The sequence below is a fragment of the Cerasibacillus terrae genome (assembly GCF_008039555.1).
In the GTDB taxonomy this organism is placed as follows: Bacteria; Bacillota; Bacilli; order Bacillales; family Amphibacillaceae; genus Cerasibacillus; species Cerasibacillus terrae.
Genome location: NZ_VDUW01000002.1, coordinates 1 through 57,671, shown reverse-complemented (window position 1 = coordinate 57,671; position 57,671 = coordinate 1). Strand labels below are relative to the sequence as shown.

Here is a 57,671-nt window from a genome sequence, read left to right as displayed (position 1 = left end):
CGTCCTTTTTTACCTTCCATAGTTCCCCTCCATTTCCTACTTTTGAAGGCACATTTTGTATAATAAATGATCTTCTTCATTTTTAAAAATCACAACTATCTAGAACAACAGCCTCTGATAAAACACTGACTGATAGTCATTCATTATACAGGAGTTTCATATAAAAGACAAATAAGAAGCCACAACCACCATTCATGTGATAGTAGATGTGGCAAATACCTTCTTATTGTTCTAACATTAATTTTGTAAGTTTGAGTGGTTCAATATACTTTCCATCTTTATAAGCACGCATATTTCCACCTGAAATTTCATCAATTAAGATGATATTCCCAGCTTGATCTCTACCAAATTCAAATTTAATATCATATAATTCGATACCTTTTTTACCAAGCTCATATTTCACAATTTCTGAAATATCTTGGGTCATTTGTTTTAAACTTTCATATTCCTGTAGCGATAAAATACCAAGCATATCAAGTGCATCCCTACTAATTGGTGGATCATTTCGTTCATCATCTTTTAATGTGATTTCTACAAAGGCATCTAATGATTGACCTTCTGTAGCATATTTTCCATAACGACGTAAGAAACTACCCACTGCACGGTAGCGACATATAACTTCCAGCCCTTCCCCAAATGGTGTAGCGGGAACAACTGTCATTTCCGTATTTTCTATATCAGAGGAAATATAGTGTGTTGGGATATTTTCTTTCTTTAGAATTTCAAAAAAGAAAGTTGTTAGGCGTAATGCTGCTTTTCCGGCACCTTCCATTGTTAATCCCACCGTGTTTGCACCTGGGTCAAAAACCCCATCTTCTCCAGTGACATCATCTTTAAATTTCAACAAAACTTGATTTTCATTTATTTTGTATACATCTTTTGTTTTTCCAGTATAAACAAGCTTCATGACAGGATTCCTCTTTCTTCAAGGTTTTGGAAAATCATTTCGATTAATGGTTATATTATGACATATAATAACTGTGGTGTAAACGAGAGGCATTGAGCAGATAAGTTATTCCAAGGGTGTGGATGCGTAAAACCCAATTTGTTTTAAAAGAAGTACCAATAAAAGGATAACGATTACCGTGACAATAAGAGTTTTCATCGTTGTCTTCTTATCTTTTGTTTCTATCCAAATAAACATAGAAATAAATATAGAAAAAAGAATTCCTATAAACATAGCTGCTAATGGATTTGTAGGAACAATCCAGTCATATCTACTTAACCAATCCACTCGGTTTTCCCCCTTTCTTTGATAGATGCATGAATCTATATGGAAATTTACAAGACATTTACCTATTGTTCACAGTGTTTTAATAGTTTTCTTGTATACTTAATTTAAAGATAAAGAGTGATATCACATAGATATGGAGGTATGGCGATGAAATTATTTATAAGAGTATTCGTATGTCTCTTCGTGATTCTCATTTATCTGTAATGAAAGTGCCCACCCCCTTTTGATATAAAGCCGTTTCCTTCCCCTGAGGTTCGGCTTTATTTTATTTAATTTGTCACAGATGAAGCTTCCTTTATCTAATATGAATGACCGACATAAGTAATTGGAGCACACCGCGTGCTGTCATTTCAAATTTGCGTGATTTCAAGCAAGCAAAGGCTGCCACATCGTACCATATTAAGGGTACCACCAAAATTAGTATAGAGCTCTGGATTGTAAAACAAAAAAAACTGATCTTCCTCCCCCAAGGAAAATCAGCTTATCGCACATAATATATAAACCAACAATAGAGCATTGTATTTTTAAAATATTCCCTAAATCATTATGCTTTTACTAATTCACGCATTGTTCCATTTTCAATAAAGTTCTTATGCCATGAGAAGGCTTTTTCTAGTATATGTGGTGTTTGACCGCCACGTTCTAAGGCTTCTTCATAGTATTCACGCATTTGATCACGATACATTGGGTGTACACAGTTTTCAATAATTAATGGTGCACGTTCTCTTGGTGCAAGGCCACGTAAATCAGCATAACCTTGTTCGGTAACGATTACATCCACATCATGTTCTGTGTGATCCACATGTGATACAAATGGTACGACACTAGAAATATCTCCGTCTTTAGCAATTGATTTTGTTACGAAAATTGCCAAGCGAGCATTTCTGGCAAAATCCCCTGAACCACCAATTCCATTCATCATTTTTGTACCAGTTACATGTGTTGAGTTCACATTTCCATAAATATCAAATTCTAATGCTGTGTTAATGGAAATGGTTCCTAAGCGACGAATAACTTCCGGATGATTGGAAATTTCCTGTGGACGCATGATTAATTTATCTTTATATTTTTCAAAGTTACCGTATACTTTTTTCATTTTTTCTTCTGATATGGTGATAGAGCAGCAGGAAGCTGAACTTACCTTACCGGCATCAATCAAATCAAATACGGCATCTTGTAATACTTCAGAATACACTTCTAAATCTTCAAATTCCGATTCTAGCATCCCATGTAAAACAGCGTTTGCAACAGAACCAATTCCAGATTGGATTGGCGCTAACTTTTCCGTTAGACGTCCTGCTTCTACCTCTTTACGCAAGAAATCTAATAAATGGTTTGCCATGATTTGTGTTTCTTCATCTGGTGCTACGATATCAGATGGTGAATCAATTTGATCTGTGAATACAATTCCCTTAATTTTATCTAAATCCACCTTTATACCAATATCTCCAATACGATCATGTGGTTTTCTTAATGGAATTGGATCACGTTCTCCCTGTTTTCCAGGACTGTATAAATCGTGCAAGCCTTCAAAGCTTTCTGGCCATGCTGTGTTTACTTCAAGAATTATATTTTTAGCATTTTCTGCGAATATTAGTGAGTTACCAACAGAAGATGTTGGAATAATCTGTCCGTCCTCCGTAATGGAAACCGCTTCCAAAATAGCATAATCAACTGGCATTACATTTGAGCGAATTAACTCTGAGGTGTGTGATAAATGCTGGTCAACGAACAAAACTTCCCCTTCATTAATTGCTTTACGCATGGTACGATCTACTTGGAATGGTAATCGCTTATTAACAATTCCTGCTTCTGTAAACAGCTTATCTATATCTGACCCTAAAGATGCCCCAGTGTATACATTGACTTTGAAGTTTTCATTTTGCGCACGGTCTACTAAAGCATATGGAACCGCCTTAACTTCACCTGCCCGTGTGAAGCCACTTAAACCCAATGTCATACCATCTTTAATCCAACTTGCTGCTTCTTCTGCAGAGACGATACGGTCATGCAAGGCTTCCGTTCTAATCCGATTTTTCCTTTCCCCCATTTTTTATCATCCCTCTTTTACTGTAATTATTTAAATTGTATATACTATTTTAACTTATTAAAGATGTACTTTGTCGTTTTTTGTCATAACGATTAGATTTTTGACTAAACAAACGAATTCTATGATTGAAGCAGAATATTTTAGTCTAGTTAACAAGCAGATGTGGAGGAAAGGATTTTTTTCAATTAAAAACTTAATAATTTCCGGAAGTAGCTTGAGTAATTTTGGCTTACGGAAATTCGTATCCCATTTGTCATTTCAAGCACAAATGTGGAGTGAGAATCCGGAAAAATGTCTTTAATTTGATGAACATTTACAATAAATGACCGGTGACAACGGACAAATAATTCCTTTGGAAGAGAATATTCAAATTCCTGTAATGTATTTTTATGTGTTCCGGACACATTTTTTGCATATACATGTGTTTTACGATTTTTTACTTCCATATAAATAACATCTTCAAACGGTATTGGCTTCCACCCATCCGCAGTTTTAATCGTTATAACTGATTTTCCTTTTGTTATGACGGGATAGACAGCAAGCACTGTTCCTTTAATTTTTTTATCTTCATAATATGGAACAGCCATTCCATGGTATGGGACGCCAAAAAGCTCTCGTTCAACAAATTCAGATACCTTTTGCTTTTTTTCCAATGCTTGGTAAGCAATAGTTCCTTCAAGTATAGGGTCACCCGGGCGGATTTTTAAATCAATCCGTTTACTCGGTCGAAAATAAATGTATTCAGTTTCATTTGTAATACCAATTGATATTTCATCTGAAAACAGTTCTCCTATTACATCTAATAACGAATCAAATTGAAACTCCATTTCCTTTCTCCTTCCGGTATGAAGATGTATTTAAATGAAAAAGCTATGTACGATTTATATTCTACTTTTATCATAATATATTGTACCCTATATCTCCACCACTCACTACCGGAAAATGAGGCGTATTTATTAATTTATGGAAGATAAAAAGACACAACCAGAGGTACACCATAAAGTGAAACTTCAATCAGTGGGAGTTTTCTTCATCTCACTGATTGTTAGTTGAACGAATCGGGCCTTTACTGGCTGTTAGTCCTCCACTTATAATTCTTAAGTATCTCGAATTCTTGAACTGGAGATCTTACAGCCAGTTAATACGCGATAAAAATTAAAAACCCCTTCCTAACTCGAAAGGGATTCATTCTTCCATTTTTTTGCTCTAAACTCAACCAACTCTAAGTAAATAACGATTACTATGTAAGCAGCCGCTATCATATTTTATTTTTTAAATGTATCAGGCATAACAACAGCAGTGACTTCTCCCTCCACACAGCATTTTTCACCTGCATATACCTTTGTATGCACTTTAAACTTTTTCGGATGAATTTCTTCCACTGTTCCTACCACTTGTAATGGAATATTTTTCGGTGTTGGTGCGAGATAATTTACGTTTAATGATGCTGTCACCATTCTTGGCGCGTCTACACCATCTCCAGGCTCATGTCCATTTTTCCGATGTAAATATAAAGCAGCTGAACCTGTCCCATGGCAATCCACTAAAGAAGCTAAAAGACCCCCATAAACAAATCCAGGGATTGCTGTATGTTCTTCCTGTGGTGTATAATACGTAACCGTGTTCTTTCCATCCCAACCTGTCCGTAGTTGGAGTCCTTGTTCATTTAAGCGACCACATCCATAACACCAAGCATAATCATCTGCATAATCATCTTGAATTGCATGTACCAATGTATTTTCCATTCATCTTCTCCCCTTTTTTTAACTATATTAAGTATATCATGAAAACGCTTTCCGTAATAAATTATTCTAAAAAATTAAAATAATTTAAAATTTACTGGGATATATATTATCCACGTTCAGAACTTTCCGTATAATCCTATATCCCACGCTTCTAATGTTGAAATATATGTAAAAAATAGATGTTGTATTATACTACACAGAAACATATAATAGTAACAACATTTAATTTGGGGAGGAAGAAAATGGCCAAGAGAATTACGTATTTTATTTTAACTAATATATTGGTCTTAACTACAATTAGTATTGTTCTACAATTTGTCGGTGGCTATATCGTTGATGGACAAATTGCTTATGGACCATTACTCATAGTTAGTGCAGTAATTGGATTTACAGGTTCATTTATTTCACTGTTCCTATCACGTTGGATGGCAAAACGAATGATGGGTGTTCGTGTGCTTGATCTAAATGGGGTTCTATCTGAAGAAGAGGAAGCCGTAGTTGAAAAAGTACATCGCTTAGCACGTGCTGCTGGAATGATGTACATGCCTGAGGTTGGAATTTATGAATCCGATGAGGTGAATGCATTTGCAACTGGGCCATCCAAAAAACGCTCGCTTGTAGCGGTTTCTCGTGGTTTATTAGTTGAAATGGATGAAGATGCTGTAGAAGGTGTTATTGCACATGAGGTAGCACATATCGCTAATGGTGATATGGTCACAATGACATTATTGCAAGGCGTTGTGAACACATTCGTTGTTTTCTTAGCCCGTATTGTTGCATTTGCTGTTTCTCAGTTAGCTCGGGAAGAAGTTGCTCCTATCGTTCATTTTATTGCTATCATCATTTTCCAAATTGTATTTTCTTTATTAGGTAGTATTGTTGTCTTCGCCTACTCTAGACACCGTGAGTTTCACGCAGACAAGGGTGGTGCTGATTTAGCAGGTAAAGATAAGATGCGACATGCATTAGAGATGTTAAAACAGTACACAAACCGTATTCAAAATGACGAACAAACAGCTGTTGCCACATTAAAGATTAATGGAAAACGAAAAACATCGCTCTTTTCAACACACCCTGACATCGATGAACGTATTAAACGTTTAGCATAAGAGGAAATTTATAGAGGGATTCCTATATTTCAGGGATTCCTCTTTGTTTTTCAAAGATTATCCCTATTTTCGACATATTTATTATCTTTACCCTAGTTTTATGTTACCTTTTTTGATAATCTAGAAGATGTATAAGGGATGATGTGAAATTATTAACAAACTTTATTTATACTAGGGGTAGGGGGTTATTGCATGAAAAATGTCGTCATTTTAGGTGGTGGCTATGGCGGTTTTAAAATTGCTTTGGGATTAGCTCAAGCAAACCTTCCAGATGATATCCAAATTGTGTTAGTGGATAAAAATCCGTATCATTCTTTAAAAACTGAATTTTATACCATCGTTGGGGGAACTGCTGCGGACCGGGATGTACGTATGAACTTTCCAGAAAATGACCGTATCGAATATGTCTTTGGAACAGTAAATAAAATTGATACAGAAAATGAACAAGTTTTCTTTGAAAATTCTAGTCGCGTTTTAGATTATGAATATCTTATCATAGGTTTAGGATGTGAAGATATTTATCATGGTGTTCCTGGTGCAGAGGAATATACCAATAGTGTTCAATCCTTTTCCAAAGCAAGAAAAACTGGGTGTGCTGTTGGTAACTTACCAGCTTATGGGAAAGTTACGGTTGTTGGAGCAGGACTTAGTGGGATTGAAGTTGCATCTGAAATAAGAGAGAGTAGAGCAGATTTAAATATTCGTTTACTTGATCGTGGGGCTTCGGTTTTAAAAGCTTTCGACCCAAAAATCCAAGCACATGTACATGATTGGTTTTTAAAAAATGGGGTAGAGGTGCTGCATCACTCCAATGTGGAATACGTAGAAAAAGATGGAGTATGTAATAATGGAGTTTGCTATGTGAATGATGTTACAATCTGGACTGCTGGTGTGCAACCTCATCATTTAGTAAGAGAGTTAGATTTCGAAAAAGACAGCCAAAATAAACTTGTGGTTAATGAGTTTTATCAAATTCCAACACAATCAAATATTTATGTGGTCGGTGACAATGCCTCATCCGAATTTTCTCCTAGTGCCCAACTTGCAGGGGTCCAAGGAGAACATATTGCAGAAATTCTTTCGAGCATACTTCGTGGAGAAGAACCAAAACCACCAAAAGAAATTAAATTACGGGGAACACTTGGTTCACTCGGAAAAAGTGATGGTTTTGGCAGTGTTTTCTCACAATCTTTTACAGGACTTTTTCCACGCTGGATCAAATCCGGTGTGTTATGGCTAAGTAAGCGTCATTAATTGTATAAGGGACATGAAATGGTGTAATCAAAGGAGATTTTCAATTCTCTATAATGATGAACACCATTTTTTATCTCGAGTAGTTTACTTAAATTGGTGCAGACTCAACCAAAAAAAAGAGCAAGGAATTCTTTTTAGAAGATCTCCTTGCTTTTTATTCATACTTATTACAAAACCCTGCATTTAAAATTAGTATTTATTTTGCTCGTGGTGCACTTTCAAAGCCCTCTTTTTTATGTGTTCCGTCACAAAATGGTTTATTTTGTGAAAGACCACAACGACAAAGAGAAAATGCCTTTTTCGTTTCAAAAACATTCCCTTCTTTATCAACGAGCTCCACATCACCCTTTACCAATAATGGACCATTATCATTTACTTTAATTGTTACTTTTTCACTCATTTTTTACCCCTCTTTCTACATATACATATATGTATTATAGTATATTTTTGGTAAATTTAAACAAATCTGCCTGATACCTACTATCTTCTATAAAATTTTGGATAAACTAAAATGGAGTCACATCAATTTCTCCTGACAATATTTTTAGTGGTTAAAAACCATTGCACCAGGAATTGAGGTGGCTCAAGTTATTTGCATATGTAGTTGGATGACCGATTTTCCTGTTTTTCCACTTTTTTGGGCATCAATATCCAGTTGGATGACCGATTTTTCTGCTTTTCCACTTTTTCGGGCTTCAATATCCAGTTGGATGACCGATTTCTTTGCTTTTCCACTTTTTCGGGCATCAATACTCAGTTGGATGACCGATTTCTTTGCTTTTCCACTTTTCCGGGAATCAATATCCAGTTGGATGACCGATTTTTCTGCTTTTCCACTTTTTCGGGCTTCAATATCCAGTTGGATGACCGATTTCTTTGCTTTACCGCTTTTCCGGGCATCAATATTCAGTTGGATGACCGATTTTCCTACTTTACCACTTTTCCGGGCATCAATACTCAACACTCTCAATTTATCATTCTAGGAAAATAGGAGAATGCGTTCATTAAAACAATAGGTGGATTCCTAAACGAAAGATGTTTATAATGAAACTGTGCTTTAATATTTTAAATATGGTAGAGAGGATGCATGTTATTGAGAAAGTCCATTGCCATTGATATGGATCAAGTGTTAGCAGATTTATTACAGAGTGAATTGGATATCTTTAATAAAAGATATAATAAACAAATTACAAAGCAGGATTTGACAGGTAAGGTACTGGAGGATGATTATCCTGAACTTGCCAATGAAATCTATGAATTTATGAATACGTATGAGTTTTTCAGAGATTTACCTGTTATTGAGCATAGTCAAGAAGTTATCAAAGAGTTGCAGGAACATTATGACATATATATTGCAACAGCAGCCATGTTTGCGCCAAATTCTATGATAGCGAAATACGAATGGTTGCAGGAGCATTTTCCATTTTTACATCCGCATCATTTTGTTTTTTGTGGGGATAAAGGAGCTGTCCATGCAGACTATTTAATCGATGACAGTTTAAACCAACTAGAAAGCTTTCAGGGTCAAGGGATTATGTTTTCTGCCCCACATAATGAATATGAAAACTACGGAGTGAAGGTTACAGATTGGTTAGCGGTACGTGATTATTTCATGGAAAAACTTACTACTAAATCATAAGCCTTCTGTTTCTTTACAATTAAAAAATCATTCTCTCTAATGATTGTAACTGGGTAAATTTCCCAAATCCTACTTTGAAACTATATTTTAGAAAAATAGACTCTCCATTTCTATAAAAGATGGGCGAGAATTTAAAACGCTTGAATGATCTTCAAGCGTTTTTTTCATTCATTGCAAACGGTGATTTATGAAATACGTGTTCCATTTGGGACGCTTTCATCGACATTCAATAAAACTACATCACCCACAGTAGGCACAGCGCCCAAAACAAGTACCTCTGATTTATATCCAGCAATTCGCATAGGTGGGAAGTTTACAACTGCAATCACCTGCTTGCCAATTAATTCTTCTGGCTGATAACGTTTGGTAATTTGTGCAGAAGTTTGTTTCATTCCGAGTTCACCGAAATCAATTTTTATTTTAATTGCCGGTTTTCTGGCCTCTGGAAAAGATTTCGCTTCAACAACTGTGCCAATACGAATATCTAATTTTGTAAAGTCATCAATAGTTGCCATAGTTATGCTCTCCCTTCGCTCATCATATAAACAAATAAATCATCCGACACTGTGTCTATTTATTTTTTCCCCTGTTCCATCTTTTCATTCATTTTCTTTAGATTGTTATTAATATTCGTTAAGGTAAGAAGAATAAATCCAAGCATAATGAATGTTACAATCTCTCCTGTGATTACAGATAATGCCGCTAAAATAATGGCGTATATAACATAAAGCCAGTTCATCCTTGATTCCTCCTTTCTCAATCACCCTGTCATCATTTTTTAAACCAAGATAAAGGTTTTGGTAGAATCACTCTTTACTCGCCAATTTCATGAGAATCAAATGGAATGGAAAATGACGCTTTCATTCCCTCACCTCGTTTACTTTCCAACAAGAACTCCCCATGGTGTAAATCAATAATGTGTTGACAAATGGAAAGCCCAAGTCCTGCTCCAACTGTATTTGGATTTGCTTTGTAAAATGGAGCCATAATTTTCTCTAACTCTAACTCATCCATTCCATCTCCTTCATCTATAACAGAAAAGACAAAGGATCCCTCATTAATTCTCCCACTTAATTCAATATCGTTTCCTGATGGACTATGCTTCATCGCATTGTCCACTAAATTAATCAACACTTGCTTAATCCGATTTTTATCTGCATGAATGTGGACATCTGGACAAGCTGTGACAGAAAGTGTTAATTGTTTCTTATTTGTTTGCTTTTTAAACTGTGTTTGTATTTCATTTAATAAGGCCTTAACCGGAAATGTGGTTGGCTGAAGCGAATAAGATTCATTCTTTAGAGCAGAAAAATCCAGTAATTCTTCTACTAAATTCGTTAACCTACTTGTTTCCTTAGAAATGACATTTAAACCTAACTCCACTTCCTCTATATCGTTCAAATCCCCAGTAAGTAATGTATCACTCCATCCCTTAATACTCGTTAAAGGAGTTCGTAATTCATGGGAAACAGAGGAAATAAATTCATCCTTCATTTTCTCATGTTGTAAAAGCGCATGTGACATTTCATTAAATGATTTTGCCAATGTATCTAATTCTCCGATGTAATCCCCATGAATTCTGGCATCAAATTCACCCCTGGCAAGACGCTTTGATGCTTTTGTTAATCTTGTTAATGGAGTTGTCATCTGTTTAGAAAATGCCATACTAAGTAATAAAACAAGTAATATAATAACTCCTCCTACTCCTAAAGAAATGGACAATTGCCTCTTAAAAAAGATATCCATTCTTTCTAAAGATGTTACATAACGAAAATAAGCAATTGTTTCTTCTCCATTTTCTAACGGAACAACAACAGCCATTACTCGTTCACCTGAACTAGGATTCTTCCCCTTCCAAGGGATCGGACTTTCTATGGTAGCCTGTTGCAAAATATGGTGTTCAATGACTTCGTCTGGAAGAAATCCTGAGGAAGAGGCCAATATGTTCCCAGATGGAGACACAATCTGCATCTCTGTTCCCCGTAATTGATAGTCATTGATCATTTCAGGAATATGATATTGTAGCTGAAATGGTGATAATTCTGATGAACGCATCGCAAAATGAACAGCATTTTTAGCGTGTGACGCTAATATTTCTTCCGTGTTTTTATAATAGTAATGATAAAGCCCTATAAAAATCGCTATTTCAAATAAAGCGACTGTGATGGTTATTACAAAAAAATGCTGCTTCAGCAAATAGCTACGGATGCTTTTCTTTTTCTTCATTCTTGGGGTCTCCATTTATAGCCATACCCCCACACAGTTTCAATAAATTGAGGTTCAGATGGATTGTCTTCTACTTTCTGTCTAATGCGTCGAATATTCACATCTACAATTTTCGGATCCCCTGGAAAATCAAGTCCCCATACATCATCTAATATGTCATTACGACTAACCGCTTTTCCTTTTGCCATATCTAAAATGGACATAATTTGATATTCTGTTGGTGATAATTCAATCATGTTCCCATCCTTCTCTAAACAACGCTCCGAACGATTAATCCATAAGCCATTTTTAATCACTGGACGATGTGTGCGAATTCTCCGTAATAACGAATGAATTCTTGCTGTTAACTCATTAATACTAAACGGTTTAACAACATAATCATCTGCTCCTTGTGATAAACCATTTACTTGGTCCTGTTCCATCGTTTTTGCGGTTAACATAATAATTCCAATCCAATGATTTACTTTCCGTATCACCCGCGCTACTTCATACCCATCTATTCCCGGAAGCATGATATCTAATAAAACGAGACTTGTGTCCGGGTGCTTTTCTAATAATGCTAATCCATCTTCACCTGTTGGTGCCTCTAATACATGAAATCCTTCTCGTTTTAAGTGTACAATGACAAAACTTCTTATATTTTCTTCATCTTCTATAACCAATACTTTTTCCATAAAACATCCCTCTATATAAAATTATTCCACGACATCAATTAATTGGAATAAATGTTTGTTTTCATTTGTTACTGTTTTAGATAAGTAGACATAGTCATCTGTTTCTTCTAGTTTTTCCCAATGATCCATTCGCTTCATTTCAGAAACATATACATCAAATAAAACCATTTCATTATCCCCTTGAATCATTTCAACATGTTTCCAATCATCCGTTTTTTTAATTTTAACCGCTGGCCATTCAAGCGGAATGGAGATTTTATAACCAAATGTATAATTATAAAAAGCCTTTGAAACGACTTGGGGTTCCCTTTTTTCATCTAATTGATAGAATACAGTAATATATGGCATATCTGCATGAGAATAATCTGCTGCCACCGGATCCTCCAAAACAGCATATTCTAAAATCCCATCCTGATTCGTATCCTCACTACCTACTATAGAGGCCTTAAATGTTGGATCCTCTTCGTTTGCAGATTCATTTTCTTCATCAGAAAATACATTTTTTAATTTTCCTTTTTTAACAGAAATAATGAACGTTCTTCCTGAATGTGCACCAACACCTACATCAAGCATCATCCCCCATTCATTCGGGGTAATTTTTCCACTATTTAAAGTTACATAACCATTGATATAGGGATCTAACTTTAACCCATCTATTACCGATAAATTATTATCTTTCATTTTATACAAAGAAAGTAGATTTTCTGTACCACGTTGGAATTTAATCAATCCCAATGCACTTCCTGTTGAACCAAATTGATCAACAAGAAAATAGCTATAGGATTCCTCTAATAAAAGAACAGGTTCTTTTTTAATATCGTATACAAATAGAACACGACTACCTTCTTCCGTCTTGGAATACGATGTCCCCATAAAAATTTCCTTCTGTCCATCCTCGTTCATATCAAAGAATACTAAATCATAGAGATACTTACCTTCCCCACTAATCTCTGTAACCTTTTCCCATTTGTCTTTCTTTGCAAGAACAATTCCTTTGATTGTACCAGTACCTTCTTTATAGAATACAATCGCTTCTTCTTCCCCATCCCCATCTAAATCTTCCAAAATGATTGATTTCGATTGTTCTCCATTTAATGGGGTCAATAATTCCGCTGAACTAGAAACATACTGATTCAAAGCACTCAGAATCTTTTCCTCTGCATCTGGAAGAGCAGGTGGAGACATTAATGATGTATTCGATTCAAATAGTGAACATCCTGCCAGATATAAAAATAATACTAGTAGAAATATTGCTTTTATAAACTGTTTCATTATTGTCATCCTTCATATGTAATTATCTTTATTATACCCATTAATCATTATCGAAATATAGCAATTCGGTTACAATCCATTTTCTTTTTTAACATTCCGTCCATGTGGAATTCTTATAAAGCCCTGCGTTATGCAAAAACAGACAAAAACAATAAACTATAAAAATATCAATGCAAACTAACTTTTCCGCCCATATCCGACAATATCGAGTTACTTCTACAAAAAAAGACAAGAATTGTAATTTCTTTGTAACACATTTTTGAGATAAACAGTTTACGATATTAATAGAGAGATTAGAATATGGGCAAGGGGCTGAAGATGATGAAAGACACATCTAAGAAACGACGGAAAAAACTTAATAGACTTGGAAAATTAACACTTGGATTAATTGTTGTTTTTACCGTGATTCTTACTGTATTTGTTACAGAAATTGTAGCAGATAAAAAAGTAGAAGCAGAAAAAGGCACAGAACAAGCAGTAAAAAGCGAAGTAAAAACAAATAAAATTTCCAAAGAGGAAACACAGCCTAAAAAGAATACCCCTGACACAGTAGAACAAGAAAAAACAAAAGATGAAGAAAGTTCATCCCATAAAGAAACAGATGGGTCAGAGGAAAAGTCTAATTCAGTAGAAGAAAAACAGAAGAAGCAAGAGGAACAAGAAAATAAAGAAACTGATTCCTCAAAAAAACAAACATCAGCACCAGAAACCGGGAAAGTCGTTTATTTAACGTTTGATGATGGCCCACATCCAACTGCATCGAAGGAAATTTTACAATTACTAGATCAATATGATGCAAAAGCTACTTATTTTATGCTGGAACCAAATATGAAAAACAATACTGATGTCGTTCAAGAAATGGCAGAAAAAGGCCATGCCATTGGTGTACACGGTGTTACCCATGAGGTTTCAAAAATCTATCAATCTCCTCAAAGTTTCGTTCAAGAAATGAATCAAGGAATTGACTTTATTCATAAAACGACAGGCATAAATACCAAACTAGTTCGAGCTCCTTATGGCTCAAACCCATATATTACACCACCATTTAAAGAAGCATCGGATAAGGAAGGATTTATTCTTTGGGATTGGAATATTGACTCAGTTGACTGGAAGTATAAAAACGGTGGATTCGTTGATACCATCATTCAACGGTCTAATCAACTGGTCGGTAAAGAGCCTTTAATTGTGTTGATGCATGAAAAGCCAAACACTGCTCGACATTTAGAAAGACTATTACAATTTTATAAAGAAAATGGATATGACATGCGTGCAATTGATGAAAGCATGCAACCAATTCAATTTAAATAAAGTGAAACTTCAATCAGTGGGAGCCTTCTTCTTCTCCCGCTGATTGTTAGTTGAACGAATCGGGCTTTTACTGGCTGTTGATCCTCCACTTATAATTCTTGAGTAGCTCGAATTCTTGTTGTGGAGGTCTTACAGCCAGTTAATCTGCGATAAAGTGAAACTTCAATCAGTGGGAGCTTTCTTCTTCTCCCGCTGATTGTTAGTTGAACGAATCGGGCTTTTACTGGCTGTTGATCCTCCACTTATAATTCTTGAGTAGCTCGAATTCTTGTTGTGGAGGTCTTACAGCCAGTTAATCTGCGATAAATCCAAGATAGAATTTCTATCTTGGATTTTCTTTGTGAATAAAATGTGATTTAACTAGTATTTGTCACAGAATTCTTTGATAAAATAAGTCCACTAATAAAATTGTTTAACAATGCTTCAATCGTTATAAAATATAGTTTTGTGGCTATTTTCAAAATATCATTAAACCAGTTGAATTTTACTGCCTTATTCACTATAATTATCACGGAATCATTTTTACGAACCATATTCGTAAAATGTTTTCTTTTCATACAGTTTAACAGTTTTATACTGTGAAAATATAATTCTATCATAGAATAACAAAAGGGGTGTTTCAGCTGTCTATCACCATTTCTTTTCTCAAAATGTTGCCATTAATCATCTTTTACGGACTTATTATTCTTTTAGTTTATTTATTTCTAAAAGATAAGTATCAAAATCAACACTCTATTTTGAAAACGCATCCTGTTTTAGGAAGATTGCGTTATATTTTTGAAATGATTGGACCGGAATTTCGTCAATATTGGTTTTTAAATGATAAGGAAGGAAGACCAGTTGATAGAGACACACAGGAAACCATTGCCAAAGCAGGAAAATACGCAAATACAGTTATTGGATTTGGGTCAAAGAAAAACTTTGATAAAACAGACTTTTATTTAACCAATTCTATGTTTCCATTAAATGTAGAAGAATTACAAGTAGACAATGATCATCCGATAGAAACGTACACGTATACAATTATCAATGAGTCACTCACAAACCGAAAAGAAAAGCGAAACAAGGTACAAATTAAACCATGGCATCTAACAGACGAAAATAGTATTATCATTGGAAAAGATAGAAAACACCCCTTTCACGTTAAAGGGCTACTTGGCATTTCTGCAATGAGCTATGGTGCATTATCTAAAAGTGCTGTGAAAGCAATGGCACAAGGTGTAGCAATTAGTGGTGGAAGCTATATGAATACAGGGGAAGGTGGTATTTCACCATATCATCTTTCAAAAGTATATGATATCATCGACACTTCTAAAGCACCAACAGATCGCCTAAGCGAAAAAATCATAAAATATGTAGAGAAAAACCCACATGCATCTAATTTTGAATTAGAAAAACATTTCGGTGAAAGTGCACCAGAAGCGGTAGAACAACTTGTTCAAGATGGAGTCTTTAAACAAAAAGGGGCAGACTTAATTTTCCAAGTAGGTTCTGGATTATTCGGTGCACGAAAAGATGGTGTATATCATGAAGAGACATTCATAAAAAATGCCATGCGACCAGAAGTAAAAGCAATTGAAATGAAATTAGCACAAGGGGCGAAAGTTCGCGGAGGAAAACTACCAAAGGAAAAAATCACTCCTGAAATTGCAGAAATCCGCGGAATTAAAATGGGGAAAGATGTGGAAAGTCCAAACCGTTTCCCATTATTCTCAGATACGGAAGGTCTATTTAAATTAATCACCCATTGGCAAGAAATCACAGGAAAACCTGTCGGAATCAAAGTTGTTGCTGGTGATACTCATTCCTTTGATGAATTAGCAAGCTATATGAAAGAAACCGGCAAAAAACCAGACTTTATTTCCATCGATGGTGCAGAGGGTGGAACAGGTGCAACTTATCAGGAAATGGCTGATAGCCTAGGATTACCAATTTTCTCTGGTATCTTAATCCTTGATCAAACCCTAAGAAAATACGGGCTTCGCGATGATATTAAGATCATTGCATCTGGAATGCTTGCTACAGCTAATAAAATGGCGATTGCCTTATCATTAGGGGCTGACTTAATTTATATTGCTCGGGCAGCAATGAACACAGTCGGTTGTATTAATGCTGGGAAATGTCATACCAACCATTGTCCAGTTGGTGTAACATCTCATTTACCACATTTAGAGGCTGGGATTGTTGTTGAAGAGAAACGATTCCGTACAGCTAACTATTTAACTACCATGCGACAAGGCTTATTTATGTTAGGGGCATCTTGTGGATTAGCCTCCCCATCTGAATTCTCGAAAGAACATGTCTCATTACGAACCATTGATAACAGAGTAAAGAAATATGAAAACTACTCAGAAGGTCAAAACGAAAAACAAGACGATAATATCGAGCACATACTCCACCATCAAGAAGCAAAGAAGCGTGAAGTTGTGAATAGTTAATATGTAAAGCGTCCCTATGGAAATAGAGACGCTTTTTTTGTATTTATGAATGAATAATAGATCTGTAGGAGGTATCCCTTAATGATATGTCATGTACGCTACTGTCATCTGCCTAACAGCATACAAAAGGATATAAAACGCATACGTTGTAATTAGACAGAAAATATTCCTACAAGATTACATAGCACAATTACGATAATCACAGGAACAATCCACGTCATAATCATTCGCCATATATGATACATTGTTGGTGAGAGATTGCTACTTACTAAAAATTCCTCTTTCACAAGTTTCTTATCCATTTGATGAATGATAAATAGAGCAATTAATAAACTACCAGTCGGTAATAGAATATTACTAACGAGATAATCTGTTGCATCAAATACATTTTTCCCAAATAGAGACCAGCCTTGAAGTAAACTGGATGATAGAGCTGCAGGAATAGCAGCAATAAAAACAATTGCTCCTGTAATCCAGGCAACCGATTTTCTCTTTCTACCCGCTTTTTCCGTATATGCAGCAACAATCACTTCATGTAAACTAAAAGATGATGTTAATGTCGCAAATAAAAATAAGAATAAAAACAAACTAAGAAATAACGAACCAAACGGGATTTCTGAAAAAACAGCCGGCAATACAACAAATAGTAAGCCAGGTCCTTCCGTTGGTTCATAACCAAAGGCAAATACAACCGGGAATATCGCAAGCCCTGCTAATAACGAAACAAATATGTTCATTCCTACCACTGAACCGGCAGAATAAGGTAAGCTAACATCTTTTTCTAAATAAGAACTATATGTAACCATACAAGAAAAGCCAACTGCAAGTGAAAAGAAAGATTGACCAAGAGCATACAGAATAGCTTCTCCAGTGATATTTGAAAAGTCAGGTGCTAAGAAAAATCTAACACCTTCCATTGCACCATCTAATGTCAATGCACGTACAACAAGAATAACGAAAAATAAAAACAACATAGGCATTAAATACTTATTAGCACGCTCAATACCTTTTTTCACACCAGAAGAAACGACAATGCTATTAAGTAACGTAAATAAAAATACACCTAATAATGTGATCCATGGAGAAGCGGTAACCGTTTGAAATAATGTTCCATAATCGGCCCCACTGCCAATAACATTTCCAGTTATAGAGAGCACACTATAGATCAACACCCAACCACCAACAACACTATAAAATGATAAAAGAAGAAAACATCCGATGACACCAATTCTCCCAGCCCATGTCCATATTGGGTGTTTGGATAACTTTTTATAGGCACTGACTGCTTCCTTACCAGACCCTCTTCCTATAATATATTCAGAAATTAATAACGGAAAGCCAATCAATAATGTAAACAATACAAAAAGAAGGAAGAAAGCTCCTCCACCACTCATTCCAGTTACATAAGGTAATTTCCAAATAGCCCCAAGACCAACGGCTGCACCTGCCGAAGCTAATATAAAACCAACTTTAGAGGACCACTGTTCCTTTCCTTCTTCATTCATGCAAACCCCTCATTTCCTAAACACATACAAACCTTTACCGTTGATAAATAGTAGCATTTTTTTCACTGATTTTCAAAACATGTCCTTTTCTCTTGAAAAATTTACTATTATCTAATGGACAGAAATTATTAAACTAAATACACCCAAAAGCATTTTAGAAATAGATGGTAGCGTGCTCAGGTTTAAGAAGTCACATTTTTTATAATAATTCTCTATAAGTAAATCAAATAAAATGTAAAAAAAGATATTGAAGAGAGAAAAATGATGCATGGGAACTGAACATAAAAAGGACTTTGCCAGTATAGGTAAAGTCTCTGCTCTTCTTTTCCCTATGGAGGAATTTTCCAGTGACCATACAAAAAAAGTATAAAATTCTATTATTAATAAAAATTTCTGCTTACATTATGCATTATTTCCTAGTAAACTAGCATTATCAACTCACAAACCTTTATGTAATTTGAAAATCAAAGATCTTGATCTTTTGATCAAAATACGTTATAATGATATAAAGAAAGCGAAAGGGTGTTCGCACATGGGCAAGAATCACAAAATACAAGTAATGGAACTATTTGCTGGAGTTGGTGGTTTCCGACTAGGACTTGAAAGAGCAAATCCTGATTTATTTGAAATTAACTGGGCAAACCAATGGGAACCTTCAAGAAAATCTCAAGATGCCTTTGATTGTTATGCTCGTAATTTTAATAATGGAACTCATGTAAATGAAGATATCGCAACCATTTCTGAAGAAGCATTTCAACAAGCAGCTCCTGATTTAATTGTTGGAGGATTTCCATGTCAAGATTACTCTGTTGCTCGTTCCCTTTCTGGCGAAAAAGGAATTCAAGGAAAGAAAGGAGTACTCTTTTGGGAAATTAGAAGAGCAATCGCACATACACACCCAAAATATGTATTACTTGAAAACGTAGATAGATTACTCAAGTCTCCATCTAGACAGCGCGGGCGAGACTTCGCTGTTATGTTAGCTACATTACGAGATTTAGATTATAGTGTGGAATGGCGTATGATTAATGCAGCCGATTATGGATTTGCGCAAAGAAGAAGAAGAGTTTTCATTTTTGCTTATAAAAACGGACTTTCATTTGATTGCGAACAAGGACAGTATAGTAAAGAAGAAATTGTATTTAAAAATGGTTTTTTTGCAAAACCATTTGCTGTTAAGGACGAGCCTTATAAAAATCGGATAGACTCAGTGGAATTACCAGAGGATATTGTGGAAATATCGGATGAATTCTCTTTTACCTTCCATCCTGCAGGTGTCATGCGTAATGGAGAAATTTTCACAGCACATGTGGATCCTATACAAATAGAACCCACTACTTTGGGGGAAATTCTCTTGGACGAAACAGAAATTGATGAGAAATTTTATCTTTCCAAAGAAGAAGAAGAGAAGTTTGATTACATGCGTGGGCCTAAAAAAATCGAAAGACAATCAGCCGATGGCCATAAATATTATTTTTCTGAAGGTGGAATGTCTCCTACTGATTCATTGGACAAACCAGGTAGAACAATGTTAACGAGTGAAGGAAGTAAAAATCGAAGTACACACATCGTAGAAGTAAATGGCCGGAAGAGACGATTAACCCCAATAGAATGTGAACGGTTGAATAACTTCCCTGATAATTGGACAGCTGGAATGACTGATAGAATGAGATACTTTTGCATGGGTAATGCTCTTGTTGTTGGATTGATAGAAATTATGGGGAAACGAATTGAGAAAATCGAAAAACAAAATGAAGTTGTTGATGTACAACTTGAATTATCCTTAAGCTGATATAAATGTATCAGCTTTTCTTTTTTATGTTACAATAATTCTGAATCTATTACTATTTCAAAGGATGTGCTCCATGCTCTATAAAACACAAGAAGAATTACTAACTAAAGCAAAAATGGCAGAAGGAAAAACATTTGGTGAAATAGACCAAACCGGGAGAGTACAAAATGAGAGAGCGAAAGGACATCTTGGACAAGTCATCGAAGAAAGCTTTTTCGGTTATGAAATAAACTCTGAAAAGGAAGCTGATTTTTCAAATCTTGGAATAGAATTAAAAGTAACCCCTATTAAGGAAAATAAAAATGGAACGTTATCTGCCAAAGAAAGACTTGTATTAAATATTATTAATTACCATGAAGAGGTTGAACATGAATTTCAAACATCAAGTTTTTGGCAAAAGAATGAAAAAATTCTTTTAATGTTTTATCTTTGGAAAAAAGGATTTAAAAGAGCTGATTATAAACTAATCAAATCTCATCTGCACACATATCCAGTAGAAGATCTTGCAATCATAGAACAAGACTGGAAAGTGATTGTAGATAAAATTAAACAAGGTCGTGCACACGAATTATCTGAAGCCGATACAAACTATCTTGCAGCCTGTACAAAAGGAGCAAGCAAAAATTCACTACGAACACAACCATATAGTGATGAAATGGCGATGCAAAGAGCATTTTCATTAAAACAAAGCTATATGACAGCACTTGTTCGGAAGCTAATACAAAAAGAAGATTTAAAACGTTTTACAACAAACAAAGAGTTAGAACATAAATCGCTAATTGGGCTATTAGAGGACAAGTTCTCCCCCTATAAAGGCATGTCCATTGAGGAAATAGCTCAAAAGGAAAATTATAAAATAAATTCCAACTCTAAAAATTTCTTGCAACAGTTTATTAGTAGTTTACTTGGAATCCAAGGGACAAAGCTAAATCAAATCGAGGAATTTGCCAAAGCTAACATTCAATTTAAAACAGTGCGGTTAGAGCCAAATGGAATTCCAAGAGAACATATGTCATTTAAAAATATTAACTTTATAGAGTGGGAAAAAGAAGATTGGGATGAAAGCTGGATTAGCAAATATTTCGAAGAGACTAAACTACTGTTTGTTGTCTTTCAATATATAGAAAGGAAAAATGATAATCCGAATCGGCAATTATACTTTAGAGGTATCAAACTCTGGAACATGCCTAAAAAGACGATTGATGAACCATTAAAAGATTTTTGGCTTCACGTTAAAACGTTAATTAACAAAGGAATAGAACTTACCCCAGTCCAACAAAAGAATCGAGTTATTGTTAAAAATAATCTACCAAAACCTGGATTCAACAGTATTTGTCATATAAGACCAAAAGGAAGAGATGGTAAGGATAAAATAGCATTGCCTGATGGGAGAATGATTGCTAAACAAGGATTTTGGTTGGATAAAAAATACATACAACAAATTATTTCAAATTTAAATGAGGTGTAGTAATGGCGGGTTATATTTTTAGCATGAATGATATTCAAGCCATGGAATATTCAATAAAAGAAGGAATATATAGTACCAATTTAAATTTGCCCAAAAATCAGATTTGGGGCGTGCATCATGAAGGAACATTTGCTGATTATATTACTATGAAAAAAGGGGATAATATTTTCTTCTTTCACGATAGAAAAATATATGGCATTGGTGAATTAATAAATATAAAAGGTGATTGTAAATTTTTAAATTTTCCTGACGCTGATTTACCTAACAATTTTACTTTTAAAGAAATTAGGCATAAAATGATATTAGATTTTTCATCCAAAAGTATCCAAAACAGGATGTTGTGTACATTTAAAGGCTCACCATATTTTTTTAAAAACGGTATAGATATGGATGAAGTCCTATCATCGAATCCGGAAAAATTCAGAATGCTACGATCGTTCTGGAAACTGTCTTTTATAAAAATTGATGATAGTGAAAATAAAGCACTCATCGATATTATTCTAAAAAATAATGAAAAAAATTTATCTAGTGGAAAATACACTTATACGAATTCTCATCATATACATAATCGAATTAATTATTTGGTAAATAGTGATTATAAGGTTAGCTCCGACAACATTATGTATAACTGCAGTTCCTCTACAGGATACTTAAAACATGAGATGGCATTAGAATCTGGAATACTTGATTATATATCTAACAAAAAAACAAAAATTTTTGGATACTGGGATTATTTATCACATCAAGTTGTTGCTTCCCCTTTTAAACCCATAGATTATATGGACAAAATGGATATATTCGGTTACAAGTATATACCGAATTTCAAAACAATTTCTAAATACTTAGTATTAGAAATTAAAAAAGACAAAGCAACTATAGAGGATATCAATCAGGTAATGAAATATGTGGACTGGGTTAATCAAGAATATAGTTATGGTGATTATAATATGATTGAAGCTTTCCTTGTTGCTCATGACTTTCCTCAAGTTGTTATTGATGCAAAACCCGACATCACGATTCGTAACTATATAAAGACACGCAGACCACCAGTTCCAAAAAAGTGGTCAAACCTTAGACTAATAAAATATAATTATAATCCTACAAATAAGCAATTACATTTTAGAGAAATATAAGATTGAGAAGAGACACAAACTTCTTCTCACTCTTATACTTTATTATTATCTATTCAGAAAATATAACAACATTTTGATAGAATTAATAGTGTTTTACATTCTAGTATTTCTTTTAGTATTGTGTATAAAAATATATCATTACTAAGCTCTCACCCTCTCTACCGCTGGAATATCAGCTGGAGCCCATTCTAACGACATTAAATCATCAGGGTAAAGCCATTTCATTGCAATATGTTCGGTTAATATTGGCTCCTCTTTCATTAACTCACAATAATATGTAGTAAGATGGACAGTGCCAAAGTCATATGTATGTATCGTATGTGCAACTTTTTCGCCAATTTCTATATCACAATGAAGCTCTTCTTTTATTTCACGTTTTAATGCTTCTTTCTCTGTTTCACCTGCTTCTATTTTCCCACCAGGAAATTCCCATTTATAGGCTAATGATCCTGTTCCTCTTTGTGTACAAAATATTTTCTCATCTTTAATAATGATTGCTGCAACAACATGAATTTGTTTCATGGAAATCAAGAACTTCCTTTCATTTAATTTATTCCTTCCTTGATTTGATCTGTGAAAATAAAATCCTACTCCCCCAACAATTCCTCACAAATACGCAGAATCCTTTCTGTTTGTTCAACAATGGTAATGATTTCAGAGGATGTAAAACTATTCGTGAAATCTTGGGCATGTGCTAAGTTATTGCGAAGTTGCTCCAATCGACGGAAATATCTTTCCCCTTTATTTTTTGATTCTAAAGGTAATAAATGAAATAGCTTTTGACTCGAAATGACTATATCACGTTTATCACATAGCTGTAGACAATCAATCAATTCAATTTGTTCATTTATCGATTGTCTTTGCTGGAAAATTTGCTTCGCCCGATTTAATCGTTGTTCATCCAAATGAATCTTCCAAGTGTTATTCGGTAAATATTGCTTAATTAACTGCAATAAATACATTTCAACAAGTGATACTTGACCAAATAAATACAATTGAACAGGAGGCTTTTGTAAGTCGGCATGGGTGACTAATTTTGTAATCTGGTTCCCTTCAATCACGAAAATTCGCTTCGTATCCTTTAATAAATAAAGGGTTTGTAATAAAGATGTGGAGTCAGATACTACTTCTGCCGTAAGGAAAGATTTAATATATGTCTTACAAAGCCCTTCACCTAGGTCTTTTCTTTCCATATATCCAACTACCTTGCCATCTGCTTCTACTCCTAAGCAATCATACCCATTGTCTTTCATAATGGATAATGCATCTGTGGTGTTGGTTTCTCCTTCAACAATCTCCAACAGTTCTGCAATATGATTTACGGTAATATTATGTAAGAACAATGAACGTAAACTTTGATGTGGTGACAAACTATGATATGGTATGAATTTTTGTCTTCTAATTTGCATGTGCTTCGACCCCTTTATGTAATTAATAGCCATATCTAATAGATTAAATGATTATTATTATTTCAACCAATATCCTTATTACGGATTATAGTATAAAGATATGGATTTTGAAATATAGTTTACTCTTTCTACATATAGTTCTTACAATTCTCACAAACTTGTCACTACCTACGCCTTATAAATACCTACCTATCTGATATACTAATATTGTAATATATAATGTTTGGGGGACTTTCCGTGAATAGATTTCGGAATTTATTTGCATTCATTCTTATGCTTGTCATAGCAGTTATCGTATATTTTATTGCTAATGACTTCTTTCTAGCCTTTTATAGTTTCGCAGGACTCATGATGTTTTACTTTGGACTTAAAATTCTATTAGCATATCTAAACGATAAAAAGAAAAGAGAACAATACGATTAATTCATTTCAAATCCCGCTTCCTTTATAAGAAAGAGTGGGATTTTTTGCTTGTAAGCCGTTTTAAAAACAACCCTACTTCTCTCCCCTTTTTCACTTTATCTCAGGCTAACCAACTGTAAGGCCTCCACCTCAAGAAATCGAGATACCCAAGAATGATAATTGGAGAAGCAAAAGCCAGTAAAAGCCCGATTCCTTCAACTAACAATCAGTAGAAATGAAGATAATCCCCACTGATTGAAGTTTGATTTTATCCTTCCAAAATCAAATCATTCAACATCTTGTACACAAATGGTAAACTAGACATAGTTAGGAACTTTTTTAAAGGAGTTGATTCCATGTCTAAGAACCATTGGAATGAGCGTTTTTCTCAAGAAGGATACTTTTACGGAAAACATCCGAATGAATTTATAAAAGAAAAAAGCAAAATACTTCCAAACCAGGCAAGAGTTGGTTGTTTTGCAGAAGGTGAAGGAAGAAATGCTGTTTATTTAGCAACATTAGGTCATGATGTTACATCATTTGATCAATCAGATGCCGGACTAGAAAAAACGAAGGAATTGGCCAAAGAAAGTGGAGTAACTGTCCATACCATACAGATGGATTTAGTTAAAGAAAAGGCCCCTAGGGAAACATTTGATGCAGCTGTGCTTGTGTTTGGACATGTTCCAGGGCCAGATCAATCCAATTTTATTAACAATATAATTGACTCCGTAAAACCTGGTGGCTATGTGCTATTTGAATTATATTCCAAAGCACAGATTGACTATAAAACAGGTGGGCCTCCGATTGTGGATAATTTGTATGATCCTAGTGATATTTTAGCATGGATTAAAGACTATCATTGCCTACACTTCTACTATGGTGAAGCAGAACGAATTGAAGGTACTGGACATACTGGTATGGGGCATGTCATTCAAGTAGCAATCAAAAAGTAGATTCTCTAAAAAGCCCTTCCCTTATTTTTTAATATGTGGGGAGGCTTTTTTGATGTTTTTTATAATCATGTATTCCTTTAAATTATCACACTTTTATATGACTTTTATCTCATTTATGATATGATTTTATTGAAAAAGTTTTCTAAAGGAGTAACAATCATGGACTATGAAGCAGATTTACGTCAAGTACATAAGAAACTAGAGAATATTAAAACAGCCCTCAATGAATCAACTATTGTAGCAATAACAAATCAACGAGGTGTTATTGAATTTGTAAACAAAAATTTCTGTGATATTTCAAAATATAAAAAAGAAGAGTTAATTGGTAAGACACATCAAGTGATTAATTCTAATTATCATAGTCGGGAATTTTTCAAAGAGATGTGGCGAACGATTGGTACTGGAAATGTGTGGAAAGGTGAGATTCGGAATCAAGCGAAAGACGGCTCCTATTATTGGGTAGATACAACGATTGTCCCCTTTTTAAATACCCGCGGAAAACCCTATCAGTATATTGCCATTAGACATGATATTACAAATCGAAAACAGTATGAGAAAATGATTAAAAAAATGGCCTTTTATGATCCACTTACATCATTACCAAACTTGAATTTTTTAGGAAAATGGTTACAGTCACACACTAGACAGGAACAAACTACTGTATTATATATTGACTTTAATCGGTTCAAGTCCATTAATGATAAATATGGTCACCATATTGGTGATATCATTTTAAAAAAGGCATCCCAGCGGTTAAAACAATGTCTTCACAAAACAGATTTTATTTCGCGTCTTGGTTGGGATGAATTTATTGTTATACTTCAAGGGGTTTCTGATAAGCAGGAAATCATCTCCATTGTGGAAAATATTACCCAACAATTGTCTATTCCTTATGATGCAAGTGGTTTATATATTCATTTGTCCGTTAGTATTGGTATTAGTATGGAAAGATGGGATAAAGAAAAAGAAAGTGACATCCATTTTATCGAATCTCTAATTCGAAAAGCGGATACAGCGATGAAGCATGCAAAAAGAAAAGATGATAATTCCTATTGTTTTAATACACCAGATCAAAACCTGAAAATTGATCGTTATTACCAATTGGAACAGGAAATTGAAACAGCTTTAGAAAAGAATCAGTTCACGGTTCATTATCAACCAATTATTGAATTAAAGTCAGAAAAAATGATTGGTGTAGAAGCATTGTTGCGTTGGAAAAACCCAAAACTAGGACAGGTATCTCCCGTAGAATTTATACCAAGATTAGAAGAGTCTGGCCTCATTGTGCCAACAGGTGAATGGGTTTTAAAGACAGTTTGTAAACAAATGAAAGCGTGGCAGGATGCAGGAATTTTTTTTAAAAAGGCTTGTGTCAACGTGTCTCCTATTCAATTCCATCATAAAGATTTCACGACATGTGTAAAGAATATTATAGAAGAAACACAACTCGACCCTGCATACCTCGAATTAGAAATTACTGAAGGGACAATTTTAAATATCGATGAGACACATCAAGTTTTTAAAATTTTAAAAGAAAGTGGAATATCGATATCCATTGATGATTTCGGTACAGGTTATTCCTCTTTAAGATACTTAAAAAACTTACCCATTAATACATTAAAAATGGACAAATCCTTTATCAATGACTTAGATCAGGACAGTAAAGTTATCGTGGACACGATGATTAGCATGGGAAAAAACTTGAACTTCATCGTGTTGGCGGAAGGAATTGAGCAAAAGGAGCAGCTGGACTATTTAAATCGGAAAGGCTGTCACCTTGGACAAGGATTTTACTGGAGTAAACCAGTAAAGGGGCAAGAAATACCGGCATTGTATAAACGTTTTAATAATTTAAGATTATTCCAATAAAATTTAAATGGAAAGGTTGTGGGCTTCTTCCCAAGCGACCTTTCCATATTTTTTATAGCTGATTTTTCTCTGCTTCCAAATTTTTTTATCCTAAATATACATTTTTACTTTTCTTTTCCACTTGACATTTAAAAACCAAGCAAGGGTCATAACGAAATAGTTATTTATTCAGCATCATCAATAAATATGGTCAAAATCTTTGCCCCACAATTATCTACTGGAACAAATAAATGCGGCTTCGTTCCTTTAAAATATGCCGTGTCCCCTTTTTCTAAATAATGTTTTTCATTATCATACATTAAATAGATAGATCCCTCGAGAATGTAGATAAATTCATCTTCTGTATGTGTATATGGCTCATTTCTGAGATTTACATCTTTTGGCGTCACATGAACAATAGCCGGTTCTACACTTGAAAAACGTGATTTTGCTAAGAGTTCATAGGAATAACCCATATCTTCATGTCCTACTTTATATTGCCTTTTCGCTTTTGGTTGTAACACCAAATCTGTTTCTGATTCATTATCTAAAATCCATGAAAGTGGAATGGATAATGCATCACTTATTTTAGATAACGTCGCAACCGCTGCAGCAGATTGCCCATTTTCAATCTTTGAAAGCATGCTTTTAGAGATACCACATTGATCAGCGATTTCCTGCTGAGTCTTTTTATTTCGATGTCGTGCTTGTCTAATTTTCTTGCCAATGTCTTGAAGGTCTATCGTTCTTCTCTCCTTCTATCTTTAGGACTACTCATCCTATCTTGTAATGCTTTTATCATAGAGGAGAGTAGATATTTCGTCAAGATGAAGGTAGAATTTTGGATGAAGGGGCGTGGACTTGAATGGTTGTGCACAACCCCACCCTTGTCACTGCAAAACTATCCAAAGATACACGGTAAGCTTCTCCAATATAGAGCCTCGATTTAACTCATACAAATCTATAAACACTCCCTTAACATGCATATTTATAAATGTGATATACAGGAGCCTCTTGCATAAAACGCACTAATTTAAATTTTTAAATTATTTATAATTATACTATTGACTTTATTTTTATACAATTTATAATAGTGTTTAACATAAAAAATTGGAGTGAGTAAATAATGAGGAAAGCAGCGATAATAGGAGCAACTGGCTATGGAGGGGCGGAATTGGTTCGAATTCTCCATCAACACCCACATGTATCTATTCACTCTGTCCATGCATCGACTTTACATGGTGAGCCATTGGTGAAAAGCTTTCCACATATGCAAGAACTAATTAATCATCGTCTGGAAGCTGTTAATGTGGAAAAAATCTCTCAAGAAGCAGATATCATTTTCACAGCAACACCATCGGGAGTCGCTCGTGATTTGGTACCAGGATTTTTAAAAAATGGTACAAAAGTGATTGATTTATCAGGAGATTTTCGTATAACGAACCAAGAAATATATGAACAATGGTACGGAATAAAAGCAGCCGATCAAGCATTGCTAAATCAAGCAGTGTATGGACTAACCGAATGGATAGATATGGACGTAACAGAAACCAATTTTATTTCAAATCCCGGATGTTTCCCTACGGCTGTATTGCTAGGTTTAGCACCACTTGTAAAACAACAAAAAATCGATGGAGGTTCTATTATTATTGATGCAAAAACAGGTGTTAGTGGCTCAGGAAAAGGCCTCTCTCAAGTAACGCATTTTTCTGGAACAAATGATAATTTCAAGATATACAAAGTGAATCAACATCAACATACACCTGAGATTGAACAAGGTTTAAAAAAGTGGCATCCTCATGTTGGGCCGGTGACATTTTCAACTCATTTAGCCCCGATGACAAGAGGAATTATGGCAACAATGTATATGACAGCAACAGAAAAGACAGCAACAGAAGACTTAATTGAGCTGTATCAATCAGTTTATGAAAACGATCCATTTATTCGAATTCATTCCAATGGAAGTTTTCCAACGACAAAGGATGTTAGTGGCTCGAATTTCTGTGATATTGGAGTAACTTATGATGAAAGAACAAATCGAATCATGGTTATATCTGTCATCGACAATCTCATTAAAGGCGCATCAGGTCAAGCAGTACAAAATATGAACAAAATGCTAGGTATCGATGAAAAAACAGGGATTGATTTTATGCCAGTTTTCCCATAAGTACAATAGAAATGAGGGAGTGACATGATGATTGAGGAACAAACAAAAATAACTTGTATAGAAAATGGCTCGGTTATTAGTCCACCTGGATTCCAAGTGGCAGGACTCCATTCAGGTGTGAAAAAGGCACGAAATGATTTAGGTGTCTTATATTCCGAAAAATTAACAAATGCTGCAGCCGTTTATACATTAAATCAAATTCAAGCAGCACCAATTGCTGTTACAAAGGAAAGTATGCACGTTGAACATAAGCTCCAAGCAATTGTTATTAACAGTGGAAACGCCAATGCTTGCACAGGAAAACAAGGTGAAGAGGATGCCTATATGATGCAACACTTAACAGCGAAAAAGCTCTCTCTTCCTGCACATCATGTAGCAGTTGCCTCAACTGGTGTGATTGGAGTTCACATGCCGATGAGTAAAATTGCACCCCATATTGATTTATTATCGATTGGAAAGACAAAAGAACATGTGGCACAATTTGAAGAATCTTTATTGACGACAGACACGTTTACAAAATCTGCTTGCTATCAAGCAGAAATTGGTGGAAATACAATCACAATCGGTGGAGCAGCAAAGGGTTCAGGTATGGTCAAACCAAACATGGGAACGATTCTATCATTTATTACAACAGATGCAGCGATAGAATCGGAGTTTTTGCAAATGGCTTTAAAAGAAGCCACTGACAAAACATTTAACTGTATTACAGTAGATGGTGATACCTCTACAAATGATATGGTCATTGTTTTAGCAAATGGATTGGCGGAAAATGATACACTGACACCCGAACATCCTGATTGGAAAGTATTTATGGAATTACTAACGAAAACATGTGAAGATTTATCTCAACAAATTGCTCGAGACGGCGAGGGTGCGACGAAATTAGTAGAAGTTGAAGTCATTGGCGCAAAAACAAATGAAGATGCCGTAAAAATAGCCAAAGCAATTGTCAGTTCATCATTAGTGAAAACAGCGATATTTGGAAAAGATGCGAATTGGGGTCGAATTATTGCAGCAATTGGATATAGTGGAGTAGAAATTAATCCACATACAATCGATGCGATGATTGGTCCAATTTCAATACTGCAAAACAGTGAACCAATGGCTTTTTCAGAAGAAGAAATAAATACTTACTTCGAAAATGACACAGTGAAAATATTAATCGACTTACAACTTGGAGATGCCAAAGGAAAAGCATGGGGCTGCGATCTTACATATGATTATGTAAGAATTAATGCAAGCTACCGCACATGAAAGGAGAAATAATGTGCAAGACATCGTCATATTGAAATGTGGTGGTAGTACGATTAATGAATTATCAAAAGAATTTTTTGACAATATGAGGAAGTTGCAAAAGTCAGGAAAGTACCCTGTTATCGTACATGGTGGAGGACCTGCCATACAACATATGCTGGAACAATTACAAATAGAATTTGAATTTGTTAACGGTCTAAGAAAAACAACAGAAGACATGATGGATATTGTTGAAATGGTATTAGTGGGGCATGTGAATCCTGCTTTAACAAGACATGTTAACAGCGCAGGACTAAAGGGTTTTGGAATTTCTGGTTCAGACCTTCAATTACTTGAAGCAACACCACTAAATTATAATCGATATGGGCTTGTTGGAGAGATATCTAATGTCCATACAAATGTAATCAACCAACTTTTAGAAAAGAATATTATACCTATCATTGCCCCGATTGCCATCGGCCAAGATGGCAAAAAATATAATGTTAATGCAGATACAGCAGCAGGAGCCATCGCTAGTGCCTTAGGAGCCGAACAATTAATTTTTGTTACAGATGTACCAGGAATTTTAAAGGATGAACAACTCCTTGAAGAAGTGACAACAGACGAAGTAGAAATGATGATCCAAGATGGAATCATCTTTGGTGGAATGATTCCAAAGGTAAAAGCAGCAATGAAAGGTCTCACGAATAATGTCCGGGAAGTATTGATTGTCAATGGAATGGAATCCAAATTAAAAAACAAACAAAACTTAGCAGGTACAACTATTAAGGTACCAGTTAAATCGTAAGTAGGAGTTGTTAATATATGGCATTGTTTTCGACCTACAATCGCCTTCCTGTCTCCGTAAAGCAAGCGGAAGGGACGATTGTAGAAGATATAGATGGAAAGAAATATCTTGATTTCGGTAGTGGAATTGGTGTAGTAAATTTAGGTCACCGCAATCCAGCGGTCCAAGAAGCAGTAGAAAAGCAATTGAACTCCTATTGGCATGTGTCCAATTTATACCATGTGCCAATTCAAGAGGAAGTCGCTACACAAATTACGAAACACAGTGTTGGGGATTATGTGTTCTTTTGTAATAGTGGTGCCGAAGCAAATGAAGCAGCTATTAAACTAGCGCGTAAAGTCACAGGGAAAAAGACAGTTATCACCTTTAAACAGTCATTTCACGGGCGTACCTTCGCAACAATGGCTGCAACAGGTCAAGAAAAGGTGAAAGATGGTTTCGGTCCGATGTTAGAATCATTTGTTTATGCAACATATAACGATATCACGTCTGTTCAACATAAAGTAGATGAAAATACTGCTGCCATTATGTTAGAAGTTATTCAAGGTGAAGGTGGTGTCATACCGGCCGATACTACTTTTCTAGCACAAGTGTCCGAGTTATGTAAAGAAAAAAATATTTTATTAATAGTAGATGAAATACAAACTGGAATGGGAAGAACAGGTAAAAAATTTGCCTATGAACATTATGGAATTGAACCAGATATTTTCACCTTAGCGAAAGGGTTAGGAAATGGGCTTCCAGTAGGGGCCATGGTTGCCAAGAAAGAATATGCACACGCATTTGGACCTGGGTCACACGCTTCCACATTTGGTGGAAATCCGATTGCAATGGCTGCTGCAAAAGCAGTAACCGAAACTATTTTTACAGATGAATTTTTACAGGACGTAAAAGAGATAGCTACCTATCTATCAGAACAATTAATAGAAAACATCCAGCCACTTGCCTATGTAAAGGAAATTCGTCAAAAAGGTATGATGATAGGAATTGCATGTCATGCACCTGTAGCACCAATTATGCAGAAAATGTTAGATAAAGGTGTATTTGTGTTAAATGCAGGTGAATCGGTCATTCGCCTCTTACCCCCTTTAGTAGTGACAAAGAAAGAGATTGATCAAGTAGTTGGCTTATTAAAAGAAACAATCGAGTCTTTATAAACAATAGGAGTGAAGCGAAAATGCCCAAAGATAAGCAAATGAACAAAGTATTGGTCATTGGGTCAGGTCCAATTGTCATTGGGCAAGCAGCCGAGTTTGACTACGCAGGGACACAGGCCTGTTTAACCTTACGTGAAGAAGGTTGTGAGGTCATTCTCATCAATAATAATCCAGCAACAATCATGACCGATGAAGAAATTGCCCATAAGGTATATTTTGAACCTTTAACCACTCGTAACATCGAAACAATTATGAAAAAGGAGCGACCAGATGGACTGCTAGCTACGGTAAGTGGGCAAACAGGTTTAAACCTAGCTTATGAACTACAAACTCAAGGGAGTTTAGATAAATATCAAGTCCAGCTTTTAGGAACACCAATGGATGCGATAATGAAAGGAGAAGATCGTCATAAATTTCGCCATTTAATGCAAGAGTTGCATGAACCAATTCCTGAAAGTACGATTATTGATTCTTTAGCAGATGGTTTAGCTTTTTGTGAGAAAATAGGCTTTCCAGTCATTGTCCGTCCAGCCTATACATTGGGAGGTGCTGGTGGTGGCATTGCAGTAGATGAGAAGTCTTTCACCAAATATGTGACAAGTGGTCTTCGCACAAGCCCTATTCATCAATGTCTTATCGAGAAAAGCATTGCTGGTTGGAAAGAAATTGAATTTGAAGTGATTCGTGACCGTGTGAATCAGGCGGTAATTGTTTGTCACATGGAAAATATTGATCCTGTCGGTGTACATACAGGTGATTCCATGGTCGCCTCACCCATTCAAACATTGTCTAAAAAAGACATCACCATGTTACGAGAAGCTTCGTTACGCATTGTAGAAAGCCTTGGAATTATTGGTGCTTGTAATGTCCAATTAGCAATAGAACCCACTACAAAAGAATATATCATTATCGAAGTCAACCCGAGAGTAAGTCGTTCAAGTGCTTTAGCATCGAAAGTTACTGGGTACCCCATTGCAAAAATCGCTACTAAATTAAGTCTTGGCTATACATTAAATGAAATGAATTATCAAGGGGAATCATTAGCAACGTATGAGCCCCTTCTTGATTATGTTGCTGTAAAAATACCATGCTGGCCATTTGATAAACTATCAACCGTGGACCGAAAGCTCGGTACACAAATGAAAGCAACTGGGGAAGTCTTAGCCATTGAAAAAAATATGACAGCTGCACTACAAAAGGCCATTCGTTCTCTTGATTTGGCGGTAGATGGCTTATCTTATATCCCTTTACAAAATAAGTCCGATAAAGTATTGCACCAATTCCTATTGGACATCGATGATCGACGACTATTTGTCATTCTTGAATTAATACGACGCGGCTATCCCATTCAAACCATCCATCAGAAAACGAAAATTGATTGTCTTTTCTTAGAAGAAATGAACAAGTTGATTCAGTTAGAAAATAACATTCAAAAGAAAAATCTGCAATCTATTACAATGGATGAATTACTCCAAATCAAACAGGCAGGATTTACAAATAGTTGGCTAGCTAAAAAATGGAACTGTTCGATTGATGCATTAAAAGAAAAGTTAGCAAACTATCATATATTTCCAACCTATGAAGCAATCCACGCTTTGACACAATCAAAGGTGACAGATTCCGTTTATTATTATAGTGTTTGGAAACAAGAGAAACCAAATCCACCTGTATATTCAGATAAGGAAAAGATAATGATCATTGGATCTGGCCCCATTCGTATCGGTCAAGGGATTGAATTCGATTATTGTTCTGTGCAAGGAATAAAAGCATTGCAATCATACGGATATGAAACAGTACTCATTAATAATAATCCAGCTACAGTAAGTACAGACTATCAACTTGCAGATAGATTATATATTGAACCAATTACAATAGATGATATTTTGCAAGTGATTGAATATGAAGGAATTCAAAAAGTAATTGTGCAATTTGGAGGACAAACAGCACTAAATTTGGTTAATGAATTAGAACATGCAGGTGTACAATTACTCGGTTCAACTATGGACACGATAGATATGCTAGAAGATCGTGAACGATTTTATCAGTATATAAGGAAAATCAATCTGGCACATATTCCTGGTTTAATTGCAAATAGCGAATCAGATTTAAAGGAAAAGGCAAAAACCATTGGCTTTCCACTATTAATCCGACCCTCTTATGTCATTGGTGGAGAAGGAATGGAAATAATTAGAGCAGAACAACAACTCCATGATTATATAACTGATCATATAAAGAAAAGTTCGTATCCTATACTGATTGATGCCTATTACCCAGGTAAGGAAATCGATGTCGATGTTGTAACAGATGGAAATTCTATTTTTATCCCTGCCATTTTTGAACATATAGAAAAGGCTGGTGTCCACTCAGGTGATAGTATGGTAGTTACACCACCGATTTCTTTATCAGAATTCATGAAGAAGAAAATTGTAGATTATACAGAACGTGTTGCATTTGGGATGAATTTTACGGGGATATTTAATATTCAATTTGTTATCCATGAAGATGAATTATACGTCTTAGAAGTAAACCCTCGTGCATCAAGAACGGTTCCGATAAGCAGTAAGGCCACTGGAGAAAATCTAATTAAACTTGCAACCGGCGTTTTATTAGGAAAGTCTATTTTGGATAAAGGGAAGATTCGAAGGGAAAATGATTTTTATACCGTAAAAGCACCTGTTTTCTCCAATGCAAAATTGCCCGGAATAAGTCCAACACTTGTACCAACAATGAAGTCAACTGGTGAGGTAATGGCTGTTTCACCTACTTATTCAGGTAGTTTGACGAAGGCCTTTCTTTGGAATCAATCATTGCAACAGAAATTTTTAAAGAAAATAAAAGAAATGTATATTGCAGATGAAGGTGAGTACCTACCCAAGTGGACGAAACAATTGAAAGCCATTGGTATTACAATCAAACAATTCCCCGGAGACACGAAATGGGAAGAAATAAAAGATTGGATGAAATCAAAAGAGGCATTTGCAGTGTATAGTTCAGATGAAGAAAGTGTAGCATTAAAACTTGCACAAGATTACGGTCTAATTACGCTATCTTCTAAAGATACGATTGCAGCTTTTTTACAAACAACAAGAGAAGTGTTACCTGTCCAGACAGTAGAACAATTATTATATGAAAAGGAAGTGAACGTATAATGAGTCAATCCACGGTGGTACAACAAATGAAAGCTCAATTACAAGGTAAGGATTTCTTACAAATTGGGGATTTTACAAAAGACAATTTAATGGATCTTATTAAACTTGCTATCCAGTTAAAAACGATGCAAAAAAATGGTGATCCACATAAATACTTAGAAGGAAAAACTCTTGCCATGATTTTTGAAAAATCATCCACAAGAACTCGTGTCTCTTTTGAAACTGGGATGTACCAATTAGGTGGGATAGCACAGTTTTTAAATACGAATGATTTACAACTTGGAAAAGGAGAAACGATTGCAGATACAGCAAAAGTACTTTCTCGCTATGTCGATGTAATCATGATCCGTACATATGGTCATGATATTGCCCTGGAATTAGCAGAAAATGCATCCATCCCCGTGATTAACGGACTAACAGATGATGCCCATCCATGCCAAGTACTTACAGATTTAATGACAGTTTACGAAAAGAAAAAGCAATTTCAAGGATTAAAACTTGCTTTTGTCGGAGATGGAAACAATATGTCCCAATCCTTACTGATGGGTTGTGCCATCATGGGTATCGACTGTCATGTTGCAACACCGAAAGGCTATGAAATAAAACAAAGTATTTTAAAACAAGCAAAAGAAAAAGCAGCTTCAAATACTTCCATCATCCAAACACATGACCCATATGAAGCGGTTAAAGATGCGGATATCATTTACACAGATGTCTGGACTAGTATGGGATTTGAGTCAGAAAAGAAAGCGAGACAAGAGGCATTCCGTGAATACCAAGTAAATGAAAACTTGGTAAAAGGTGCAAAAGATGATTATCTATTCATGCACTGCTTACCAGCGATTAGAGATCAGGAAGTTACGTCAGAAGTAATTGATGGGGAAAATTCAGTTGTCTTCGATCAAGCAGAAAATCGACTTCATGCGCAAAAAGCCGTCCTATCTTCTATTGTATAAAAAGAGTAACATGTTGGGAATATCCAACTGATGTCCTTCATGCATTTGATGAAGGACTTTTTGTTTGGTTTTTCGATATGATTTGGCTTTTGTATCCTTGATGAAGGACGTTTAGATTATCTTTTGGCTATGATTATTATATAATTATTGGAAAAGCATCCACAAAAAAACCACTTCCTTAAGTATTTTCAAGGAAACGGTTTCGGTTTCGCCTAGCATTCCATCTTTATTTGTATGCTCGCATTCTATGATTGTTGGGCCACAGCATATGCGAGTGATTTGCTAGGGAGTGTCTTTCCTAGCTTTTTTTGAATGAACAAAGCAGCTTTTTCTATTTTCTTTTCATCTACTCCTGTTTTGATTCCCATGCCATGCAATAAATAGAGAATATCATTTGTAGCGACATTCCCTGCTGCTCCTGGTGCGTATGGACAGCCACCTAGACCACCAATGGAACTATCAAATCTTGTTATACCATATTGCATGGATGTCATGATGTTCGCGATTGCCATTCCTCTTGTATCGTGAAAATGCATGATGATTTTTTCTGATGAATAACGATCTAATACTTTATCCAATAGAGCTTCTACTTGCGATGGGACAGCCGTTCCAATCGTATCTCCAAGTGATATATCATCCACACCGGCATCCACTAAGTGATCACATACTTCTATCACTTTTTCTGGAGTAATTTTTCCTTCAAATGGGCAATCAAAAACAGTAGACACATAACCTGTGACATGTTTACCTGCTGCCTTTGCCTCGCGAATGACTTCTTCTAATACGGGGTATGTTTCAGCAATACTTTTATTAATATTGCTTTTATTATGTGATTCACTTGCTGACATGAATACAGAAGCACCATCAATTCCGGCTTCTAATGCCAAGTCTAACCCTTTTAAATTAGGAACAAGTGCAGAATAACGAACATTTGGATTACGCTTTATTTTCCTCCCTACTTCATGTGCATCTGAAAGTTGTGGAACCCATTTTGGATGTACGAAGGATGAATATTCAATTTCACGGACACCTGTTTCGGACAATTTATTAATCCAAGCGATTTTATCTTTTGTTGGGACACGTTTTTTCTCATTTTGTAATCCATCTCTCGGTCCTACTTCTTTGATTTGTATAAAATCTGGCCATTGTCTCACAATCTTTCCCTCCTCAAAATTGAAATCATATTTATTTCACAAAAATGTATTCGCTTACATCTGCTGTTTTCATAGAAAAAATTTAATCATCGAGTTGCTCTCAATTCCATTATATTCAATTGTGTTTCCTTTAATTCAACATTGTTGAATACAATATATAATATCTCTTCGCATACTGTCAACCATTTTTTAGAAATTATCCGTATTTTCAAGAATATTTCTAAAAAGATGGAAAAAGAGTCCTATTCCCACGGTTAAACTGTGGAAATAGGACTCTTCTTCTTTTATTATTAACCTTCAAATTCCTTCTTTAAAAACTTCACACATACTGCTTCTGGAACATTAATCTCAGAATCAAGTTTGGTTAGTTTTCCCGTTTGTTCATCGCGTTCAAACAAAACAAGGTTTCCAGTATGTTGATTTGCTACGACAATAAATGCTTCACTTGGGTCAAGGGTGAAGTCTCGAGGAAATTCTCCAGCCGTATTGGTATGCTCCACAAAGGTTAAATTACCTGTTGTTTCATCTGCCTGAAAAACAGCAATACTGTTATGGCCACGATTTGCTGTATAAACAAATTTCCCATCTGAAGAAACGTGGATGGCACTCGCATCATTCGTCTCTGTGAAGTCTTCTGGAATCACCCGAAGAACCTGCCTTTCAATAAACGAACCATTACTTGCCTTATAATCAAGCACAATAACCTCTGAACTTAATTCTGTTAGTAAATATGCAGTCTTACCATTCGGATGAAACGCTATATGGCGAGGACCACTACCAGCCTTTGTTTTAAATGTATGTAACTTTATTAATGCTTGATTCTTTTTAATATAAGTTACAAGTTCATCTGTCCCAAGGTCAACAACGAGGACATATTTCCCATCAGGTGTATGGCCCGTAAAGTGAACATGTGGCTTTTCTTGGCGTTCATGTGGACCACGCCCTTCATGTTCCTCAGAGGTAATTTCTTTATGAATACTTCCTTGTTCATTTATTTCATACCATGTAACCGTTCCTTTATGATAGTTACCTGATAATAATGCTTGATCTCTTATATCTACATGACATGGAGGTGCACCTTTACTTAGTTTACGATTCATATAGCGTAATTTCCCGTCCTCTTGAATCTCATAAGAACTAACACCACCCATTTCATCTGCCTGGGCTACCGCATATAAACGCTTTTCATTCTTGCTAATTGCTAAATATGTTGGACTTCCTGTAACGTGAGCAAGCTGAACATCGGTCAATTCTTTAGCCTCTATGTCTAATTCAAATCGATAGATTCCCCTGCTGCTTTTACGAGTGTATGTCCCAACATAACCAATAAATTCCTTCGTCAAATCATGATCTCCCCTTCGTTTATTCACTAATATGTATTTTCCGTCTCTCATTACCTCCCCTATTATAACATGATTAAAATAAGTTCATACCTTTTTTATAGTGGAAATACAGCTTGTGAGTCGTGCGAAAATGCTCTCCCTTTTTGTTGCCAATTTGAACAAGAAATTAAAGTACAACTTCAGTCACTGGGGACTTTACAGCCAGTTAACTCGTGGAAAAGGTAAATCATTCCATATCTTGGACCGTACCGGTGTCCCCATCCTTTAATAAGAATGGGGGACATCCTTTTTTCTTCCACTTCATAATTTGTGACAAATATCACCCACAATTAAGATTATTCAACCTTTTTCTCAAAACAAACCTTCTTGCATTTTGATATCCATTCTATAACTGCCTATATTTTTCCATTCTTTATAGTAATTATTTTTTAATAATAAAACTTATTTGACCTCTATTTTCGTTCATTTTTCCGAAAGAAAATCATCATGTATTAGACATATTTATCCACCCATTAGTGAGATATATCACTCAATACAGTCTAGTCAATTAATACAATGTCATTACAGATAAGGCAATACAATCCTACCTAATCGAATAGTGAAAGGAGAGAAATTATATATTCGATGTTTGTCTAAGCAATAATCAGATTATTGGCTTATCCGTATCTAACATCTAAAACATTTTTACACTGGAGATTTAAATTTTTTTAAAACAAATATTATTTCTAGGAGGGCGAAAAAAATGCTAAGGTTTGTAAAGCTAGTATTTATTAGTTTGTTTGGATTATCGGTTATCTTAGCAGGTTGTGGAACAAAGGAAAATACCAGTGGTAACGAAGGAAATAATCATGAAAAAGATGAAAATGTTGTCTATGCTGCAGAATCAGGTGATGAAAAATACGATGAGTCAGAAGTAATTGAGCCCCATAAAGGACTAAACCAAGAACCGATTCCATTAAAAGTAGAAAGAGTTGGGGAAAATGAAGTAAATGTTGAAATGACTGCACAAATTACAGATATTGAAATTGCTAAAGATGAATGGTATAAAGCATGGACATTTAACGGTGAAGCACCAGGTCCATTAGTTGTAGTAGAAGAAGGAGATGTCATTAATTTTACAATGAAAAATATGGATCCTGCCATTCCACACAGTATGGATTTCCATGCTGTTCGTACAGCACCTTCTAAAAACTTTACAAACGTAGAACCAGATGAAACGGGAACATTCACTTATCCAGCTGATAACCCGGGAGTATTTATGTACCATTGTGGGACAGACCCAATATTATCCCATATTGCAAATGGAATGCATGGAGTAATTATTGTAAGACCAAAAGATGGTTATCCAACAGACGATGAAATTGATAAAGAATTTGTACTCATTCAAAACGAATGGTATAACTACAACGATCTCGACGACTTCACAAACGGAGAACCGAAACATGTTGTATTTTCTGCGAAGGCATTGAAAAAAGGTGATAGAAATACAAACGGAGATACTTTCTCATTATCAGATGAGCCTTTACTTGCAAAGGTTGGCGATCAGGTGCGAATCTACCTTAATAACGTAGGACCTAACGAGGTGAGTTCTTTCCACGTAGTAGGAACGATGTTTGATAATGTCTATCAAGATGGAAACCCTAATAACCATATGAAAGGACTACAAACCGTCATGTTACCAGCAAGTGGAGGTACAGTTGTTGAATTTACAGTTACCGAGGAAGGCAGCTATCCAATCGTGACACACCAATTCGAACATGTGCAAAAAGGAGCAGCCGCTATCTTGAAAGTAACAAAAGATGGTAAAGATGATGGAAAAGCAACAATGAGTCATTAATAATGCTTTTGTAAAAATATGAACTTACTTGAGGTGAGTACATGAGATTGAAATTTACTACCGTGCTCCTATTGTTCCTGTCCTTTATTCTTGTTAACGGAGAAATAACAGTAGAAGCGAAAGAGCATATTGTTAATAATGAAAGCGATTTCCAACATGTGCTAGATCAGGCAAAAGACAATGACGTCATTCTAGTAGAACCTGGAACTTATGAAGGGAATTTTACGATTGATCGTTCTATAACCGTTATAGGTAAAGAAGGAGCTATTATTAAAGGACCTAATCAAGGTGACGTTATTACAGTCAATGCAGACGATGTCACAATAGAAAACCTTCAAATTGAAGGAAGTGGAACACAAAATGCTGGAATTTCCCTTCGATCAAACCGAAATATCATTAAAAACAATAAACTATATGATACTTTTCATGGGGTACTAGTAAAAGATGGCTATGGAAATGAAATAACTAAAAATCTGATTACTAGTTTCAAAGAGACTTCTAATAAAGGATTTGGTGTATATTTAATTAAATCGCCCCATTCAAAAGTAAATAACAATCTCATGTACGGTACAAATGACGGAATTTATATATCATTCTCTGACCTTTGCGAAATCGGTCATAACCAGATTAAAAATGCCAGATATGGCGTGCACACCATGGATTCAAAAAATGTTGTTATTACACAAAATCACATTTCCAATAGTAGAAATGGCTTAATGCTTATGCAAAGCTATAATCTTCAAGTGAACAAAAATCACTTATATGCAAATACAACTGTAGACGGTGCTGGTATGTTCTTATTTGACACATTTAATTCCAATATCTCTGCAAATGTTATGAAAATGAATAATAAAGGCATTTATTTAGAAAATGCAGTGGATAATAGATTTGAATTTAATCTACTTGAAGGTAATGAGAAAGGTGTGGAAATTAGTAAGGACTCTACTGGAAATCAAATCAATCTCAATAATTTTATCGGAAACAACCAACAGGTAATATCTGAAGAGGAAAACGAAAACGAATTTAGTTTTGATGAATATGGGAACTTTTGGGATGATCAACAATCCCTGAATATCAATCAAGATGAATTAAATGACTATGCATATAAAAGTGGAGATGTATTTTATCATTTAATAACTGATGAACCAACGCTTCAAATATTTACTGGAAGCCCTGCAGTTCGATTATGGAATACTGTTGAACAATTTGTACCTTTTCCATCAAAACAGTTCATCATTGACGAACATCCGCTAAACAAACCCGCTTCCATTCAAGTTGAAACAATAGAAACAAGTAAAAAAACGACAACAAATCAAATAGCTTGGAAGCCGCTCATTCTTTTCTTAGGATTTGTATTATTTGGATTAATAATTATGAGATTAGCAAGGAGGAAGCAATATGCGAAATAAATTATTCATGGTCATATTTATAATTACTTTTGGTTTATTAGTTGGTTGTTCAGAAGAAGCTTCTCTAGATCCAGTTTCCATTGATGAAAATGTAGATAGCTGTGATGTGTGCAGTATGGGAATACTCGATGTAGATGCTGCAACACAAGTAATTATGGAAGATGGCGATCCTAAAATGTATGACGATATCGGATGTATGATCACTGATCTACAACAAAATAAAGACATGGCTATAGGTAAGATATATGTACATGATTACAATTCCAATGATTGGATTGAATTTGACAATGCGACATTTATTCAAGATGAGGCTACTCCCACACCAATGAGTTATGGGATTATCGCCTTTGAATCTCAAGAGGAGGCAGAATCTTTCCAAAAAGAAAATGGTGGAGACATATATACAAAAGACCAAATTATAGAAATAGACATTCAAGCATTGAAACAAGAAGACGGACATGACGAACATCACGATCATATGAGTGAGGACGATGAATAAACTAAAAAAGCTATGTTTTATGACAATGCATGAACTACGCCTATTATTAAGAAGTAAATGGTTACTTAATTTCACGATCCTCTTTATAGCGATGGCTGCTTTGTTTTTCTTCTATGGCCTAAAATCAATTGACTCAAATCCAACGGAAGTAAAATATGGCCTTGAATCAATAGGAGAGATTGATACAGGTACAGTAGACCCTTCCTATTTCGGACTGGAAGAATTGCCTAATGAAGATGAACAAAGTGCAGAAACAAACAAAAGTGTCGGCTATAATCGCGCCATTGCCATGTTAATGAATTTGTCACTGTGGTTAATCCCAATCATTAGCTTAATTCTCGGTGCTAATTCGATCATTGCAGATAAAGAAGATGGACGTTTGGCACTTTATAAAACATACCAGATGCCATATATATACTATTTGATTAGTAAATTTATCGCATTATGTCTCTCATTAATTGCCTCGTTAGGAATTGCCTATGGAAGTTTTGGAATAATCATATCTATTGTTGGAGGCGAAATAGAAACATCCTTTTTACTCACCTTTTTAATTTTAAATATATTACTTGTCACTACCTTTTCTGCGATGTCACTTTTGATTGGTGCCGTAAGTGTAACAAGAATGCAAGGATTATCACTTGCTTTATTTATCTGGAGTTTCTTTGTCTTTGTATATGAATTTATCGTTTTCACGGCAATCGATTGGATTCCTTACACACAAAAATTAAAAAGTATACTCGTTTTCGTACTATTAAATCCAATTGAATCCATAAGAGTGTGGTCCATTGAAAAATTAAATGCAAATTACATTTTTGGCCCTGAATTTTTAATCCTTGAAGAATGGGCAAATAACGGCATACTTACCAACTATATTCTACTAACATTTATCATCATGATCATTATTACCTTTATTGTCTCTAATCAATTGATAAAAAGAAAAGGGTGAATTAGATGACTTCAGATGCGGTTCTAACGGTATCAAATCTATCTAAAACTTATAGAAAGAAACGAGTACTCCATCCTGCGACCCTTACTATTCATAAAGGAGAATGTGTTGTACTCTGCGGGGGAAATGGTGCTGGAAAAAGTACATTAATAAAACTAATTACCGGAATTGAAAAACCATCTTCTGGCACATTTGAATTTATGATAAAGAAAAAGAAGCCATTTGGATTTATGCCGGACGATATGAATTTCCCACCAGAACTTACTCCTGTTGAAGTTTTACGTTATTATGGGAATTTTTTAGGTGTAGGGCAGAGTAAAATCAACTCACTCTTAAAACGTGTCGGGCTTTGGGATGTTCGTAATCAAAAAGTAGGTTCCTATTCAAAAGGAATGTCTCAACGTGTGAACTTGGCACAAGCATTATTAGCGGATGTCGATATTTACATTTTTGATGAGCCAACAAATGGTCTGGATCCATACTGGGTCATCCAATTCAAAGATATCATTCGTGAACTAAAAAAAGAAGGTAAAACCATATTATTAAGCAGTCATATTATGAGAGACGTAGCTGAAATATCTGATCGTGTTGTCATTCTTTTTGACGGCATAATGAAAGAAAATGGTAGTCTAGAGGAAATTTATAAACGACAAGAATGTGAAAATTTAGAAGAGGTTTTTCTAAAAATCTTAGAACAAGACGAGACATCAAAAGTTTAAGGATTTTCTTATCATTCAACAGATGAAAGTCTTGTAGCGAATAGTCCCCATTCACCCACTTATAATTCTTGAGTAGCTTGAATTCTTGATGTGGAGATCTTACAGCCAGTTAATCTGCGATAAAGTGAAACTTCAATCAGTGGGAGCTTTCTTCACTCCCACTGATTGTTAGTTGAACGAATCAGTCGTTTACTGGCTATTGATCTACGATAAAAAGAATAGAAACTATATGAATAGCTTCTATTCTCGGTTCATTTATTTTATTATTCTACTTACATCAATATCCATAATCCCAATCCACTTGATCATCACACCATAACACAGATTCGACATTAACAAAGTTTATTTCCTTATTATCAATCGTGCATTCAAATTGGGCACAACCTTCTTGCTGTTTCATTTCCATATAAAGAGAATGGTCTACATCTTCCAAGCAAGTAACTGTTTGATCCTCATTTAAAAGAATTGCTGTCCCTTTCATTGTACACACCATCCTATATATTATATTTTTAATACTTAACCTAGCTTTATTATAGCAAGGTTTTACTTAAAATGAATAAATTTGTGAGGAAATTCACATATTAGTCGAACTTCAAATATTCGTCATAATTTATTCGAAAAGGTTTTTAATGAGAAGAGAAATTAACTCTTGCATTACAAGTTAGCATAGGTTATTATGAACCTATCATGTAATACATGATACCATTTTTTTATTTAAATACCTTGTATGACAAGATACTGATTCTTATATCCCTACTTACGTCTTGAAGTTATCATTTTTAAGCACCTATACCTTGTAATGCAATATATAGAAAAGGAGGTAAATCCTTGTCTACCACACAAATGTTAAAAGGAATTATCGATGGATGTGTTTTAGCAATCATTAAAAACAAAGAAGTTTACGGCTATGAACTTGCAGAGAAATTAGAGGAATATGGCTTTGAGTCTTTTAGTGAAGGAACCATTTATCCGATGTTAATGCGAATGCAACGCGAAGAATTAGTAAGCGCAACATTTAAAAAGTCTACAGCAGGACCACGAAGGAAATATTACTCGCTTACAAGAAAAGGAGAAATGGAATTGGAAAAATTTGTTGCACGTTGGGATGATTTACAAGCAAATGTTCAGCGCGTGCTTCATATGGAATCAGTGGACTAAATAAAAAAAGGAGTGAGAAAATGGATATTCGTCAAAGATTATCAAAGAAAAGCAATAAATTTTTAGAAGACCTTAATGCTTATTTGTTTGCAAAGGGGAAAAACTTTAAAGAGATTGACGTAATTATTGAGGAATTGGAAGTTCATTTACTAGAGGCCGAAAGAAAAGGAAAGCCGATAGAGAAAGTTGTAGGCAATTCGCCTGGGGAATATATGGAAATGATTTCAGAAGAGATGCCTGTTGATTATTCAAATTGGATCAAATATGCAGTCATTATTATCTTAGGTTCATTCACATTTCAAATTTTTATGGATATTTTAAATGGGCCACTCTCCTATTCCATACTTGAGATTGTTGGCGATGTTACAATTTCGATTCTCTTTATACTTCTCACATTAGTAAGCTTTACATGGATAACAAAAAGAGGCATGTCTGATCGAAAAGCTATTTTAGTATTAACACCTGTTATGATTGTACCAGTCGCTATGTTTGTTGGATTGATTTATTTAAATCGTCATGTCGAAACACCTGTTATTCACTTTGGTGTGACTAGTTCATGGCTGATTGTTTCTCTGGCAAGTATTCTTGTTATTGCTATTACGCTCTGGGCAAAGAGTTGGGTACTCGTTGTTATCTTATCACTCTTGATCTTACCAGAATTTCTACTTGGATTGACATCTCTTTCAATCGAAACACAACTAATTGTAAGTACAATCATTTCTTATGGCGGAATCTTTCTTTATATATGGATTGTCTCCCGCCGAGAGAAGTAATCCGGGAGATGTAATGGTTCACTTATTATGTTAATGCCAACTTAGATTTATTACTAACAGATGGTATGTGGAGTGTTCCATCTGGCCACTTTTGATGATTGAAACATGCATCATAATTGACTAGGAAATTCTTGCTTAGAACAGACATTTTAAACAGGCCTGCCGGTACGCCTCCCAACAAAAAAGATCAAGGAATCTATTCACAGAATTCCTTGATCTTTTTTATGACATCCATCTTGGTGGAATGTTTTTATCCCAATACATATCGCCTATGTCATGATGTTTTTCAAAATTATCCTCATTTAAATGATAGTGGAAATTAAACCAATACCCTTCTAATGGACGATTCTCACGGCGTACATGGAATCTGACAATATCCTTTTCATTCCGTTCATCATAGATATTAAAGATCCTCTCTCCTAATCCACGAGCAGGTTCTTCTGTAATGGCATAGTATCTGATTTCATCGTCAGATGCATCTTCCATAACCGATTCTAGTACATCCTCCATAACTGGTAAAATATGAGCTGTAAACTCACCTTCTACTTGATCAATCATACGTGGACCAAATTTCATGAATGCTTGTTCTTTTGCTTGCTCTGTTATCTCATCAATATAGTCCTCTTTTGTAAAAGTGCTCTCTGCAATATCTACATTACTTTCGGTAGGTTCAACATACGAAACGCTTGCATACCTATCCTCTGTAATGGATACAGTAGCATTTTGCTCGTCCACATTTGGTCTTTCTGATAAAGCATCTTTGCTTTCTTCTGCATCAGTCGTTAAGGCGATTGGCGGAACATACATCCCTAGAGTTACAACCGCTACTAAAGCAACCATTATTTTTCGTAACCATAGTTTCATAACAATTACCTTCTTTAATATAGACTTATAGGTTTATTTTAACATGGCCTGTTCTATACGTCTATCATACTTTTTGTTTATTTTTTGTAAATTCCATCTAATCCCATAATTATATTGAATAAAAAAATACCCTAAACTTCATCGGTCTAGGATATTTGTAAATGTTTATATTTTACTAGAATTAAGCGAGATACCCCATGCTTTTTGCGGCATTTTCTAGTTCTTCTCTGAATTTCGGGTGGGCAATTCGGATTAATTCTTTTGTTCTCTCTTGAACTCCCTTACCACGTAAACGGGCTATCCCGTATTCCGTTACAATATAATCAACATCATTTTTCGATGTTGTAACAGGAGTTCCAGCTTGTAGCATTGGAACAATTTTGGAAATGGTATCATTCTTCACAGTGGAATGCATGCAAAGAACCCCGCGACCATTTTCTGCAATTCGCGATGCGATTTGGAAGTCTGCTTGTCCACCAGAAGAGGACCAGTATGTTCCACCAATCATTTCGGAGTTAACTTGACCAAGGAAATCTATTTCTACGGCCGCATTAACAGTTACTAGATTCTTTACTGATGCTAGTTTTAAAATATGGTTCGTCTGATCAACTGGAAGCATATATACATCTTCATTTTCATGGATAAAATCATATAGACGCTGGGATCCAAATGCGAACGTAGCTGTCATTTTACCCTTTTTAAATGGGTTATTTTCATTTGTAATAGCTCCCGCTTCATATAAATCAATTATTTTCTCTGGAATCATTTCCGTATGCACTGTTAAATTACGATGAGACTTCAATTGATCAATAATTGCATTCGGAATGGAACCAAAACCAATTTGAATCGTATCTCCATCATGAATTAAATCAGCTACATATTCACCGATGATACGGTCTTTTTCTGATTCCCTTACAGATGGTGCTGCTGGGATTGGTTGGTGATTCTCCATGAGTGCGCTTACATTAGAGATGTGAATTTTATTTTCTCCATAGGTTCTAGGCATATGTTCATTCACTTCTAAAATAATATCTTTCGCGTAAGGAATCATAGTCGCCACATAATCACAGTTTGTTCCCAATGAAAAGTAACCTTCCTCATCCATTGGTGAAACAACAGCCATCACTACAGGATTTGTTGTAAAATCCTTCATTAATTTAGGTGTATCTGAAAAGTGATTTGGTAATAAGTCAATTTTACCTTCTTTAAAAGCCTTTCGCTCAGAATTACCCATAAAAGTACTTACAATCTGTAACTTCTCCCTATCAACATCAATCACATCACGCGTAGAAAACATTTGAATCAAACGATTTCCAGATAGTTTATCATAGGACTCCAATTGTTTCATTAGCTTATATGGTTCACCTGCTAATATCGGAGTAATAATATCATCACCTGGTTGAATGCATGAAATCGCTTCTTCTGCTGAACATCTTTTTTCCTCATACTGTTGTTGAACATTCATCCTGTTCGCCCCCTCTAATTCAGTTGAAATAATATGGTAAATCAAACAGTACATATCTAGAATACAAAATTATCAACTGTCTGTCACTTTTATTCACTTTTTGTAGAAAAATGTCACAAATTGATGAATAATGAATTATTAATGAACTCCTTTTATCTTAATCAATAAATCTTTTTTATTTGATATAATAAGAATAGATAGAATATAAAGGAGGAGTAATAATGTTTGACTTAAAACCATTTAAAAAGAGAAACGATGATTTGGATTTATTCGAACGTATGCGAACATCCTTTAATGAATTTTTCGATCGCGAGGGAATTGCTCCACTTAATGGTAACTTGAACTCTTTCCGTACAGATGTAAGGGAAACAAAAAAGGCATACTATGTAGAAGCTGAACTTCCAGGATTTGACAAGGAAGACATAACGATTGATTTTGATAACAATTATTTAACCATCCATGCCAAAAGAGATGAAAAAGAAGAAACAAAAGATGAATCAGATAAAATTATTCGTCAAGAAAGGCATTATGGAGAGTTTATTAGACGTTTCTATGTAGATAATGTTGAAGAAGAAAATGTTAAAGCAAAACTGAAACGAGGAATTTTAAAAATAGAAATTCCTAAAAGGGAACCTACAAAGCCTAAAACAAAACGAATTGAAATAGATTAATAGTAAACACAACCATGTCCCATTTCTAGGTGACATGGTTTATTTTATCCCATATTTGCAAAATTGAGCCTATCTGTTAAGATAATAGAGAATAAAATATTAACGTGACCACAAGGGGAGCAACTTGCTGAGAGAGAACATTCTTGTTCTGACCCTTTGAACCTGTTTAGTTAAAACTAACGTAGGGATGTGGTGAATATCTTACGGAAAATATGCGATCAATGCATTTTAAGTAGTGTCGGCTTACTTTAAATACCGTAATCTTTTCACTATGTCTCCCTTATAGTGGTTCACATTAGAGGGGGCATTTTTTTATGAAAAAATTTAATTTACAGACCTTAATCGAAATTGCAATCTTTGCTGCTTTTGCAATGGCATTGGATATCCTTCCATCGTTTAAGCCGCATCCATCCATTTCGATTTCTTTTGCAATGATACCTATTTTCATTATCGCATTTCGGAGGGGATTCGCCGCTGGGGTCATATCCGGTTTCTTATGGGGTATTTTACAAATTACTTTGGGTGATGCTTATATTCTTACACCAACACAAGCATTTATTGAATACATCATCGCATTTTCTTGTGTAGGTTTTGCTGGGCTATTTTCAAACGTTATTAAAAACAGCCTAGTAGAGAAGAAAATGACAACTGCTATCACATGGATTGTTGTTGGTACATTTGTCGGAAGTGTAATCCGCTACTTCTGGCATTTTCTTGCTGGAGTTATTTTCTTTAAAAAGTATGCAATTGAAGCAGGAAAAGCGCCGGTTATTTTCTCTTTAACGATGAATGGAATTACATTTATTGGTGCATTTATTACTTGTGCTATTCTATTATCCTTACTTCTAGCAAAAGCACCAGCTCTAGTTACAAATGCTCGCTCATCTACGAGTAGAAAAGCGGCATAATCATAGAAAGGAAGCTCGAAAACTCCGCAATCTATATTTTGTTTCATGGATTGAAAAATCAATTATGCCGAAACATTTTAATGAATGAAGATACACAAGCAACCTAGTAGTAAAAAAGCCATATTTTCCATAGTACAAAAGATTCATTTTTCTCTCTTTTTACAACTAATCAACATTTACCTATTCCATTATGAAACCTTTTCGTGTAGGATACGTACGTATGAGTGTAAAATACATTGAAGGAGTGTTTTAATTTGAAAAAAATCATAATGTTATTTACTGCTATCTTACTATCTTTTGGGTTAGTTGCTTGTCAAGACTCCGCAGATCCTGTTGAAGGTACAAAAGAAGTGAGTGACCTAACGGCCGAAGAAGTGTATGAGAAAACCTTAAAAGCATCAGAAGATATGAAAAGTGCTGAAATGGTTATGGATTTAACACAAAAAATAGAAGTACCTTCTGAAAATGTGGCAATGGATACAACAACTAAAACGGATGCCAAGATGACAATGGACCCATTAACAATGTATCAAAAAGGGAAAGTTAAAATGGAAATGGAAGGCACTCCTATGGAGATGGACATCGAAATGTATATGACTGAGGATGGCATGTACATGTTTGATTCAGAATCAGAAACATGGTTAGAAATGGGCGATATGATTCCTGATGAATTACTGAACCAACAACAAGATCCAGCAGAACAAGTTAAAATGATAGAAAAATTTGTTGATAATCTAGAATTTAAACAAACAGATGATGCATATGTTCTAGAACTTACAGCAGATGGCGACAAATTTAAAGAGTTAACGGAAGATTTAATGAATCAATTTATGCCAGAAGAATTAATGACAGAAATTGAAAATGCTGAAGAAAATCCTCTAGAAGACATGGAAATTAATAAGCTATATTATGAATTACATGTTGATAAAGAATCTTATGATTTAAAATCCTTTAATATGGAAATGGATATGGCACTAAAAAATGATGAAGGCGAAATGAATATCAGCCAAAAGGCTGAAGCTGAATACAAGAATATCAATGGTGTTGATCCAATTGAGGTTCCACAAGAAGTGATTGATAAAGCAGAAAGCCTATTTTAATTAATGGAGTACTAGTTACTAGTTTTATCCAAGGGACTGTCATGAGACAGTCCCTTTTTTCTTCCTATATAATAAGGAAGGAAACAGACTCTTTTTCACAAGATATTCGTCACTCGCTCATGGAATTTTTACATTATTTGTTATCTTATTCATTTACCATTGACAATTTCCCTTTCTTCATGGAAAATATGGAGTAATTATTTTTTTCAAAAAAGAAAGAAAGCAATATGTAGAGAGGAGCATTTATTTGAACCAACGTGAGCAATTTTCAACAAGATTAGGTTTTATTTTAGCAACAGCTGGCTCTGCAATTGGACTTGGAGCCATATGGAAGTTCCCTTATGTAGCTGGTCAAAATGGAGGGGGAGCTTTTCTATTTATTTTCATTGTTTTCACGTTTATTCTTGCTCTTCCATTAATGATGGCGGAATTTGCAATTGGGAGAACTGGTGGAGAAGATGCGGTCACCTCCTTTAAAAAAATTGCCCCAAACACAAAATGGCATTGGGTTGCTATTCTTGGAATGATTACTTGTTTTATTTTATTATCCTTCTATAGTGTCATTGGTGGCTGGGTGATAACGTATTTAGGAAAAGCGATGACAGGATCATTAAATGGACTCCATGCAAATGAATATGCATCCGTGTTTGAACAAACGATTGCCAATCCATGGATTAGTCTTGGGGTTCAACTTATCTTTATTTTAATTACAATCCTTGTTGTTGCCAAAGGAGTTCAAGGTGGGATTGAAAAGGCTGCAAAAATTATGATGCCTGCTTTGGCCATTTTATTTATCATTCTTGTCATTCGCGCGTTAACATTAGATGGAGCTGGAAAGGGACTTGCCTTTTTATTTCAACCAGATTTTTCAAAGTTGACATCGAAGGCTGTTCTTGATGCGATGGGTCAATCCTTTTTTACGCTAAGTATTGGGGTTTCCGTAATGATTACGTATAGTTCCTATTTGCCAAGGACTGAGAACTTACCACGTTCTGCTGTGTCCATCGTAAGTATGAATATTATGATCGTACTATTAGCAGGACTTGCTATTTTCCCAGCAGTTTTTTCATTTGGACTAGCTCCTGATGCTGGACCAGTGCTTTTATTTCATGTCCTTCCTACAATATTTAGTCAACTACCTTTAGGAATGTTCTTTTTTACTGCTTTTTTGATTGTTTTTTTATTTGCAGCGTTAACAAGTGCTTTTTCCATGTTGGAGATTATTGTCTCTGTTTTATCAAAAGGAGATTCGATGAAGCGAAGAAAATATGCATGGATAATTGGAATTGCCATCTTTATATTTGGTATTCCCTCTTCACTGTCCTATGGTGTGTTAAGTGATATAACTATTTTTGATAAATCATTCTTTGACCTAGCAGATTATGCGGTTAGTAATATTCTCATGCCGCTTGGTGCACTTATGATGGCAATCTTTGTTTCTTGGAAAATGAAGAAATCAGTGCTGTTCGAACAGTTAAGTAGTGGTAGTAACATCAGCCGAGGTATTTTTACAAGTTGGTATTATCTATTACGATATGTAGCCCCTGTTTTAATTTTTGCAGTTATGCTTGATGTATTAGGGGTATGGGATAAAATCCTGTAGAACAACATCTCGTCCTTTCTATTACAATCCATTTCTATCTTCCAATTAGATAGAAATGGATTTTTTATTTGCCGAATTTACACAACCTTTACAATCGCTTTATACTTCCTTAATATTATCCACCTATACTGGTATTTGAATAGAGATATTTCCTAATAAAAAAGGGGAGGACATTATTTATGAAGTTGAAAAATATTTTGTTAGCCTTAATCATCGCTGCTATGGCATTTGTAATGGTAGCATGTCAGGAGGCAAGCTCAGAGAAAGAAGACGAAAAAGAAGAGACCAATACAGAGGAAAATGCTTCAGACAATAATGAAGAAGAAAACAAAGAAGAAACAGCAGATTTAGAAGGTAGTGTTGTAATTGACGGTTCTGGAACAGTATTCCCACTCATGTCTAAATTAGCTGAGAATTATATGACAAATGAACAAGAAGGCGTGTCTGTCGAAGTAAGCCGTGCAGGAACAAGTGCTGGTTTCAAAAAATTCCTAGTAGAAGATGGAACAGACTTCAATGATGCCTCCCGTCAAATTAAAGACGAAGAAAAGGCTAAAGCAGAAGAACTTGGTATGGAAGTAAAAGAATTAAAAGTAGCTTTAGATGGTCTTACATTTGTTATTAACAAAGAAAATGATTGGGCAAAAGAAATGACAGATGAAGAATTACGTAAAATCTTTTTAGCAGATGGCGGTGTAACTAAATGGTCTGATATTAATCCAGACTGGCCAGATGAAAAGATTAACACATACGGTCCTAACGAAAACCACGGAACTTATGAATTTTTCTATGAAAATATTTTAGAAGAAAAAGATTTAGTAGAAGATGTTAACTTACAACAAGAATATTCTACACTTGTCAAAATGATTGAAGAAGATAAAAACGGAATTGCATTCTTCGGATTTGGTTACTATGTCAATAACACAGATAAATTACAAGCAATACATGTTGACTTTGGAGATGGGCCTGTTGAACCTTCTCTTGACACCATCGCAGAAGATGGAGATTATGCAGATTTCACAAGACCGGTATTTACTTACTTAAATGTTGATCTTGCAAAAGAAAAAACACATGTTTTAGACTACGCTCTTTATGTCATGAACAATGTAAATGAAGTAGCTGGTGAAGTTGGTTTTGCTCCAATCCCTGATGAAGAAGTACAAGAAAGTATTGATTTCTTAGAAGGGCTTAAATAATCAAGAAGCAAACATATATGATGACAAGATGAGGACATTCGTTCTCATCTTGTTCCTTTACTAGAACTCTATCATTCTACTATGGTGTGAAAGGAAACTTATGATGCAAACGAATCGCGAACCTGTTCATGTACAGGAACTCATTGCAAAGAAAAAACAATCTAAAAATCTATTCCTTAAATTTGAAAAATCTATCCCAGTTATCTTATTTCTCATTGCTAGTATTTCTATATTAACGACAATTGGGATTATCTATACATTGCTTAGTGAAACAATTGAGTTTTTCCAAGAAGTATCTATTGTTGAATTTTTCACAGGAACAGTATTAAAGCCGCTTAGTCAAAATCCGAAGTTCGGTGTCCTACCACTTATTACGGGAACACTTACTTCTACGCTTATTGCTATGCTTGTAGCTGCACCAATTGGATTGATGACAGCAATTTATTTAAGTGAATTTGCATCCGAACGTATTCGAAAAATATGTAAACCATTATTAGAAATATTGGCTGGTATTCCAACCATTGTCTATGGTTTCTTTGCATTTACTTTTGTAACACCACTACTAAAGCATATCATCCCAGGACTAGAAACAACCAATATTCTTAGTCCAGGTATTGTAATGGGAATCATGATTATTCCAATGATTGCATCCCTTTCAGAAGATGCCATGACTTCTGTCCCAAATGCCATGCGTGAAGGTGCTTTAGCACTCGGTGCAACGAAATTAGAAGTTGCAACACGAGTTGTTATCCCTGCTGCTTTTTCTGGAATTGTTGCTTCTATTGTACTCGCTATCTCAAGAGCGATTGGGGAAACGATGATTGTAACGATTGCAAGTGGAAGTTCCAAAAGTTTCACATTTGATATTACCGAGTCCATGCAAACGATGACAGCCTATATTGTTGAAGTCACTGGTGGAGATGCACCAGCAGGATCTACCATTTATTATAGTCTTTACGCTGTTGCCATGACTTTATTTGTTTTTACATTGCTAATGAATCTATTTGCTCGTTATATATCAAAGAAATTCAAAGAAGATTATTAATTTATATGTAATCAATGGAATTCCTTAGGAGGAAAGTCATTATGAAGTATGTTGACGCTGGGCAAGTACAAAAGCGGATGAATTTTCGACTTTTATTAAACGCATTTTCAAAGGTCATCTTTTTTCTTGCCACTATTTTCGGTCTCGTTGTTCTAGGTATTTTAATCTATCGCGTGCTCAGTGATGGAATTAGCTGGATAAATATTGATTTTTTAACTGGGAAACAATCAACAATGCCTGAGAAGGCGGGTATCTTAGGAGCCATTCTTGGTACGCTCTGGTTAATGGTCGTTGTTGCCCCAGTGACCATGTTTTTCGGTGTTGGTACAGCCATTTATTTAGAGCTATACGCTAAAAAAGGGCGCTTTCAATCCTTTATCCAAACCAATATTGCCAATCTTGCTGGTGTCCCATCTATTGTTTACGGAATTTTAGGAATGACGGTTTTCGTTCGTGCTTTAGATATGGGTAATATTGTCCTTGCAGGTGGTTTGACTATGTCCCTACTCATTCTCCCTATTACTATTGTCGCCAGCCAAGAAGCCATTCGTGCGGTACCTAATCACTTGGGGGAAGCTTCTTATGGTATGGGAGCAACCAAATGGCAAACCATTAAAAATATTATCTTACCAGCTGCATTACCAGGTATTTTAACAGGTGCAATTCTCTCCCTGTCACGTGCAATTGGAGAAACAGCACCACTTGTCGTTATTGGTATTCCAGCTTTACTAATTCCATTTCCTGGGAGTATTTTTGATAAATTCACTGTTTTACCAATGCAAATCTATTACTGGACATTAGATTCATCTCTCGTAGAAGAATATGCCTATTTAGCAGCAGCAACCATTATTGTTTTATTATTTGTCCTTCTCTTACTAAATACAACGGCTATTGTAATACGAAATAAATTTCAAAAAAGATATTAATATTAAAAGGAGCGAATAAATGATGAGTGCAATTACTGTTATGGAACAACCGAAAGTAAAACAACGTTCAAATGTAGAGGTCTTACGTACTGCTGAACAAGAAAAAGATGTTGTTTTTGATACGCAAAACTTAAACCTATGGTATGGTGACACACAAGCATTGAAAGATATTGACCTATCGATTCGTGAAAAAGAAGTTACTGCCATTATTGGCCCATCCGGATGTGGAAAATCTACCTATTTAAAAACATTAAACCGTATGGTAGAACTCGTCCCTACTGTTCGAACAACAGGATCCATTCAATATAAAGGAAAAAGTATTTTTGACCGTTCTTTACGTGTAGAGGAGTTACGTACACAGGTTGGCATGGTTTTTCAGAAACCAAATCCATTCCCAAAATCTATCTATGAAAATATCGCATATGGACCAAAGATTCACGGTATTAAAAACAAGATGATTTTGGATGAAATTGTTGAAAAAAGCTTACGTGGGGCTTATATTTGGGATGAAGTAAAGGATCGTTTACATGATAATGCTTATGGCCTTTCTGGAGGGCAACAACAACGCTTATGTATTGCGCGCTGCCTTGCTATTGAACCAGATGTCATTTTAATGGATGAGCCGACATCTGCATTGGACCCTAAATCCACACTAAAAGTAGAAGAATTAATTCGCGATTTAAAAGATGATTATGCCATTGTCATTGTTACACATAATATGCAGCAAGCAGCGAGGATTTCTGACAGAACAGCATTTTTCCTAGAAGGTGAAGTAGTAGAATATGATAAAACAGATGTCATTTTCCACGAACCACAAGATCGCCGTACAGAAGATTATATTAACGGTCGCTTTGGTTGAGTCCTTTTTGTTGTAACATACAATACCCTCTTTTATTTTATATAGATGAGCCCAGAAACACCCACCACTTGTTTCTGGGCCCTAATTATTTTCTCCTATTTTTTAAATTTACTACTCTTTTATTGAATGTATAAAGAGGCTGGGACAAAACTAGCTCAAAATAGTATAAAAAATGGTTCCAAGCATTAAAAATTGCTCGGAACCATTTTTTTGTATGGTTATTTCCATCATCTATCATGGATTTGTTCTTTATGGCGGTAACCT

General features: G+C 35.1%; 54 protein-coding genes and 1 riboswitch (1 of these 55 running past the window's edge). Of the genes, 32 read left to right on the top strand and 22 right to left on the bottom strand.

Annotated features, from left to right (window positions below; translation table 11 throughout):
• The 6 genes from FHP05_RS03775 to FHP05_RS03750 form a co-directional block, all read right to left on the bottom strand.
• Positions 1-20, bottom strand: partial view of a TetR family transcriptional regulator gene (locus FHP05_RS03775; protein ID WP_147665915.1) — the start only. It extends 565 nt beyond the left edge of the window; 20 of the gene's 585 nt are visible here — the first part of the coding sequence; the start codon lies at positions 18-20; the stop codon falls past the left edge of the window.
• 203 nt (positions 21-223) lie between these two features.
• Positions 224-907, bottom strand: coding sequence for a phosphoribosylaminoimidazolesuccinocarboxamide synthase (locus tag FHP05_RS03770; RefSeq protein WP_147665914.1), 684 nt, complete (start codon positions 905-907; stop codon positions 224-226).
• A gap of 105 nt (positions 908-1,012) precedes the next feature.
• Positions 1,013-1,234: a hypothetical protein gene (locus FHP05_RS03765; RefSeq protein WP_147665913.1), complete on the bottom strand. Its 222-nt coding sequence runs from the start codon at positions 1,232-1,234 to the stop codon at positions 1,013-1,015.
• Between the two features lie 544 nt (positions 1,235-1,778).
• Positions 1,779-3,284, bottom strand: coding sequence for an acetyl-CoA hydrolase/transferase family protein (locus FHP05_RS03760; RefSeq protein WP_147665912.1), 1,506 nt, complete (start codon positions 3,282-3,284; stop codon positions 1,779-1,781).
• A 185-nt stretch (positions 3,285-3,469) separates the two neighbouring features.
• Positions 3,470-4,111, bottom strand: a complete 642-nt coding sequence (locus FHP05_RS03755) for a LytTR family DNA-binding domain-containing protein (RefSeq protein WP_147665911.1) — start codon at positions 4,109-4,111, stop codon at positions 3,470-3,472.
• Positions 4,112-4,549: 438 nt separating this feature from the next.
• Positions 4,550-5,029 carry a PaaI family thioesterase gene (locus FHP05_RS03750; protein WP_147665910.1) on the bottom strand — a complete coding sequence of 160 codons (480 nt, stop codon included), beginning with the start codon at positions 5,027-5,029 and terminating at the stop codon, positions 4,550-4,552.
• 242 nt (positions 5,030-5,271) lie between these two features.
• Here FHP05_RS03750 and htpX point away from each other — a divergent pair, with 242 nt between their 5' ends.
• Complete coding sequence (gene htpX / locus FHP05_RS03745; protein ID WP_147665909.1) at positions 5,272-6,138, top strand: protease HtpX; 867 nt, start codon at positions 5,272-5,274, stop codon at positions 6,136-6,138.
• Between the two features lie 192 nt (positions 6,139-6,330).
• On the top strand, positions 6,331-7,392 hold the full coding sequence (locus FHP05_RS03740; protein WP_147665908.1) for an NAD(P)/FAD-dependent oxidoreductase: 1,062 nt from the start codon (positions 6,331-6,333) through the stop codon (positions 7,390-7,392).
• 196 nt (positions 7,393-7,588) lie between these two features.
• Here FHP05_RS03740 and FHP05_RS03735 read toward each other — a convergent pair whose 3' ends face one another.
• Together FHP05_RS03735 and FHP05_RS03730 are read right to left on the bottom strand one after the other, a co-directional pair.
• Entirely contained in the window at positions 7,589-7,792 is a 204-nt protein-coding gene (locus tag FHP05_RS03735) for a CDGSH iron-sulfur domain-containing protein (RefSeq protein ID WP_147665907.1), read from the bottom strand.
• Positions 7,793-7,975: 183 nt separating this feature from the next.
• Positions 7,976-8,362: a hypothetical protein gene (locus FHP05_RS03730; protein ID WP_147665906.1), complete on the bottom strand. Its 387-nt coding sequence runs from the start codon at positions 8,360-8,362 to the stop codon at positions 7,976-7,978.
• 117 nt (positions 8,363-8,479) lie between these two features.
• On the opposite strand from FHP05_RS03730, the gene FHP05_RS03725 reads away from it, so the two are divergent.
• Entirely contained in the window at positions 8,480-9,031 is a 552-nt protein-coding gene (locus FHP05_RS03725; protein WP_147665905.1) for a 5' nucleotidase, NT5C type, read from the top strand.
• A 185-nt stretch (positions 9,032-9,216) separates the two neighbouring features.
• On the opposite strand, the gene csaA is transcribed toward FHP05_RS03725, so the two are convergent.
• From csaA to FHP05_RS03705, 5 genes are all read right to left on the bottom strand, one after another.
• Entirely contained in the window at positions 9,217-9,546 is a 330-nt protein-coding gene (gene csaA, locus FHP05_RS03720) for a chaperone CsaA (protein WP_147665904.1), read from the bottom strand.
• Between the two features lie 59 nt (positions 9,547-9,605).
• Entirely contained in the window at positions 9,606-9,770 is a 165-nt protein-coding gene (locus tag FHP05_RS15255; RefSeq protein ID WP_191126223.1) for a hypothetical protein, read from the bottom strand.
• A 74-nt stretch (positions 9,771-9,844) separates the two neighbouring features.
• The gene (locus FHP05_RS03715; protein ID WP_191126222.1) at positions 9,845-11,257 is read right to left on the bottom strand and encodes a sensor histidine kinase; all 1,413 of its coding nucleotides are present in this window, start codon (positions 11,255-11,257) and stop codon (positions 9,845-9,847) included.
• The gene (locus tag FHP05_RS03710; RefSeq protein ID WP_147665902.1) at positions 11,254-11,931 is read right to left on the bottom strand and encodes a response regulator transcription factor; all 678 of its coding nucleotides are present in this window, start codon (positions 11,929-11,931) and stop codon (positions 11,254-11,256) included. The genes FHP05_RS03715 and FHP05_RS03710 overlap by 4 nt, the downstream gene beginning before the upstream one ends.
• Positions 11,932-11,952: 21 nt before the next feature.
• The gene (locus FHP05_RS03705; RefSeq protein WP_147665901.1) at positions 11,953-13,203 is read right to left on the bottom strand and encodes a hypothetical protein; all 1,251 of its coding nucleotides are present in this window, start codon (positions 13,201-13,203) and stop codon (positions 11,953-11,955) included.
• 321 nt (positions 13,204-13,524) lie between these two features.
• Here FHP05_RS03705 and FHP05_RS03700 point away from each other — a divergent pair, with 321 nt between their 5' ends.
• Positions 13,525-14,511 carry a polysaccharide deacetylase family protein gene (locus FHP05_RS03700; protein WP_147665900.1) on the top strand — a complete coding sequence of 329 codons (987 nt, stop codon included), beginning with the start codon at positions 13,525-13,527 and terminating at the stop codon, positions 14,509-14,511.
• A 764-nt stretch (positions 14,512-15,275) separates the two neighbouring features.
• Positions 15,276-16,949: an FMN-binding glutamate synthase family protein gene (locus FHP05_RS03695; protein WP_191126221.1), complete on the top strand. Its 1,674-nt coding sequence runs from the start codon at positions 15,276-15,278 to the stop codon at positions 16,947-16,949.
• A gap of 152 nt (positions 16,950-17,101) precedes the next feature.
• Here FHP05_RS03695 and FHP05_RS03690 read toward each other — a convergent pair whose 3' ends face one another.
• Entirely contained in the window at positions 17,102-18,454 is a 1,353-nt protein-coding gene (locus FHP05_RS03690; RefSeq protein WP_147665898.1) for a sodium-dependent transporter, read from the bottom strand.
• A gap of 532 nt (positions 18,455-18,986) precedes the next feature.
• On the opposite strand from FHP05_RS03690, the gene dcm reads away from it, so the two are divergent.
• From dcm to FHP05_RS03675, 3 genes are all read left to right on the top strand, one after another.
• The gene (gene dcm / locus FHP05_RS03685; RefSeq protein WP_147665897.1) at positions 18,987-20,246 is read left to right on the top strand and encodes a DNA (cytosine-5-)-methyltransferase; all 1,260 of its coding nucleotides are present in this window, start codon (positions 18,987-18,989) and stop codon (positions 20,244-20,246) included.
• 73 nt (positions 20,247-20,319) lie between these two features.
• On the top strand, positions 20,320-21,714 hold the full coding sequence (locus FHP05_RS03680) for a Sau3AI family type II restriction endonuclease (protein ID WP_147665896.1): 1,395 nt from the start codon (positions 20,320-20,322) through the stop codon (positions 21,712-21,714).
• Positions 21,715-21,716: 2 nt separating this feature from the next.
• A complete protein-coding gene (locus FHP05_RS03675; protein ID WP_147665895.1) occupies positions 21,717-22,847 on the top strand; it encodes a hypothetical protein in 1,131 nt (376 codons plus the stop codon).
• 141 nt (positions 22,848-22,988) lie between these two features.
• Here FHP05_RS03675 and FHP05_RS03670 read toward each other — a convergent pair whose 3' ends face one another.
• Together FHP05_RS03670 and FHP05_RS03665 are read right to left on the bottom strand one after the other, a co-directional pair.
• Positions 22,989-23,369: a (deoxy)nucleoside triphosphate pyrophosphohydrolase gene (locus tag FHP05_RS03670; protein WP_147665894.1), complete on the bottom strand. Its 381-nt coding sequence runs from the start codon at positions 23,367-23,369 to the stop codon at positions 22,989-22,991.
• A 65-nt stretch (positions 23,370-23,434) separates the two neighbouring features.
• Positions 23,435-24,256 (bottom strand): CBS domain-containing protein, encoded by an 822-nt coding sequence (locus tag FHP05_RS03665; RefSeq protein ID WP_147665893.1) that lies wholly within the window; start codon positions 24,254-24,256, stop codon positions 23,435-23,437.
• A gap of 237 nt (positions 24,257-24,493) precedes the next feature.
• Here FHP05_RS03665 and FHP05_RS03660 point away from each other — a divergent pair, with 237 nt between their 5' ends.
• The 3 genes from FHP05_RS03660 to FHP05_RS03650 all read left to right on the top strand — a co-directional run bounded on the left by FHP05_RS03660 (position 24,494) and on the right by FHP05_RS03650 (position 27,483).
• Positions 24,494-24,679, top strand: a complete 186-nt coding sequence (locus FHP05_RS03660) for a hypothetical protein (protein WP_147665892.1) — start codon at positions 24,494-24,496, stop codon at positions 24,677-24,679.
• Positions 24,680-25,014: 335 nt separating this feature from the next.
• Entirely contained in the window at positions 25,015-25,614 is a 600-nt protein-coding gene (locus FHP05_RS03655) for a class I SAM-dependent methyltransferase (protein ID WP_147665891.1), read from the top strand.
• Between the two features lie 159 nt (positions 25,615-25,773).
• Positions 25,774-27,483, top strand: coding sequence for a sensor domain-containing protein (locus FHP05_RS03650; protein ID WP_147665890.1), 1,710 nt, complete (start codon positions 25,774-25,776; stop codon positions 27,481-27,483).
• Between the two features lie 164 nt (positions 27,484-27,647).
• On the opposite strand, the gene FHP05_RS03645 is transcribed toward FHP05_RS03650, so the two are convergent.
• Entirely contained in the window at positions 27,648-28,178 is a 531-nt protein-coding gene (locus FHP05_RS03645; protein WP_269144270.1) for a helix-turn-helix domain-containing protein, read from the bottom strand.
• 410 nt (positions 28,179-28,588) lie between these two features.
• Between FHP05_RS03645 and argC the strand changes: the two genes are divergently transcribed.
• Genes argC through argF form a run of 6 tightly spaced genes read left to right on the top strand, consistent with a single transcriptional unit; the run spans position 28,589 to position 36,932 of the window.
• The gene (gene argC, locus FHP05_RS03640; protein WP_147665888.1) at positions 28,589-29,629 is read left to right on the top strand and encodes an N-acetyl-gamma-glutamyl-phosphate reductase; all 1,041 of its coding nucleotides are present in this window, start codon (positions 28,589-28,591) and stop codon (positions 29,627-29,629) included.
• A 24-nt stretch (positions 29,630-29,653) separates the two neighbouring features.
• Positions 29,654-30,883 carry a bifunctional ornithine acetyltransferase/N-acetylglutamate synthase gene (gene argJ, locus FHP05_RS03635; protein WP_147665887.1) on the top strand — a complete coding sequence of 410 codons (1,230 nt, stop codon included), beginning with the start codon at positions 29,654-29,656 and terminating at the stop codon, positions 30,881-30,883.
• A 13-nt stretch (positions 30,884-30,896) separates the two neighbouring features.
• On the top strand, positions 30,897-31,670 hold the full coding sequence (gene argB, locus FHP05_RS03630) for an acetylglutamate kinase (protein WP_147665886.1): 774 nt from the start codon (positions 30,897-30,899) through the stop codon (positions 31,668-31,670).
• A gap of 17 nt (positions 31,671-31,687) precedes the next feature.
• Positions 31,688-32,827, top strand: a complete 1,140-nt coding sequence (locus FHP05_RS03625; protein ID WP_147665885.1) for an acetylornithine transaminase — start codon at positions 31,688-31,690, stop codon at positions 32,825-32,827.
• 20 nt (positions 32,828-32,847) lie between these two features.
• The gene (locus FHP05_RS03620) at positions 32,848-35,976 is read left to right on the top strand and encodes a carbamoyl phosphate synthase large subunit (protein WP_147665884.1); all 3,129 of its coding nucleotides are present in this window, start codon (positions 32,848-32,850) and stop codon (positions 35,974-35,976) included.
• Positions 35,976-36,932: an ornithine carbamoyltransferase gene (gene argF, locus FHP05_RS03615; protein ID WP_230973915.1), complete on the top strand. Its 957-nt coding sequence runs from the start codon at positions 35,976-35,978 to the stop codon at positions 36,930-36,932. The genes FHP05_RS03620 and argF overlap by 1 nt, the downstream gene beginning before the upstream one ends.
• A 245-nt stretch (positions 36,933-37,177) precedes the next feature.
• On the opposite strand, the gene FHP05_RS03610 is transcribed toward argF, so the two are convergent.
• Positions 37,178-38,086, bottom strand: a complete 909-nt coding sequence (locus tag FHP05_RS03610; protein WP_147665883.1) for a hydroxymethylglutaryl-CoA lyase — start codon at positions 38,084-38,086, stop codon at positions 37,178-37,180.
• A 290-nt stretch (positions 38,087-38,376) separates the two neighbouring features.
• Positions 38,377-39,429, bottom strand: a complete 1,053-nt coding sequence (locus FHP05_RS03605; RefSeq protein ID WP_191126220.1) for a lactonase family protein — start codon at positions 39,427-39,429, stop codon at positions 38,377-38,379.
• Between the two features lie 742 nt (positions 39,430-40,171).
• Between FHP05_RS03605 and FHP05_RS03600 the strand changes: the two genes are divergently transcribed.
• From FHP05_RS03600 to FHP05_RS03580, 5 genes are read left to right on the top strand one after another with little or no spacing between them, the layout of a single operon-like run.
• Positions 40,172-41,266, top strand: coding sequence for a multicopper oxidase domain-containing protein (locus tag FHP05_RS03600; RefSeq protein WP_147665881.1), 1,095 nt, complete (start codon positions 40,172-40,174; stop codon positions 41,264-41,266).
• Positions 41,267-41,307: 41 nt separating this feature from the next.
• Positions 41,308-42,675, top strand: a complete 1,368-nt coding sequence (nosD, locus tag FHP05_RS03595; protein ID WP_147665880.1) for a nitrous oxide reductase family maturation protein NosD — start codon at positions 41,308-41,310, stop codon at positions 42,673-42,675.
• Positions 42,665-43,174 (top strand): nitrous oxide reductase accessory protein NosL, encoded by a 510-nt coding sequence (locus FHP05_RS03590; RefSeq protein ID WP_147665879.1) that lies wholly within the window; start codon positions 42,665-42,667, stop codon positions 43,172-43,174. Before nosD ends, FHP05_RS03590 begins: the two co-directional genes overlap by 11 nt.
• The gene (locus tag FHP05_RS03585) at positions 43,167-44,120 is read left to right on the top strand and encodes an ABC transporter permease subunit (RefSeq protein WP_147665878.1); all 954 of its coding nucleotides are present in this window, start codon (positions 43,167-43,169) and stop codon (positions 44,118-44,120) included. The genes FHP05_RS03590 and FHP05_RS03585 overlap by 8 nt, the downstream gene beginning before the upstream one ends.
• A 5-nt stretch (positions 44,121-44,125) precedes the next feature.
• Positions 44,126-44,839: an ABC transporter ATP-binding protein gene (locus FHP05_RS03580; RefSeq protein ID WP_147665877.1), complete on the top strand. Its 714-nt coding sequence runs from the start codon at positions 44,126-44,128 to the stop codon at positions 44,837-44,839.
• Positions 44,840-45,116: 277 nt separating this feature from the next.
• On the opposite strand, the gene FHP05_RS03575 is transcribed toward FHP05_RS03580, so the two are convergent.
• The gene (locus tag FHP05_RS03575; protein ID WP_147665876.1) at positions 45,117-45,320 is read right to left on the bottom strand and encodes a hypothetical protein; all 204 of its coding nucleotides are present in this window, start codon (positions 45,318-45,320) and stop codon (positions 45,117-45,119) included.
• A 347-nt stretch (positions 45,321-45,667) separates the two neighbouring features.
• Here FHP05_RS03575 and FHP05_RS03570 point away from each other — a divergent pair, with 347 nt between their 5' ends.
• Positions 45,668-45,997: a PadR family transcriptional regulator gene (locus tag FHP05_RS03570; RefSeq protein WP_191126219.1), complete on the top strand. Its 330-nt coding sequence runs from the start codon at positions 45,668-45,670 to the stop codon at positions 45,995-45,997.
• Positions 45,998-46,017: 20 nt separating this feature from the next.
• Complete coding sequence (locus tag FHP05_RS03565; RefSeq protein ID WP_147665875.1) at positions 46,018-46,770, top strand: HAAS domain-containing protein; 753 nt, start codon at positions 46,018-46,020, stop codon at positions 46,768-46,770.
• A 222-nt stretch (positions 46,771-46,992) separates the two neighbouring features.
• Here the strand turns inward: FHP05_RS03565 and FHP05_RS03560 are convergent, their stop codons facing one another.
• Both FHP05_RS03560 and FHP05_RS03555 read right to left on the bottom strand, forming a co-directional pair.
• The gene (locus tag FHP05_RS03560) at positions 46,993-47,634 is read right to left on the bottom strand and encodes a YpjP family protein (protein WP_147665874.1); all 642 of its coding nucleotides are present in this window, start codon (positions 47,632-47,634) and stop codon (positions 46,993-46,995) included.
• 181 nt (positions 47,635-47,815) lie between these two features.
• Positions 47,816-49,099 carry an acetyl-CoA hydrolase/transferase family protein gene (locus FHP05_RS03555; protein ID WP_147665873.1) on the bottom strand — a complete coding sequence of 428 codons (1,284 nt, stop codon included), beginning with the start codon at positions 49,097-49,099 and terminating at the stop codon, positions 47,816-47,818.
• 221 nt (positions 49,100-49,320) lie between these two features.
• Between FHP05_RS03555 and FHP05_RS03550 the strand changes: the two genes are divergently transcribed.
• The 8 genes from FHP05_RS03550 (at position 49,321) to pstB (ending at position 57,407) form a co-directional block, all read left to right on the top strand.
• Positions 49,321-49,770, top strand: a complete 450-nt coding sequence (locus FHP05_RS03550) for an Hsp20/alpha crystallin family protein (protein ID WP_147665872.1) — start codon at positions 49,321-49,323, stop codon at positions 49,768-49,770.
• 103 nt (positions 49,771-49,873) lie between these two features.
• A riboswitch (TPP riboswitch) is annotated at positions 49,874-49,975 on the top strand.
• 109 nt (positions 49,976-50,084) lie between these two features.
• Entirely contained in the window at positions 50,085-50,678 is a 594-nt protein-coding gene (thiT, locus tag FHP05_RS03545; protein ID WP_147665871.1) for an energy-coupled thiamine transporter ThiT, read from the top strand.
• Between the two features lie 254 nt (positions 50,679-50,932).
• Complete coding sequence (locus FHP05_RS03540) at positions 50,933-51,778, top strand: DUF6612 family protein (RefSeq protein WP_147665870.1); 846 nt, start codon at positions 50,933-50,935, stop codon at positions 51,776-51,778.
• Between the two features lie 247 nt (positions 51,779-52,025).
• Complete coding sequence (locus tag FHP05_RS03535) at positions 52,026-53,381, top strand: sodium-dependent transporter (RefSeq protein WP_147665869.1); 1,356 nt, start codon at positions 52,026-52,028, stop codon at positions 53,379-53,381.
• Positions 53,382-53,560: 179 nt separating this feature from the next.
• On the top strand, positions 53,561-54,577 hold the full coding sequence (locus FHP05_RS03530; RefSeq protein WP_147665868.1) for a PstS family phosphate ABC transporter substrate-binding protein: 1,017 nt from the start codon (positions 53,561-53,563) through the stop codon (positions 54,575-54,577).
• A 100-nt stretch (positions 54,578-54,677) separates the two neighbouring features.
• Positions 54,678-55,622 (top strand): phosphate ABC transporter permease subunit PstC, encoded by a 945-nt coding sequence (pstC, locus tag FHP05_RS03525; RefSeq protein WP_147665867.1) that lies wholly within the window; start codon positions 54,678-54,680, stop codon positions 55,620-55,622.
• Positions 55,623-55,663: 41 nt separating this feature from the next.
• Positions 55,664-56,548 carry a phosphate ABC transporter permease PstA gene (gene pstA / locus FHP05_RS03520; protein ID WP_147665866.1) on the top strand — a complete coding sequence of 295 codons (885 nt, stop codon included), beginning with the start codon at positions 55,664-55,666 and terminating at the stop codon, positions 56,546-56,548.
• Between the two features lie 40 nt (positions 56,549-56,588).
• A complete protein-coding gene (gene pstB / locus FHP05_RS03515; RefSeq protein ID WP_407923421.1) occupies positions 56,589-57,407 on the top strand; it encodes a phosphate ABC transporter ATP-binding protein PstB in 819 nt (272 codons plus the stop codon).
• The last annotated feature ends 264 nt before the right edge of the window (positions 57,408-57,671 follow it).

Excerpts from the sequence above, each read along its gene's own strand:
- FHP05_RS03770 (WP_147665914.1), bottom strand. The coding sequence starts at position 907 with ATGAAGCTTGTTTATACTGGAAAAACAAAAGATGTATACAAAATAAAT.
- FHP05_RS03760 (WP_147665912.1), bottom strand. The coding sequence starts at position 3,284 with ATGGGGGAAAGGAAAAATCGGATTAGAACGGAAGCCTTGCATGACCGT.
- FHP05_RS03755 (WP_147665911.1), bottom strand. The coding sequence starts at position 4,111 with ATGGAGTTTCAATTTGATTCGTTATTAGATGTAATAGGAGAACTGTTT.
- FHP05_RS03750 (WP_147665910.1), bottom strand. The coding sequence starts at position 5,029 with ATGGAAAATACATTGGTACATGCAATTCAAGATGATTATGCAGATGAT.
- htpX (WP_147665909.1), top strand. The coding sequence starts at position 5,272 with ATGGCCAAGAGAATTACGTATTTTATTTTAACTAATATATTGGTCTTA.
- FHP05_RS03740 (WP_147665908.1), top strand. The coding sequence starts at position 6,331 with ATGAAAAATGTCGTCATTTTAGGTGGTGGCTATGGCGGTTTTAAAATT.
- FHP05_RS03735 (WP_147665907.1), bottom strand. The coding sequence starts at position 7,792 with ATGAGTGAAAAAGTAACAATTAAAGTAAATGATAATGGTCCATTATTG.
- FHP05_RS03725 (WP_147665905.1), top strand. The coding sequence starts at position 8,480 with ATGTTATTGAGAAAGTCCATTGCCATTGATATGGATCAAGTGTTAGCA.
- csaA (WP_147665904.1), bottom strand. The coding sequence starts at position 9,546 with ATGGCAACTATTGATGACTTTACAAAATTAGATATTCGTATTGGCACA.
- FHP05_RS15255 (WP_191126223.1), bottom strand. The coding sequence starts at position 9,770 with ATGAACTGGCTTTATGTTATATACGCCATTATTTTAGCGGCATTATCT.
- FHP05_RS03715 (WP_191126222.1), bottom strand. The coding sequence starts at position 11,257 with ATGAAGAAAAAGAAAAGCATCCGTAGCTATTTGCTGAAGCAGCATTTT.
- FHP05_RS03710 (WP_147665902.1), bottom strand. The coding sequence starts at position 11,931 with ATGGAAAAAGTATTGGTTATAGAAGATGAAGAAAATATAAGAAGTTTT.
- FHP05_RS03705 (WP_147665901.1), bottom strand. The coding sequence starts at position 13,203 with ATGAAACAGTTTATAAAAGCAATATTTCTACTAGTATTATTTTTATAT.
- FHP05_RS03700 (WP_147665900.1), top strand. The coding sequence starts at position 13,525 with ATGAAAGACACATCTAAGAAACGACGGAAAAAACTTAATAGACTTGGA.
- FHP05_RS03690 (WP_147665898.1), bottom strand. The coding sequence starts at position 18,454 with ATGAATGAAGAAGGAAAGGAACAGTGGTCCTCTAAAGTTGGTTTTATA.
- dcm (WP_147665897.1), top strand. The coding sequence starts at position 18,987 with ATGGGCAAGAATCACAAAATACAAGTAATGGAACTATTTGCTGGAGTT.
- FHP05_RS03680 (WP_147665896.1), top strand. The coding sequence starts at position 20,320 with ATGCTCTATAAAACACAAGAAGAATTACTAACTAAAGCAAAAATGGCA.
- FHP05_RS03675 (WP_147665895.1), top strand. The coding sequence starts at position 21,717 with ATGGCGGGTTATATTTTTAGCATGAATGATATTCAAGCCATGGAATAT.
- FHP05_RS03670 (WP_147665894.1), bottom strand. The coding sequence starts at position 23,369 with ATGAAACAAATTCATGTTGTTGCAGCAATCATTATTAAAGATGAGAAA.
- FHP05_RS03665 (WP_147665893.1), bottom strand. The coding sequence starts at position 24,256 with ATGCAAATTAGAAGACAAAAATTCATACCATATCATAGTTTGTCACCA.
- FHP05_RS03655 (WP_147665891.1), top strand. The coding sequence starts at position 25,015 with ATGTCTAAGAACCATTGGAATGAGCGTTTTTCTCAAGAAGGATACTTT.
- FHP05_RS03650 (WP_147665890.1), top strand. The coding sequence starts at position 25,774 with ATGGACTATGAAGCAGATTTACGTCAAGTACATAAGAAACTAGAGAAT.
- argC (WP_147665888.1), top strand. The coding sequence starts at position 28,589 with ATGAGGAAAGCAGCGATAATAGGAGCAACTGGCTATGGAGGGGCGGAA.
- argJ (WP_147665887.1), top strand. The coding sequence starts at position 29,654 with ATGATGATTGAGGAACAAACAAAAATAACTTGTATAGAAAATGGCTCG.
- FHP05_RS03625 (WP_147665885.1), top strand. The coding sequence starts at position 31,688 with ATGGCATTGTTTTCGACCTACAATCGCCTTCCTGTCTCCGTAAAGCAA.
- FHP05_RS03620 (WP_147665884.1), top strand. The coding sequence starts at position 32,848 with ATGCCCAAAGATAAGCAAATGAACAAAGTATTGGTCATTGGGTCAGGT.
- argF (WP_230973915.1), top strand. The coding sequence starts at position 35,976 with ATGAGTCAATCCACGGTGGTACAACAAATGAAAGCTCAATTACAAGGT.
- FHP05_RS03600 (WP_147665881.1), top strand. The coding sequence starts at position 40,172 with ATGCTAAGGTTTGTAAAGCTAGTATTTATTAGTTTGTTTGGATTATCG.
- nosD (WP_147665880.1), top strand. The coding sequence starts at position 41,308 with ATGAGATTGAAATTTACTACCGTGCTCCTATTGTTCCTGTCCTTTATT.
- FHP05_RS03590 (WP_147665879.1), top strand. The coding sequence starts at position 42,665 with ATGCGAAATAAATTATTCATGGTCATATTTATAATTACTTTTGGTTTA.
- FHP05_RS03585 (WP_147665878.1), top strand. The coding sequence starts at position 43,167 with ATGAATAAACTAAAAAAGCTATGTTTTATGACAATGCATGAACTACGC.
- FHP05_RS03580 (WP_147665877.1), top strand. The coding sequence starts at position 44,126 with ATGACTTCAGATGCGGTTCTAACGGTATCAAATCTATCTAAAACTTAT.
- FHP05_RS03575 (WP_147665876.1), bottom strand. The coding sequence starts at position 45,320 with ATGAAAGGGACAGCAATTCTTTTAAATGAGGATCAAACAGTTACTTGC.
- FHP05_RS03565 (WP_147665875.1), top strand. The coding sequence starts at position 46,018 with ATGGATATTCGTCAAAGATTATCAAAGAAAAGCAATAAATTTTTAGAA.
- FHP05_RS03560 (WP_147665874.1), bottom strand. The coding sequence starts at position 47,634 with ATGAAACTATGGTTACGAAAAATAATGGTTGCTTTAGTAGCGGTTGTA.
- FHP05_RS03555 (WP_147665873.1), bottom strand. The coding sequence starts at position 49,099 with ATGAATGTTCAACAACAGTATGAGGAAAAAAGATGTTCAGCAGAAGAA.
- FHP05_RS03550 (WP_147665872.1), top strand. The coding sequence starts at position 49,321 with ATGTTTGACTTAAAACCATTTAAAAAGAGAAACGATGATTTGGATTTA.
- thiT (WP_147665871.1), top strand. The coding sequence starts at position 50,085 with ATGAAAAAATTTAATTTACAGACCTTAATCGAAATTGCAATCTTTGCT.
- FHP05_RS03530 (WP_147665868.1), top strand. The coding sequence starts at position 53,561 with ATGAAGTTGAAAAATATTTTGTTAGCCTTAATCATCGCTGCTATGGCA.
- pstC (WP_147665867.1), top strand. The coding sequence starts at position 54,678 with ATGATGCAAACGAATCGCGAACCTGTTCATGTACAGGAACTCATTGCA.
- pstA (WP_147665866.1), top strand. The coding sequence starts at position 55,664 with ATGAAGTATGTTGACGCTGGGCAAGTACAAAAGCGGATGAATTTTCGA.
- pstB (WP_407923421.1), top strand. The coding sequence starts at position 56,589 with ATGGAACAACCGAAAGTAAAACAACGTTCAAATGTAGAGGTCTTACGT.